A 56581-nucleotide genomic window follows, 5' to 3' on the forward strand; every position below is an offset into this window, starting at 1 on the left:
GTGCAAGATCGACGCAGGCTCGACCACCGGCGCGGCCGCGAGCGGCGCCAACGCGAGCGGCGCGGCCGGGCCACGACCTGACGAAGCACCACCAGCCGGTCAGAGCTACTCGCCGGTCAGAGCTACCCGCCGGTCAGAGCTACTCGCCGGTCAGAGCGCAGGCGCCAGCGCGTCGGCCACCGCGGCGCGGGGCTTGTCGGGGTTGCCCCACGTCCAGTTGGGGTGGGCCCGGTTCGTCAGGAGCACCAGGGTCACCCGGCGCGCGGGGTCGACCAGCAGGGACGTGCCGGTGAAGCCGGTGTGGCCGAAGGTCAGCGGGCGGGCGAGCTTGCCCATGAACCATGTCTGGTCCAGCTCCACGCCCAGTCCGTGGGTGGCGGTCCGGCCGGGGCGGTCGGCGTCGATCGCCTGCTTGCCGGCGTTGACGTTCGTCAACATTGACCGCACGGTGTCCTCCTTGAGGATCCGCACGCCGTTGTACTCGCCGCCGTTGATCAGCATCTGACCGAGCACCGCCAGGTCGGCCGCCGTGCCGAACAGACCGGCGTGCGGGGCCACCCCGCCCATGGCGTCGGCGACCTGGTCGTGCACCACGCCCCGCAGCAGACCGCGGTTGGACCGGGCGTCGGTGGCCACCAGCCGCGTCTCGCGGTCGGCGGCCGACAGCCACTCCAGCGGCTTGAACCCCGTCTCGCGCAGACCCAGGGGGCCCGTGAGCTCGTCGGCCACCAGCGACGCCAGCGGACGCCCCGCCACCTTCTCCACCAGCTGGCCGAGGACCATCAGTCCCAGGCTCGAGTACCGCATGATGCCGCCGGGAACCGCACCCGGCAGCAGCGGCGTGCCGAGCACCGCCGCGCGGTCGCGGGCCTTGGCCAGCTCGAGCCCGACCGGCAGGCCGCTGGTGTGCGCCAGCAGCATCGACACGGTCACCTCGCCCTTGCGGCCGCCGGTGAACTGCGGCAGGTACCGCGCCACCGGCGCGTCGACCGCGACGGCACCGGCGTCGACCTGGCGCAGCACGAGCAGCGCCGTGAACACCTTCGTGATCGAGGCCAGGTCGAACACCGAGTCGGGACGCATCGGGACCCGCCGGGCCACGGGCAGCTCGACGGGACCGTGTCCGTACCGGACCGCGTCGCCGGTGGCCCCGTGCACGGTGATCTCCCCGTCGACCGCCACCAGCACGACCGCACCGGGATGGGTGCCGTGCGCCCGGTTGTCGGGGGTCGGGCTCTGGTAGCGGCGGGCCACCGCCAGCAGCTGCTCCCCGTAGGACGCGGGTGCGGCGGCCGGCCGCACCGTGCGTCCCGGCGTGAAAATCAACTCGTCGGGTGAGGTCGCGTCCGGGTTGACCGCATTGACCGAGGGCGGCGCCGACGAGGCGGCGACAGGTGTGCCCGGCGCCGCCGGAGCGGTTCCGCCGGGCTCCGAACAGCCGGCGACCGCGGAGGCGGCGGCCCCCGCGAGCACCGACCGGCGCGTCAGCCTCATGCCGCCGGCGGGACGAGCCGGTAGACCGCGCCGGCCGCGTCGTCGGTGACCAGGAGCGAGCCGTCCCTGTCGACGGCGATGTCGACCGGGCGGCCCCAGGCCCGGCCGTCCGCCTCCAGGAAGCCGGTGACGAGGTCGCGCTGCTCACCCGGTCCCTGCGGCGTCCACGGGAAGTAGATGACCTTGTACCCCTTCGGCCTGCTGCTGTTCCACGACCCGTGCTGCGCGATCACCGCGCCGAACTTCGTGAACGTGAGGCCGAGCGGCGCCGAGTGCGCGTCGAGACCGACGTCGATCGGCGTGGCCTTGCCGCAGTCGGCGGCGGTGCCGTCGCGGTTGAGCTCGTAGTCGCGGTGGAAGGGCATCTTCCGGACCCCGTTGTCGCTGTTCGGGTTGCAGAACGGCCAGCCGTAGAAGCCGCCCTCGACCACCCGGGTGAACGGCTCGACCGGGTAGTCGTCGACGAACGCGGTGACCCGCTTGCCCCGGTCGCCCCGGCCGTCGCCGTCGGCGTCCCGGTCGTCGGGCACCAGGGTGTTGTCGCGGTTGTTGACCACGACCCACAGCTCATCGGTCCCCGGCACGAAGGCGAGACCCTCGGCGTTGCGCAACCCGCGCGCGAAGAGCTTGCGCCCGGCGTTGCTGCCCGCCGCGTCGTAGGTGTAGATCGTGGCGCGCTGCGGGTCGCTGCGGGTGTCGGAGACGCAGGCGTTGCATGTTGACGCTATTGACACGTACAGGGTGTTCCCGTACACGGCGATGTTCTTCAAGTAGTGGCCGTAGTTGCCGCGCAGCTCCGGGGTGGAGTTGTCGGGCAGCCCGTCGACGGCGACCTGGCCCGGCTGGGCCGTGGTGTCGCCGTCGTTCCACGCGTGGCGCATGACGCGGTGCGACTCGGCGATGAACAGCTGCTGTCTGCCGCCGACCGACGCGAACACGATGTCGTGCGGCTGGCGCAGCCCGGTGACGAAGTCGGACACCTGGCCGTTCTTCAGCAGCAGCACCTTCCCGGTGCTCGGCTGCGAGACCAGCATGTTCCCGTCGGGCGTCGGCGCGATGAACCGGGCCCGGCTGATCCGGGCGTAGACCGACGCGGTCCAGCCGCCGGGCAGCTCCAGGGTGCGTGGCCGGTCGAACGGCGCCGCGGTCATCCCGGCTGGGACGGTCACCGGCACCTGCGCCCGCGGGCCGGCGGCCTCGGGCAGCGTCGACGCGCTCGGCACCGCCGACCCGGGGGTGGCGGCGGCGGGCTCGGCGCGGTCGGCGTCGTCACCGCACGCCGCGAGGCCGATGGTGGCGGCGAGCAGGGGGACGGCCAGCAGGGGCGGGAACCGCATTCGGCCCACGATAGCGGGCGGGGGTCCGCCGGGGCCGGCAAAGCCGGCGAGTTCGACGCGCGTCCCCACCGCGCGACGTACGCCGCACGACGGACACCGTGCGACGTACGCCGCACGACGGACACCGTGCGACGTACGCCGCACGACGGGCACCGTGCGACGTACGCCGCACGACGGGCACCGCGCGACGGGCGGCTTAGGATCGGCCGCGTGAAGGATGCCATACACGCCGGAACCGTCACGATCACGACCCGTTCCGGCACCGAGATCGAGGCCTACCTCGCCGAGCCCCTCGACACCCCCACCCAAGGTGGGATCGTGCTCATCCACCACGCTCCCGGGTTCGACCAGGGCACCAAGGAGATCGCCCGCCGGTTCGCCACCTGGGGCTACCGGACCCTGATGCCGAACCTCAACCACCGGCTCGCCCCCGGCGCCGAGCCCGACGACGCCGCCGCGGCCGCCCGCGCGAAGGGCGGCAAGGCCGACGACGAGCTGCTCGACGACGTCGCCGGCGCCGTCGCCCACCTCAAGCCCGGCAACGTCGGCGTCATCGGGCACTGCTCCGGCGGCCGCCAGTCGGTGCTCGTCGCGACCGAGCTCGACGTGCAGGCCGCCGTCGACTGCTACGGGGCGTTCGTGCTGGGCGACGCGCCCGCCGAGTTTCCGCTGCGGATGACCTCGCTCCGCGAGCGCCTGCCCGACCTGCGCGCGCCGCTGCTCGGTCTCTTCGGCAACGACGACAAGTACCCGGCGCCGGCCGAGGTCGACGAGCTCGACAAGCTGCTCACCGAGCTGGGCAAGGACCACGAGTTCCACCGCTACGACGGCGCCGGCCACGCGTTCTTCGCCGCCGACCGGCCGTCGTACCGGGTCGAGGCCGCCGTCGACGGCTACCAGCGGATCAAGGCCTTCTTCGCGCGACACCTGGGGGCGTGATGTGCACCTACACCACCGAAAAAGCGGAAATATCAGGTAGCGGCAAGGGCCGCGACGGCTGGTTCCGGCTGACCACCGCCACCGTCTACTACGACCACCCCGTCCACGCACCTCACGACCACACGCTCAACATTGATTTCGCCGATCCGTCGGCCGGCCCGGCGGCGCGGGTCGCCGTCGAGCTGACCGCCGAGTCGGCGCTGGCGCTGGTCGACGCGATCCGGGCGGCCCTGGGCGCGGTTCCGGCCGATCTCACGGGGTTGACTCCCGAGACGGTCGCCGAGTTGCGTCGCGGTCAGGTTTCTGCCTGAAGACTCCCATTGGGAGCAGTTTCGTTGGACTGTAGGTCCAACGAAACGACGGAGGCAGGCTGTGTCGGTCAGAGCGAACGATCTCACCCGGCTGCTCGACGTGGTGGCCGCGATGAACGAGGCCCCCGACGGCGGCTTCGAACGGGCGATGCTCACCTCCGCGGCCGAACTCGTCGCGTGCGACACGGTGTCGTACAACGAGCACCGGCTCGACACCGCGGAGGAGCTGCGTTGCCTGGCGGAGCCAAGCTACGTCGAGCGCAGCCCGGCCCGCAGGGATTATCTGCGCCACCTCGGCGGGCATCCGCCCGTCGAGGCGTGCGCACGCGGTCACCTCTCCACCGGCGACACGGCCGCGGTCTCCGACTGGCTCAGCCAGCGTGACTACCGCAAGTTGCCGATCTATGTTGACTATTTCCGTCAACGTGGAGTGGAGGACCAGCTCGTCGCCGTCGTCAAGGCGCGCGACCTGCGCACCGTGCTGGTGGTGTTCAGCCGGTCCCGCCGCGGCTTCGGCGACCGCGACCGCGCCGTACTCAAGCTGCTCCTCCCGCACCTGCAGCACGCCGTGCGCCACCGCCGGCGGCTGGCGGCGCTCACGTCGTCGGTCGCCAGCCGGTCGACCCCGCTGGGCCCCGACCTCTGGGACCGACTCACCGAGCGCGAGCGCGACATCGTCACGTGCCTGGCCTCCGGCGGCACCGACCAGAAGATCGCCCGCACCCTCGCGATCAGCCCCCGCACCGTCGGCAAGCACCTCGAGAACGTCTACCGCAAGGTCAACGTGTCGGGCCGCGTCGCGCTCGTCGCGCAACTCGCGGCCGCGTGAAGATCTTCATGAGACGCACGTGGTGGCGGGCCGGCTACGGAAAACTGCGTATGGCAACGCCACTCGTCAACATGGACGATCCCCGTCCATGATGTGGCTGCGCTACGACCTGGACACCGACCTGGACGCCACTCCGGTGCACCCCGACCTGTACGCCTCGTTGGGCGGCACCGCAGCGATGCTCCTGCACGGGCGCGCGGCCACCGACGTGTTCTTCGTACATACGCCGCGGGGCCTGCGCCTGCGGTGCCTGGCCGCCCAGCCGAACACGGCCGACGTGGCCTGGCGGGCCACCCTGGCCGAGGCAGACGCGCGCGGCCGGGTCTCGGCGTGGCGGCCCGCCCCGTTCGAGCCCGAGTCGCTGGGCCTGGGCGGCCCGGCGGCGATGGCCGCCGCGCACCGCGTCTTCACCGCCGACAGCCAGGCCTGGCTGGAGTTCCACGCGAGGGCACCCAGACCGGTACCGACGATCTCCCGCTGGGCGACGTCCCTGTTGATGGTCCGGGCGCTGGCCGACGCGCTGGCCCTGGACCCGCGTGAGTCCGACGACCTGTGGGACCGGGTCTCCCGGTCCACCCGCCGCCTGGCGGCGTTCGACCCGGCCGAGCCCGCGGTCCGCAAGCTCGCCGACGCCCTCCGCGGAGGCTGGGACCACCCCACCTCCCTCCGCGAACGGCTGTCCCCACACCAGCACGACCTCCTGGCAACCTACGAATCCACCATCGCGCCGGCCGCCAGGGAGTGGCGCACCACCGCGCAGCCCTCCTTGCGCCACGGCGCCACCCTGGCCGTGCTCTTCCACTGGAACCGGTCGGCGATGCCCGTGAGCCACCAGCGGTTGTTGGCCACCGCGCTGAGTCGCCTGGTCCCCCGCCCCACCCCGCTGGCCGCCTGACCTCGGTACACACCCGGTTCGCGTGCTGGACGTATCCGTTGGGAACGTCGCAGTCCGCTGGCCCGGCAACCCCGTTCTGTCCGTGGGCGTGGCGCACCGGGCCAGGCCGCGCCGCTCGCGGTCGCGCCGTTGTCGAGACCTGCGCCGATCTTGCACTTGTGGCCGCCTCTATTTGCGGAAATGTCGCGTTTTGATAGAGGCCACAACTGCAAGATCGGTGGAAAGGGACGTCGTTGGTGCCGTGGACGGCGCCGACGCGTGTCGCTGAATGCGTTGCGCCACACGGCATCTCGGGAACCTGACGAAGCACTACCGGTGTCCTGAGTCGTTGATTCGTGAGCACTCGTGGTTGATCGTTGTCTGAGGAGCGGAACTGCAGTGAAACTTCGCGTTCGTTCCGCGGACGACGATCAAGGCGGCCGGCACAGACGTGGTGGGCAGACGTGCGATGACGAACAGTGGCGGCGGGGGTCCGTCCGAGCTGAATGTCGGCTTTGCCCGATCCGCGGCTGCGCGCGAACCTGCGACTCGGGACGCCAGGTCCGGGACACCCGCCCACACGTACGCATCCCGCGCCGCTGGGGCCGGAGCACCACGTACCCCGCCCCACACGCGCCCAGCGTCGAGCGCCGCCCACGCCCGTGCTCCTGTGACGCCCACGCGTTTCTGGGACAGCCGCACGAGGAACGGCCGCGTGGGTCAGAGAAGGGCGCGCAGGCGGGCCGTGACGTACCCGTCCAGCGGCGTACCCAGCCCCGGATCGGCATGGGTCGCGGCCTCCGCCAGCAGACGGGCGGTCGCCAGGGCGGCGGCCAGCACCGCGGCCCGGTCGGGGACGGCGTACGTCCCGGCGATTCCGGCGGGCAGGGTCGGTACCGGCTCGTCGAGGAGGCTGGTCAGGCCGTAGGCGGGGTACGGCACCCCCTCGCCGGCGGCCCACAGCTGGAAGACCCGCCCGCGGGCTCGCTCGACCTGGTCCAGCGCCTCCAGCAGGGAACCGCGGCTCACGTACTTCGCCACGTTGGCCAGCGCCTCCCACCCGTCGAGGAGCCAGTTGCGGGGGTCGTCCGGCGCGACACGCAGCACCGACGGCTCGTACGGCACAGCCAGCCGGCCGGCGCGGTCCAGCAGGGCGACCGAACCCGGGGGCAGGCCGCGGCGGTCGGCGGCCGGCACGGCGACCAGGTCGATCTGGCCGCCGTCGGCGTACTGCACCCACCAGCGGGGCATACCGGCGTAGGGCTGGGCCGACACGTCGACGACGGCGCCGAGGGCGCGCAGCAGTCCGTCCACAGTGGACACCACCGCCCCGTCGGTGTAGCCGAGGCCCAGGTCGAGGTCGCTCAGCTCGTCGCCCCGGCCGGCGGCCACGGAGCAGCCCAGCTCGAGCCACTCCCAGCGGTCGTCGGCCGAGACCGCCGCCACGAGGCCGGAGAGCAGCCGCTTCTGCACGGCCAACGACGACGGCAGGGAGGCGATGAAGTCAGACATCGGGCAGCCCGGCCATGACCTCGGCGAAGTGCCGGAACCCCGAGTCGGCCGGCGCCGTGCCGCACCAGCGGCGGTACAGGTCGCGGCACTCGGTGCGGCGCACGCCACCGGCGATGGAGGGCAGTCGATACCACTCCATGCCGGGCCCGGGTCGCCATCCGGCGAGCACCGCGTGCGCGCCGTCGCCGGGGGCCTCCAGGCCGTAGGTCAGCTCGTCGACGCGCAGCGCCATCGCGGCGCCGAGGCACATGACGCACGGCTCCAGCGTGGTGGCCAGCCGCAGCGGGGCGGGGCGCCGGTCCCACCCGAGCAGGCTGTCGGCGTCGGCCATGGCCAGCATCTCGGCGTGGGCCAGCCGCCGCCGGGAGCCGACGTCGCTGGTGTGCGCCCGGGCGATGATCTCGTCGCCGACCGCCAGCACCGCGCCGATCGGCAGCTCACCGGCCGCGAGCGCCGCCTCGGCCACCGCCAGCGCCTCCCCCATGAGGTCGATGGTCACCGGCGCACGATACCGCCGCCGATGCGGGCGAGCGTGCCGGCGGTGAGCGTGCCGTCGCCGAGGCCGAGTTCGACCATCGTGTCGAACACGCGCTGGCTGTCGCGGGCCGCGCGCACCGCCGCGTCGACCATGAACCGCCGCCGCCCGAGCGCCGCGGCCACCCCGCTGTGGCGCAGGTGCCGGCCCAGTCGCCGGTCGAGGTCCGCGGCATACCGCCGCGCCGCGTCGGCGTCGGCCTTCGACTGGACCGCGTGAGCGGCGGCCGCGCCCGCCAGCGCCCCCGAGCGGACCGCGTAGAAGATGCCTTCGCCGGTGAACGGGTTGATCAGCGACAATGCGTCGCCGGCGAGGAGCACCCGGCCCCGGCCGGGTGGCGGCCGGTGCGTCGACAGCGGCAGCAGGTGCGCCTTCAGGTCGGTGACGCCGGCCGGGTCGACGTCGGGCAGCAGCGCGGCCAGCCGTTCGACCAGGTGCTCCCGGGTCAGCGCCGGCCCGCGCAGCACCTCGCCGTAGCCGACGTTGGCCCGCCCGTCGCCGATCGGGAACGCCCACGCGTACGCCGGCCACCGCCGCGCGGCCGTGACGATGCGCTGCTCCGCCGGGCCGGTCGGCGCCGGCGCGTAGCCGCGGATGGCCAGCGCCAGGTGCCCGTCGGGGTTGCGTGGGAAGCCCAGGTACCGGCGCACCGTCGAGCCGGCGCCGTCGGCACCGACGAGGGTCCGGGTGGCGAACGCGCCATCCACGATCAAGCGGTGGCCGTCAACATTGATTGAGCGCACGGTACGACGGCGCCACACCGCGCCGGCGGACAGTGCGGCCGCGACCAGGCCGGCGTCGAAGACAGCACGCGGGACGGTGTAGGCCGCGCGCGCGAGGCGGCGCCCGACCACGACGCCGCCGGGCGACCGCAGGCTGAGTGCCGGCACGGGCGCGAACCCCGCGACCGCGTCGGTGACGCCGAGGTCGCGCAGTACGTCGAGCGCGTGCGGGGCGATGCCGTCGCCGCAGGCCTTGTCGCGCGGGAAGTCGGACCGGTCGACGAGCACCACCGAGGCGCCCGCCCGGCGGGCCGCGAGCGCCGCCGCCGAGCCGGCGGGGCCGGCACCGACGACCGCCACGTCGTACTCCTCCACGTGGTGAAGCCTGCCACGCGCCACCCGCGCCGTGAATTGACAGGATTTCCTTTCTATTGGAGAGTGGCGGCGTGATGACGCTGGTGGAACCGGATCCGCTCGACGCGGATCCGCTCGGTGGGGCGCTGGCCCCGCTGCGACGGCGGCTGCTGCTCCGGCTGGCCGTGCCCGCCTCGGCCAGCGAGCTGGCGCCGGAGTTCGGGGTCAGCCGGCAGAAGCTGAACTACCACCTGCGGCGGCTCGAGGAGGCGGGGCTGGTCGAGCTCGTCGCCGAACGGCAGCGGCGCGGGTTCACCGAGCGGGTGCTGCGGTCGGTCGCGGGGTTCGCCGTGGAGGCGGAGGTGCGCCTGGCCGCGCCGGCCGAGGTGCACGCGTTCAGCGAGGCGCTGGCCGGGGCGATGGCCGAGGTGGTGGCCCGGTTCGACCGTCCCGGTGGGCGGGCGTACCGGGTGGTCGGCGCCGGTCAGGCCGCGGAGGCCCTCGATGCGGCCTGACCCCGCGGTACTCGAGGTCACCGTCGCCGCGTCGGCGGGCACGGTGTGGGTCGCGCTGCGCGAGCCCGAGCTGATCCGCCGCTGGCACGGCTGGAACGTCGACGGGCTGGCCGAAGAGGTCCGCACGATCTACCTCAACGGTGTGGTCGAGGATCCCGACACGCGCACGCTCGAGATCACCGGCGGCGACCGGTTCACGCTGCACGAGGCGCCGGGCGGCACGACCGTCCGCATCGAGCGGGCACCCGAGGGCAGCGACCCCGACTGGGACGACGACTACGACGACATAACCCGGGGCTGGTGGACGTTCCTGCAGCAGCTGCGCTTCGCCGTCGAACGGCACGCGCTCGCCGAACGGCGCACGATCGTGCTCCAGGGCGCGGCGCCGGCCGACCTGTCGGTGTCCGGGGAGGTCGGCGCGGCCTACCGTCTCGCCGTGCCGGAGCTGTCCGGGACCGTCTGGGCCCGCCGGCCGGGGCAGCTCGCGCTGACCGTCGACGGTTGGGGCGACGGGCTGCTCGTCGTCACCCGCCAGCCCGACGGCGGCACCCAGCTGGTTCTCACCACGTACGGCCTCGACGACGACGCCTTCGACGCGCTGGAGACCCGGTGGGCCGCGTGGTGGGAGAAGCACGACCCGTTACCGTAGGTCGATGGCTTCCAGGTGCCCCCGCTGCGGCCGGCCGGTCGCGTCGTCGGCCCGCCGGTGCCCCTCGTGCGACAAGGTGCTCCGGTCTCCGGTCGACCTCGCGACGCCGCGGCCCACCGAGCTGCCGGCGGTCACCCGGCCGAAGCCGCCCCGGTCGACCGCGGAGATCCGCACCGAGGCGGCCGTCGAGAGGACGCGGGCCGGCGTGCGCACGGGGATGCGCTTCTGGCGGTGGCTGCCGCGGCGGGCGAAGTTCGTGCTCGCCGGGGTCGTCGCGGTGCTGGTGATCGGCGTGCCGGCGGCGATCTGGGTCGTGGGAAAGGTCGCGTACGCGCCCGAGGAGCCGGTCGAGGACCTCGTGGCGGCGTTCGAGGACCGTGACTACGCCCGCGTGGCGGAGCTCGCGGGCTGTACGGCGCGGCTGTGCCGGTCGGGCGTCCTGGGCGAGGGGTACACGCCGCCGTCGGACCTGGAGATCGCCGAGGTGGCGATGGGCGGCAGCACCAGCCCCGACACCGCCGACGTGGTGCTGCGGTACCAGCTGGCCGGCGAGCGGCGCGAGAGCATCATCCGGGTGCGGCGCGAGTCGGGGGTGCTGCCGAAGAGCTGGTCGATCCGGTCGGGGGTCGTCGGCAGCCTGGAGATCGTGGCGCCGACGGTGAAGTCGGCCCGCGTCGCGGGTCTGCAGGTCGACCCGTCCGCGGGTGGACGCGAGTCGGCGTTGATCGGCACGTACACCGTGCGGGTCGGCGACGACCCGCTGTACGAGAGCGCACCGATCGACGCCACCGTGGCGGGCGACCTGCGCACGTCGAGGTCGACGAGCGTCGACGTCCGCACGACCGTGAAGCAGTCGGCCCGCGACGAGGTCGCGACGCAGGTCAGGGCGTTCCTCGAGGGGTGCGCCGGCCAGGACGCCGTGAAGCCGAAGGTGAACGACCGGCCGTGCCCGTTCTCGGCCCGCCAGCCACAGGCGTTCTCGACCGACTTCGCGTGGAAGCTCGACCCCGCGCCGGAGTTCGAGGTGGTGGTTCCGGACAGGCCCCGCGAGGGCGTGGTGCTGGAGGTCCGCACCACGAAGCCGGGTTCGGCGGTATTCAGCTACACGGCCCAGAACCAGCCGTTCCAGTACGACCCGGTGCCGGTCAGCGTGAAGGGCGACGTCTACCTCACCGACGGAAAGATCCAGTTCTTCGCGACCTAGGCCTACGACAGGCGGGCCAGGTGGCGGCCGCGGCCCACCGCGGCCAGACCGGCCGCCGCCAGCGCCGCGAGCACCAGCACCCCCGCCGTCAGGCCGGCGACCGACGTCACCGCCGCCGCGGCGACGACCATCGGCACGGCCTTCACCGCCAGCGCGCTGCCCAGCGCCCGGGCCGCCGCGCTCCACGCCAGCGCCGTCGTCACCGTGCCGGGCTCGGCGCGTCCGGCCACGCGGGCGTCCATCACGCCCTCGAACGCGGTGAGGCTGAGGCCCGACAGGAACTGGGCCACCAGCAGGCCGGCCACGTGCGCCGGCGCCAGCACCCAACCGACCACCATGCCCGCCGCCCACAGGGGCCACGCGACCGCGGGCGGCAGGCGCAGCCGCGTCACCAGGTCGACCGCGACCGGCGACGCCAGCGCGCCCACGCTGAACGCCAGCGCGGCGCCCGCCACCGCGGTACGGCCGTGCAGCTCGGTCGCCAGGGCCACCGACAGCAGCGTCGGACCGGACCCGAGAACCATCACCAGGCCGCCGAAGCCCAGCAGCCGCCACGGCAGCCGGCCGAGCCGGGGCGCGTCCGCGACGGTGCGGGCGCTGGGCACCCGGGCGCGGGTGGCACTGACGAACGTGGGCAGCAGGCACGCCGCGTACGCGACCACCACCGCGGTCAGCAGCGGGCCCGAGGGCAGGCCCGACGGTCCGAACGGCAGGAGCGCCGCGACGCCCGCGCCGCCGGCCTCGACGGCCGCGATCGACAACGCGTACCCGGTCATCGCCCGGTCGCGGCCGTCGACGGCGGCGACCTCGGCCCGCATGCCGGCGTAGCCGACCCAGGCCACCAGGTACATCACCAGCACGCCGAGTGCGATCAGCGGGGCCGCCCAGCCGAGGAGCAGGCCCACCATCGTCCCGACGCGCAGCAGCGCCTCCAGCACGGCCGCGCCGCGCACCAGCAGGCGGCCCGGCCAGCGGTTCGCCACCCAGGTGGTCAGCGGGGCCGAGAGCACCAGGCCGATCAACATTGCCGCGTTGTACAGCGCGGCGTCGGCGAGGCCGCCGAAGTGGACCGCGAGCAGCGTGAACAGCGTCCAGCCCAGCGACAGGCCGAACGAGTCGACGAGGCCGGCCACCAGGAGCTCGCGCAGCCGGCCGGCGCGGTGCCGCCCGCCGGGGGCCGACGCCGCGTGCCGGCCCGCGCGCCGGCCCGCGGGCCCGTCGGTGCGGCCGGCGTGCCTAGGAAGGACCGGCATCGACGATGCGCTCGCCTTCGCCCGTGCGGGCCCCGGAGCCGACGAACACCGGCGTCGGCGGCGGGAAGCCGTTGAACCCGGACGCGTAGCTCAACGTGTACGCGCCGGCCGAGCCGATGTACACGCGGTCGCCGGGCGCGATCGTCGCCGGCAGCGCGGCGCCGTAGAACATGGTGTCGGAGCTGTCGCACGACGGACCGGTGACCGTGAACTTCCCGCTCGCCGCGTGCGCGTGGTCGGCCCGCGACGTCCACAGCGGGTACTCCCAGCGGTTGCCGGTCTGCAGCGTCTCCATCAGGCCGTTGAACGCGCCGACGTCGAGGTAGAGCCAGTTCTCGCCGCCGCGGGTCTCGCGCCCGAGCACGGTCGCGACGAGCACGCCGCTCTCGGCCACCAGGTGCCGGCCGGGCTCGGCGGCGAGCAGCGCGGGCCGGTACGGGAGGAGTTCGTCGAGAGCCAGCGCCGCGCCGATCTCCCCGATGGCCGGCACGTGGTCGACGTAGCGGGCCGGGAATCCGCCGCCAATGTTGAGCATTGTCAACGTGATGCCGTCGCCCGCCGCCTCGGCCATGACGCGGCCGGCCGCCGCGACCGCGCGCCGCCACGCCGGCGGGCTCGAGCTCTGCGAGCCCACGTGGAACGTCACGCCGTACGGACGCAGGCCGAGCTTGCGCGCCAGCCGCAGCAGGTCGGCCGCCTCCGCCTCGTCGGCGCCGAACTTGCGCGAGAGCGGGAAGACCGCGTCGGTGTCGTCGACCCGCAGCCGCAGGTAGACCGCGCTCCCCGGCGCGTGCTCGGCCAGCTTGTTCAGCTCGCCGGGCGAGTCGAAGCTGAACCGCCACAGGCCGGCGGCGTGCGCCGCGGCGACGTGCGCCGGCGGCTTGATCGGGTTGCTGTAGAGCACGTCGGCCGGGTCGACGCCGAGGTACTGGAGCATCTTCAGCTCCCCCAGCGACGCCACCTCGAAGCCCGCGCCGAGGTCGGCCAGCGTCCGCAGGATCTCCGGCGACGAGTTGCACTTCATCGCGTAGTACGGGCGCACGCCGGGCAGCGCCGCACCGAACCGGTGGTACCGGTCGGCGACCGTGGAGAGGTCGCTGATCAGGTACGGCGTCGGCGTCGACACGGTCGCGAGCGCCTCGGGGGCGAGTGCGGCCGGCCAGTGCGCGGGAATGCCGGAGTGCGTGACGGCGGCGGTCATGGCGGGGGGATCTCCAGGGGGGTCGAAATCCGGGGGGACGGGCGTGAGCGCGACCGGTCAGGCGGCGCGGGGGCGCTTTCGGTCACGCGGCGGCGACCGGCGCGGGGGCGCTTTCGGTCAGGCGGCGGCGACCGGCGCGGGGGCGAGCATCGACGCGGGTTTGTTGCCGGCCATGAGCGCGGCCCGGCCGCCGGTGAGCACGGCACCGGCCTGGATGGCCGGCAGCGGCCGGGAGAAGTAGTAGCCCTGCGCCCGTTCGCAGCCCATGCGCCGCAGCGCCAGGAACTGCTCCGAGTGCTCGATGCCCTCGGCCACCGTCGACATGCCGAGGCTCTGCCCGAGCTGGACGATCGTGCGCGCCAGCGTCGCGTCGTCGGACTGCTGCCCGAGCCGCTCGACGAACGAGCGGTCGATCTTCAGCGTGTCCACCGGGAACCGGCGCAGGTACGACAGCGACGAGTACCCGGTGCCGAAGTCGTCGATCGCCAGCTTGACGCCGATCGCCTTGAGCCGCGTCAACAGCGCCAGGTTCTCCTCGGTGTCGTTCATGACGACGCTCTCGGTCATCTCCAGGCACAGCCGTTCCGGCGCCAGGCCGCTCTCGGCGAGCACCCGCTCGACGATGTCGGCGAAGTCGTCCTGGCCGAACTGGCGGCCGGAGACGTTGACGGCCATGGTCATCGGCCGGTCGGGGCTGGCCCCGATCCACTCGGCGGCCTGCCGGCAGGCCTCGGTGAGCACCCACTGCCCGATCGGCAGGATCATCCCGGTCGCCTCGGCCAGCGAGACGAACTCGGCCGGCGGCACGAGGCCGCGGGTGGGGTGGCGCCAGCGCAGCAGCGCCTCGAACCCGACGACGGCGCCGTTGTCGAGCCGGATCGTCGGCTGGTAGTGCAGCTCGAACTCGTCGTTCTCCAGGGCCCGCCGCAGGTCGGCCTCCAGTTGCAGGCGGGCGATCAGGCCCGAGTGCATCTGCGGGTCGTAGCTGGCGTAGCCGCCGGCGCCGGCCGCCTTCGCGTGGTACATGGCGAGGTCGGCGTTGCGCATGATCTGGTCGGTGTCCGACGCGTCGGCGCCGGCGACGGCGATGCCGATGCTGCCCCGGATGTGGATCTCCCGGTTCTCGATCGTCACCGGGTCCTCCATGCCGTCGATGACCCGCTGGGCGAACTCCTCGGCGGCCGCCTGGTCGGGCACCGACTCGATGAGCACCGCGAACTCGTCGCCGCCGAAGCGGGCCACGGTGTCCTCGGGCCGCACGGCGGCGCTGAGCCGCTCGGCGACCTTGATGAGCAGGTCGTCGCCGGCCGCGTGGCCGAGGCTGTCGTTGACCTCCTTGAAGCCGTCGAGGTCGAGGAACAGCACGGCGACCGTCGAGCCCTTCGGCCGGCGGACGAGCGCCTGCGTGACCCGGTCCTTGAACAGGGCGCGGTTGGCGAGCTTGGTGAGGGCGTCGTGGAACGCCTCGTGGATGAGCTGGTCCTCCAGCTCCTTGCGCTCGCTGACGTCGCGGGTGTTGAGTACCAGGCCGTGCACGCTGGGGTCGTCGAGCAGGTTGGTCACGGTCATCTCGGCCTGGCGGATCCGCCCGTCGGCGTGCGGCAGCGGCACCTCGATCATCGTGTTCGCGTACGGGCGGCCGGTGAGCTTCTCCGCGGCGAGCCGCAGGCGCTGGGTCGCGTCGTCGTCGAGCAGCATGGTGAGCGGCTGACCGGTCAACGTCGACGCCTGGTGGCCGAAGACGCGGGTCACCGACTCGCTCTGGTACAGCACGGTCAGCTCGGCGTCGACCACGGTGACCACGTCGGAGCTGTGCTGCACCAGCGCGTGGAAGCGCCGCTCGCTCGCCCGCAGCTGCGCGGTGCGGGCGGTCACCCGGGCCTCCAGGCCGCGGGTGAGCGCGCGGTTGTCGAGGAGACTGAGCACCTGCCGTCCCACGATCATCACGATCATGAGGGACCGGGTGACCGACGCGAACGCGTCGACGTGCCCGGTGCGCAGCACCTCGACGGTGGTGGCGAACACCGAGAAGATCACGACGACGTACGGCATCATCTGCGCGATCGGGCGCCCGTCGGTGGGCTTGCGGTGGGCACTGATGCGGCTCTCCACCGGGCACAGTGCCGCGAGCACGATCAGCGTGAAGCCGGCGAACCAGCCGAGGTCGGTGATCGCGCCCGACTGGTACTGACCGGTCATGGTCAGGTAGGCGTAGCCGCTGTCGGCGACGGCGAACGTCACGACGCCGGCGCCGATGAGCGTCAGCGGCATCGGGACGGCACCGGCCTGGCGCATCCGGGCGACCATGTAGAACACGATCGTCACGATCACCAGGTCGCCGAGCGGGTAGGCGAGGCTGATCGCGAGCGTTCCCTCGGTCTCGGGACCGGCGGACAGCATCGGCTGCACCAGCAGCGCCCAGCTCACCAGCAGCAGCGCGGCGGCGACCACGAGCCCGTCGAGCACCGTGCGCACCTTGTTCGCCATGTTCTGCGCGCCGGTCGGCACCATGAGCAGCCCGGCGCCGAGCAGCGGGATCATGCCGAGATAGCCGAGGTCGGCCAGCGACGGCAGCGGCACATCCTCGCCCAGCACCGACTCGTAGTAGACGTAGGCGCCCTGGCCGAGGGCCCAGGAGAGCGGACCGGCGCCGATCAGCACGAGCGCGAGCCGGTCGCGGCCGGTCCGCTTGTTCAGGCCGACGGTCAGGCACGCGGTGGCCGCGGTGACGGCGGCGAGGATCAGGGCGACGTTCGACACGGTCTGGGTGACCAGCGGGCCGCCCAGACCGAACGTGAACCAGACCGCCAGCACGAAGGTGGCGACGATGGCCGCCAGCCAGAGCCGGCGGTACCCGGGCGTCGGGGCGACGTCGTGCACGAGTCCGCGTACCGCGACGTACCAGTGCGGCGCGCGGCCGGCGGTGGTTCCAGTGCTCGCCATCGACGGTCTCCGGTCCGGGGGAGGCCCGGCCCGGACGGTGGGGTCCGGGCTCGGGTGCGCTGCTGCGCACCACGGAGATCGGACCGCGGCGGTTCTACGTGAGGGGTTCTCTCAGACGTCGATGAGTACCTTGCCCACGGCGCCGGCCTCCACGGCATCGTGCGCCGCGGCCGTCTCGTCGAGTGTGTACCGGTGAACGGGCAACGGTGTCAGCCGACCGGCTCTGAGCGCCGCCGTGACGTCGGAGGCCGCGCGCCGCAGCGCCTCCTCCGGCACCGTGTACAACATCATGAACCGCAGCACCAGGTTCCGGAACATGAGCTCGCGGACGGTCAGCTCCGGCTTCCGGGCGTCGGCGGCGTACGTGACGATCGTCGCGTTCGGCGCCGCGACGGCCAGGTCGAGAGCCAGGTTCGCGGCGAGGTTCACCTCGATGATCCGGCCGACGCCGTCGGGCGCGAGCTCCCGGATCCGCCCGGCCGGGTCGTCACCCCGGTAGTTGACGACGTGGTGCGCGCCGGCCGCCGTCGCCAGCTCGCCCTTCTCCGGGCCGCTCACGGTGCTGATCACCGTCGCGCCGGCGGCCCGCGCCAGCTCGATCGCGTAGTGCCCCACGGCACCGGCCCCGCCGTGCACCAGCACCGTGGATGGCAGGTCCCCATCTGCGCTCGAGCCGGCTGTTTCGCCTCCGGCGAAGAGACACCGGTGGGCGGTCATCGCCGGGACACCGAGGCTCGCGCCCAGGTCGAAGGAGACCCCGTCGGGCAGCGGCACCGCCCGCTCGGCCGGCACCACGCTGTACTCGGCCGCGGTGCCGTACGGGTTGCGCCACGCCGCCAGGTACAGCCACACCCGCTCGCCGACGCGCGACCCGTCGACGCCCGCGCCGACCCGGTCGACGACGCCCGCCCCGTCCTGGTTGGGCACCTGGAAGTCACCCCGCGGCAACGGGGTCGCTCCCGACCTGCTCTTCCAGTCGGTGGGGTTCACGCCCGACACCGCCATCCGCACCCGGACCTGGCCCGGACCCGGCTCCGGCGTGGGAACGTCCTCGATCCGCAGCACCTCGGCCGAGGGCCCGGTGGAACGGAAGACCGCTGCGCGCATCGATCGCCTCCTGGATCACGGGGTGAACTCACCCTAACGGGGTCTGTTCAGGCCGGCCGCACGGCGTGTCGCGACCGGACGTGAAACCTGAGGCGACCACCATTGTCCCCGGTGGACCCCGCTTGAGGAGGCGCGATGATCCGTCGTTCCCGACTGTTCGGCTCGAAGACCAGGGTGACGTTCAGCCTGCCCGCCGACGACGGCCCCGGTGTCGTCAGCGTCGTCGGCACGTTCAACGACTGGACGCCCGGCCGGCACCAACTGCAGCCGCGGCGTGACGGCACCCGGAGCGTGTCGGTGACCCTGCCGCCCGGCGAGCACCGGTTCCGGTACCTGGGCTCCGGTGGCCGCTGGTTCGACGACCACGGTGCCGACCTGGTCGACCCGGCGGGCTGCACGCTGCGCGTGTAGCACAGATGTTCGAGTAGGCTGGCGGGCATGACCCCTGCCCGTCAGCCCTCGATGTTCGACCTGGTCGAGTCGGCGACCCTCGGGCCGCTGGCGCCGGAGCGGCACCGGCTGACCCGCGGCGCCTGGGTCGACCACCTGCCGGGGTGGGTGCGGGGATCCGAGGCGGTGCTCGACGTGCTGCTGGGCATCGACTGGCGGGCCGAGCGCCGGGTCATGTACGACGACGAGGTGGCCGTCCCCCGGCTGCTGCGCTGGTACGGCGGCGACGAGCGGCTGCCGCACGACGTCCTCACCGAGGCCCGCGAGCGCCTCACCGCCCACTACGCCGCCGAGTTGGGCGAGCCGTTCGTCACCGCGGGCATGTGCCTGTACCGCGACGGGCGCGACAGCGTCGCCTGGCACGGTGACACCAAGGGCCGCTCCTCCCACTCCGACACCATGGTCGCGATCGTGTCGTTCGGTGCGCCCCGCCCGCTGCTGCTGCGGCCCCGCGGCGGCGGGAACAGCATCCGGTTCCCGCTGGGTCACGGCGACCTCGTCGTGATGGGCGGGTCGTGCCAGCGCACCTGGGAGCACGCGGTTCCGAAGACCGCCCGGCCGGTCGGTCCGCGGGTCAGCGTGCAGTTCCGGCCCGCCGGGGTGGCGTGAGCGGGCCGTGAGTCCCGTGTGAACGATCACGCTGCGCGGTCGGCGCCTGTGGCGCCCGTTGCTAGTGTGGGCTTCTTCTGGGATTTTGCGGCTGCCTGGCGAGCTTGGGGTTTGTTTGTCCGCAATGGAGTTCAGGGTTCTCGGTCCGGTGGAGGTGTGGGCCGGCACGAGGCGGATCGACGCGGGTCCGCCGCGCCAGCGCGGGATCCTGGCGGCGCTGGCGGTCGACGCCGGGCGCCCGGTCGCGATGGAGACCGTCGTCGACCGGGTGTGGGGACCGGCGGCCTCGGCGCGGACGCGGCACACCCTGCACGTGTACGTCGGTCGCATCCGTCGCATGCTCGACGAGGCGTCCGGCACCCGGCTGCTGCTCCGGTCGGGTGGCTACGTCCTCGACACCGACCCCGACACCGTCGACGCGGCACGGTTCCGGCGGTTGCTGCTCGCCGCCCGCGACGCGGGGCTCACCGACGAGGCCCGGGCGGCCACGCTGCGCGAGGCGCTCGACCTGTGGCGCGGCTCGCCGCTGGCCGACGTGCCCGGCGAGTGGGCCGACCGGGTCCGGGAGGGCTGGGAGCGGCGGCGGGTCGACGCCGTCGTGGCGTGGGCGCAGGTGGAGCTGCGGCTCGGCCGCGCCGACCACGTGCTGGCGACGGTCGGGGAGCTGGTCACCGAGCATCCGCTGGTCGAGCCGCTGGTGGCGGTGAGGATGCGGGCGCTGGTCGCGGCCGGGCGGGGCGCCGAGGCGCTCGACGCGTACGAGCGGGCCCGGCGGCAGCTCGTCGAGCAGCTCGGCGCCGACCCGGGCCCCGAGCTGCGGGACCTGCACCAGGGCCTGCTCCGCGGCGACCTCGAGCCGGCGGAGTCCGCGCCGGTGGCACCGGCGGTGCCGTCGGCCCGACCGGGCACGGCGCCGCCCGCGGCGGTCGACTCCGCCGTACCGGCGCAGCTGCCCCTGGACGTGTTCGGCTTCACCGGCCGCGCCGACGAGCTCGCCCACCTCGACGCGATCCTGGCCACCGCAGAGGAGCAGCGCACGGCAATGGTCATCGCGGTGCTCGCCGGGTCGGCCGGGGCGGGCAAGACCTCGCTCGCGGTCCACTGGGCGCACCGGATGCGCGACCGGTTCCCCGACGGTCAGCTGTACGTCAACCTGCGCGGGTTCGACCCGACCGGCGCCGCGGTGACGCCGGCCGAGGCGATGCGCGGGTTCCTCGACGCGCTCGACGCGCCGCCCGACCGCATCCCGGCGGGGCTCACCGGCCAGACCGGCCTCTACCGCAGCATGCTCACCGGCCGCCGGGTGCTGGTGGTGCTCGACAACGCCCGCGACGCCGGCCAGGTGCGCCCGCTGCTGCCCGGCACGCCCGGCTGCTTCGTGCTGATCACCAGCCGCGACCAGCTGCGCGGGCTGGTCGCGGCCGAGGGTGCGCACCCGGTCGCCGTGGGGCAGCTGGCCGACGACGAGGCGCGCCAGCTGCTCACGCGGCGGATCGGCCCGGCCCGGGTGTCGGCCGACCCGGCGGCCGTCGACGCGATCATCCGCGGGTGCGCGCGGCTGCCGCTGGCGCTCGCCGTCGTCGCGGCGCGCGCGGTGACCAACCCGGGGTTCCCGCTCTCGGCGGTCGCCGGTGAGCTGCGTGACGCCCGTACCGACCTCGACGCGTTCGCCGACGGCGACCTGGCCACCGACGTCCGCACGGTGTTCTCGTGGTCGTACCGGACCCTCCGCCCGGCCGCGATGCGGCTGTTCCGGCTGCTCGGGCTGCACTCGGGCCCCGACGTCACCGCCGGTGCCGCCGCCTCGCTCGCCGGGCTCGGCCTGCGCGAGACCGAGGACCTGCTCACCGAGCTGTGCCGGGCGCAGATGGTCAGCGAGCACCTGCCCGGCCGGTTCACGTTCCACGACCTGCTGCGCGCGTACGCCTCGGAGCTGTCCCGGTCACACGACTCCGCGCCGGACCGTTCGGCGGCCGTCCGCCGGCTGCTGGACCATTACCTGCACTCGGCCGTCGACGCCAACCGCCGGCTGGACCCCAACCGCGAACCGATCCCGCTCGTCCCGATGAGCGAGGGTGCCCGCCACGACACCGTCGAGACTGCCGACGAGGCGATGGCCTGGTTCGCGCTGGAGCACCCGTCGCTGCTCGCCGCCGTGCGGCAGGCCGACGAGGCCGGCCTCGACGCGCACGCCTGGCAGCTGCCGTGGGCGCTGTCGACGTTCAACGACCGGCAGGGGCACTGGGTCGACCAGATCACGATCATGCGGATCGCGCTCGACGCCACGCGGCGCGCCGGCGACCCGCGCGCCCGGGCGGTGGTCCACCGCGGGCTGGCGCTGATCTTCAGCCGGCTGGCCCGCTACGACGAGGCCGACGTGCACTGCCGGCACGCGCTGGAGATCTACCGCACGCTCGACGACCCGGTGGGCCAGGCGCTGTCGTACCAGAACCTGTCCTGGGTCGCCGGCCGGCAGCTGCGCAACGACGAGGGGCTGGCCTACGCGCAGAAGGCGCTGCCCCTGTTCCGGTCGACGGGCAACACGTCGGGCCAGGCGAGCACGCTCAACGACATCGGCTGGTTCCACTGCATGCTCGGCGCCTACGAGGAGGCGCTGCCCGCGTGCCGCGAGGCGCTGTCGCTGTTCGAGAAGGTGGACAACAGCGCCGCGCAGGCCAACACGTGGGACAGCATCGGTTACGCCCACCACTGCCGGGGCGACCACGCCGAGGCCGTCGCCTCGTACGAGTACGCCTACGAGCTGTTCCTCGAGCTCGGCGACCTGTACGGCCAGGCGGAGACCCTCGACCACCTCGGCGACACCTACCTGGCGACCGGCGAGGTCGACCGGGCCCGGGAGGTGTGGGAGCGGGCCCTGTCGACGATGGAGGAGCTCCACCACGCCGACGCGGCCCAGATCCGGGCGAAGCTGCGCAGGTTGTAGCGTGCGGCCATGACAGACACGGTCGCGGTCGTCGGTACCGGGAACATGGGCGCGGCGATGGTCGCGCGGTTGCGCGCTCACGGGCGTCCCGTCGTGGTCTTCAACCGCTCCCCCGACCGTGCCGCCGCCGTCGCGGCCCGCACCGGCGCGGAGGTCGCGACCTCCGCGCGGGAGGCCGCGGCGTCCGCCGGGGTCGTGCTGGTCTCGTTGGCGGACGACGCCGCGGTGGTCGCCGTGTACGGGGACCTCGTGAGCGGGCTGCGCCCCGGCACCGTCGTCGTGGAGACGAGCACGGTGAGCCCGCAGACCGTGCGTGCCCTCGCCGCACCCGTGCGCGACGCCGGTGCCGCGCTGCTCGACGGACCGGTGTCGGGAAGCGTGCCGGTGGTCGAGCGCGGCGAGCTGACGGTGCTCGTCGGCGGCGACGCGGCGGCGCTCGACACGGCGCGGCCGGCGCTCGACACGTTCGCGTCGACGGTGCTGCACCTCGGGCCGCTCGGTGCCGGCGCCACGATGAAGCTCGTCGTCAACGGTGTCGTCCATGCGCTCAACCAGGCCGTGTCGGAAGCGCTGGTGCTGGCCGAGAAGGCGGGCGTCGACCGGCACGCCGCGTACGGGGTGTTCACGTCCAGCGCCGTCGCGGCACCGTTCGTGCGGTACAAGCAGGCGGCGTTCGAGGACCCCGACGGCACGCCCGTGGCGTTCCGGCTCGACCTGGTGGCGAAGGACCTCGCGCTGCTGGCCGAGCTGGCCGCGGCGCACGGCGCCCGCATGGACCAGGCCGACACGAACCGCCGGCTGGTCGGGGAGGCGCTGGCGGCGGGCTTCGCCGACCGCGACATCAGCGCCATGGCCGCGTTCCTCCGCCGTTCCTACGACAGCGCGTGAGTCGCGAGGATCCAGGCCGGGCCCGTCACCACGAACGCGAGCGTCGACGCGACGATCGCGGCCGTGGTCTCGGCTTCCAGGGCCTTGTACCGCTGGGCGAACAGCAGCGCGTTCGAGCCGATCGGCAGCGCCGCGAACAGCACCGTGACCTCGAGCGCGATGCCACGCACGCCGGCCGCGTACGCCACGCCCAGCACCAGCGCGGGCATCAGAACCAGCTTCGCCGCGCCGAGCCACAGCGCCGGCCACCCGACGCCCGTGACGCCGTAGTGCGCCAGCGACAACCCGATCAGCACCAGGCAGACCGGCACGACGCCCTGGCCGAGCGTCTGCAGCACGTCGTCGACGGGGTCCGGTATCCGTAGGTTCGTGACGTTCCACACCAGCCCGACGATCACCGGCAGCACCACGGGGTGCAGCACGGTGCGCTTCGCGGTCGTGAACGCCGTCGACAGCACCGAGCCGCCGCGGGTGGTGTCGGCCCGGGCCAGGTCGAGCTCGACGAGAACGGTCAGGATCGTCAACAGCGTCAACGCGTGCACGCTGACGATCGCCACGTGTACGGCGAGGCCCTCGTCGCCGAAGATGCCGACGACGACCGGGATCCCGAGCTGGACGCTGTTGCTGAACGTCACCGAGATCGCGCGGATGCCGGGACCGGCGACGGGATCCTCCGGCGTGCGCCGGTACCGCTGCCACAGGTACACCACGAACAGCAGGCCGACCGTCGGCCCGAAGTAGACGAGGATGACCACCCACGGCAGGTCGCCGAGGTCGATGGTGGCGGTCAGCCGGAACAGCAGCGCCGGTGTCAGGATGTAGAACGCGACAGCGGTGAGCGCCTCCAGCGGCTGCTCGCCCCGGAGCAGCCGCGTGCGGCCGAACCCGTAGCCGATCGCGATGACGGCGAAGATCGCGGCGAGCCGCGCGATGATCACCGTCGTCACCGGGCCAGCCTACGAGGGGCCGGCGCGATCTTCAGTGATGCGGATCCTAGGTCCGGCGGTCCCCGGTCTGCGACGATCCCCGGTGATGCGGCCCAGCGACAACCACGTGCACTCCGAGTTCTCGTACGACACCGGTTACGGCACGTCGATGGAGGACTGCTGCCGGTGGGCCGTCGACGCGGGCGTTCCCGCGGTGGCGTTCACCGAGCACGTCGACTTCACGGTGTGGTCGGCCGACGATCCCGAGCAGGACCTGGCGCTGCCGCGGCGCGGTCACATCGACCCCCTCGACGTCGAGGGCTACCTCGCCGAGATCGACCGCTGCCGGTCGAAGTACCCCGACCTGCGCATCCTCACCGGCATCGAGGCCGGCGAGGCGCACCTGTTCGCCGGCAGCCTCGCCGACGTGCTCGGCCAGGGGCCGTTCGAGCGGGTGCTCGGCTCGCTGCACGCGGTGCCCGACGGTGGGGAGCTGTCGTGGCTGCACACCCTGTACATGCGGTACGAGCCCGACGAGGTCGTCAACATGTACTTCGAGGAGCTATTGCGGCTCGTCGAGGGCAGTGCCGCGTTCGAGGTGCTGGCGCACGCCGACCTTCCGCGCCGGTCGTGGTCGTCGTACACGTCGCGGCCGTACCGGGAGAAGGACTTCGAGGACGCCTACCGCACGGTGTTCCGGGCGCTGGCGTCCTCAGGCCGGGTGCTCGAGGTCAACACGCGCAGCCCGCTGGTGTCGTCGGACCTGCTGCGCTGGTGGCACGAGGAGGGCGGCGGCGCCGTCTCCTTCGGCAGCGACGCCCACCAGGCCTACCGGGTGGGCGCCCGCTTCGACGTGGCGGTCGACCTGGCCGAGGCGGCCGGCTTCCGTCCCGGCCGCGACCGCTACGACTTCTGGCGCCGCTAGAGGCTGGGCGGCCGGCGGAACCCCGATCCCGAAAGCTCCTCAGACCCCTCCGGGTCGGGCCTGTGCCCGCCGCCGGACCCGCGCGGCGCCCGGATCGCTACGGCGCGTCGATCGGGGTGCCCGTGCGTTCCGCGCGGGAGACGCCCCAGTCGTACAGGGCCTGCAGGACGGGTGCCAGGCTCCGACCCTCGTCGGTCAGGTGGTACTCGACGTGTGCGGGTTTCGCCGACCGCTCCACCCGTTCGACCAGCCCGGCCGAGGTCAGCTCCCGCAGGCGCTGCGCCAGCATCTTCTCCGTGATCCCCGGCATGCGACGGCGCAGCTCACCGTACCGGTGCACCCCCTCCTTCAGGTGGCTGAGGATCACCGGACGCCAGGTGCCGCCCACGACGTCGACGGCGAGCTCGACCGGGCAGTGGTAACGCTTGGTCACCCGCCCCACGGTACCTACCGGATGGTCAGTACTTGATCTTGTGGGCCGGGAGTGCTGCGCTGGACCCGTGACGACACCGACGTTGTACGAGTGGGCGGGCGGCACCGACGCCTTCGACGCGCTGTGCACCGCCTTCTACGAGCGGGCGGTCAAGGACGACCTGCTCGCCGACCTGTTCCGCCACATGGACCCCCAGCACGCCCACTACGTGGCCCTCTGGCTCGCCGAGGTGTTCGGCGGCCCGCCGGAGTACACCGAGGTCCGCGGCGGCTACCCGACGATGATGCGCCACCACCTCGGGCTCGCGATCACCGAGGAGCAGCGTCGCCGCTGGGTCAACCTGATGATGGACGCCGCCGACGCCGTCAACCTGCCCGACGACCCCGAGTTCCGGGCCGCGTTCGTCGGCTACGTCGAGTGGGGCACGCGGATCGCGTTGTCGAACTCGCAGGCGGAGGCCACACCCGTGCAGGAGGCGCCCGTCCCGCGCTGGGGCTGGGGGGTCGCCCCGCCGTACCAGCCGGGCTGAGCGGCGCCGTACCGGCCCGGGCTGAGCGGCGCCGTACCGGCCCGGGCTGAGAGCGCGGTGGCAGCCCGGGCTGAGGTCCGCCCCACCCGGCCGGGCAGGGACCCGCGGTACCACCGGGCCGAATGCACGCGCCCGTGCCAGAGTGGGCGGATGTGCTGCCAGGACGACGACGTACTGGACCTCCCCGCCGAAGCCGTCGAGGCGCTCGCGGGATACCGCCGCCGCCTCGCCGACCACGGGCCCGACTGGGGCGACGACCGCGTCCCGTTCTCGCGCTGGGCCGGCTTCCCCCTCATCGGCGCCGCCATCGCCGCCTGGTCCGGCGACTGGGCCGAGGCCGTCCGCGGCACGCTCGTCGCGCCACTTCCGCCCGGCGTCGTGGTCATCAATGTTGACGCACGTGAGGGCGTGACGGTCTCGTGCGGCGGGCCGGTCCCCGTGCTGGAGGGTGACACCGCCACCCTGCACGTCGTCGTGGATGCACAGGTTGATGCGGTAGTCGACATTGACGGCAGGCCGACCGCGGTCCACAGCGGAATGTTCGACCGCCTCCCGGTGGCCACCGCCGGCCCCACGCTGACCGTCGACGGGCGGACGTTCACGGTCACCGAGCCGCGGCCCAGGGCCGAGGTGCGGCTCACCACCGAGCGGTGTGCCCGCTGGTCGGTCGTCGACGCCGGGGGCACCGGGTGGTTCCCGCCAGGGGTCCCGCACAAGTGGGACTACCACGGCCGCCCCTTCTTCCACGGCCACGACGTCACCGTGCCGGTGCCGGCCGGCGTCCTCACGGTCACCTGCGGGCGCGGTCTCGAGTTCGGGACGGTGACGCACGCGGTCACCGCGACCACCGACGCGACCGCGACCGTCGTCGCGGACCCGCCGCGCCGCTTCGACCCGGCCGCCGACGGCTGGTACGGCGGCGACCTGCACGTGCACCTGAACTACAGCGGCGACCGGGTGACCGACCCCGCCGACGCGGCCCGCATGCAGCACGGCGAGGGCCTGCACCTGATGAACCTCGTGGCGGGCAACTGGACGACGTCGCTGATCTACGACCGCGACCTCTTCGAGCGCACCGCCGGCACCGACCTGCCCTGGTCGGACCACCACCACCGGGCGAGGATGGGGGTCGAGTACCGCAACGACCTGCTCGGCCACGTGCACGGCCTCGGCCCGCGACGCCCACCCCGGCGGTACCAGGCCGGCCACGAACGCTCCGACCACCCCGACGACTGGCCCCCGAACTCGGTCGCCTGCGGCGACCTCCGCGACGCGGGCGCCACCGTCGGCTACGCCCACCCGGCGGGGACGGACTTCCCCGACGACTGGAGCACCGACCGGTTCTTCGCCAACCCCCGCTCGGTGGAGGCCCGGGAGCTGGTCGCCGACGCGGCGCTGGGCCTGGTGGACTCCGTCGACGTCATCTCCCCGTTCGACCACGAGGGGGCCGCGTTCCTGTACCACCGGCTGCTCTCGTGCGGGCTGCGCCTGGCGGCCACCGCCGGCACCGACGTGTTCCTGTCGTTCTCCCGCACCCCGCTGGCGTCGAACCCGCCGGGCTGGGGGCGCGTCTACGCCCGGCTCGCCGGCGACCTGTCCGTACCCACGTTCCAGGACGCGATCCGGGCCGGCCGCACCATGGTGACCAACGGCCCCTGGCTGACCCTGGACGTGAACGGCCACGGCCCCGGAGCCGTGCTCGACCTGCCCGACCGGCAGAGCCGCCTCACGGTCACCGCCACCGTCACCGGTCCCGGAGTCGAGCGCCTGGCGATCGTCGGCGCTGACGGGGTCCACCTCGAACGGAGCGGTGAGAGCGAGGTCCGCGCGGACCTGACGCTCGACGGCCCGACCTGGATCGCCGCGATCGCGCGCGGCGGCGAACACCCCGACACGCTGGACGCCGGGGTGTACGCGCACACGTCACCCGTCTACGTTGACGTGACGGGCGAGCGGGTCGCCCGCCGGGCCGACGCCACCTGGTGCCTGGCGCTGCTCGACCGGCTCCAGGCCTTCGCCGCCGAGCACGGCCATTTCCACCCGGACACCCGCGACGAGCGCTACGCCGACCTGGTGACCGTGCTCGACGACGCCCGCGCCTACTACCGCGAGGTGCTGGCGCGGGCGGCCCGTTAGAGCGTCATCGCCAGACGGCCGAGGTGGTTGCGGGCATCCTCGACATGCTCGGCGTCGACGGCGACCGCGTACTGGCCGGCCGCGAGGTAGCTGCGCGAGGAGAAGTCACGCCGTCCGCCGGTCATCGCGTGCGCGATGGCGCCGAACGCCGCACCCCACAACGCGCCCACGACGACGGCCGTCAGCACCACGGCGATCCACGCCGAGTTGCTGAACAGGCCGAACAGCACACCGATGAACAGACCGAACCAGGCACCGCTGCCGGCGCCGGCGAGTGCCGCCCGCCCGGTGGTCAGCCGCCCGGTGACCTGCTCCACCAGCCGCAGCTCGGTGCCGACGATGGCGGTGTGCTCGACGGGGAAGCCGTTGTCGCTGAGGTAGTCGACGGCCCGCTGCGCCTGGGCGTAGTCGGGATAGGCCGCGACGGTGACGGTCGGCCGGGCGGCGCTCTGCACGGGAGGGGTGTTCTGCAGGGGTAGAGACATCGGAACCTCCAATTCCAGTTCCATCACTTCCCCGCCCACCTGGGAGCCAACCCCGGGGACCCTGTGAACCCGCTGCGAACGAGAGCCCGCCCCACGCGCGCGCGCCGAGTCAGCGCAGGGTGAAGTCGGCGTAGTCGAAGCCGGGCGCTACCACGCAGCTCACCAGCACCGGCTCGCCGCCCACCGGTTCCGCGCTCTGCCACACCCCGCCCGGCACCAGGACCTGCGGGCGCTGGCCGGCCACCACGTCCCCGCCCAGCAGGGTGGGCTCCGGGGTCCCCGGATCCGGCCCCGCCCCGCCCAGTACCAGTTCGAGCGGACCACCCGAGTGCCACAGCCACAGCTCGTCGGAGCGCACCACGTGCCAGCGCGACCGCTCCCCCGGGTGCAGCAGGAAGTAGATGCCGGTGGCCGCGCTGCGCGCGTCCGGGTAGCCGCCCGGTGTGAACGAGTGCGGCGACCGGTAGGTCTCCCGGAACCACCCACCCTCCGGATGCGGCTGGAGACCGAGCGCGGCGACGATCGGGCTGAGGGTCACGGGCGCCCCGGTTCGGCCAGGTCGCGCACGGCGTACCGGTGGTGCGCCCACTCCTCGCCGAACAGCACCCGCAGGCACTCCAGCGGGGTGCGCGCCGCGGGTGGCGGGAAGCCGGGGGCCGGATTCGGCTCGCCGGGGCGGGTCAGGTCGGCGGTGGTCGCGGTCGCCAGGTGGTCGCGCACCCGGCCCAGGCGTTCGGCGTGCAGGCGCGCGGCCTCGTCGAAGGTCAGGGGGACCGGCGGAGCCCAGCCGGTCACGAACGACGGCGGCAGGCCGGCCGGATGGAACGGGTCCGGCTCGCCGAGGACGGCGTGGCCGAACCAGGCGTCGACGACGAAGACGAGGTGGCACAGGGTCTCGGTGAGCGTCCACCCGCCGTCGACGGAGCGGTCGGCGAGCGGCGCGGCGCCTGTGAGCGTCCCCGCCCACAGTGACAGCACCACGGCGAGCGCGTCACGGGCACCGTCGGCGGTGGTGGGACGCAGCGCGAGACGCTCGGGGTGCCGCCGGTCGAGCTCGGCCTCGACGAGCGGCGCCACCTCGACCCCGTTGAGCGTGAGGCCGCTGATGACGCCGTCGACGTCGGCGTCGACGAGCAGCACGCCCCGCATGCGGACACCGCTGAAGTCGGCGTCCCTCAGCACCTCACCCATCGACGGGCTCGGTGTAGACGACGTCGTTCGTTCCGGCGCGGAAGTTGTCGAGCCAGCGCTGGACGCTCTCGGCGGTGACCCGCGCGAGCGTCTCGACGTGCCCGGTCTCGATGTCGTAGAGCTTGATGGCGACCATGTCCGCTCACTCCCTCGGTCTGCGGTGGTTCGAAACGCCTTCACCCACACGTCGAACCACCAGGCCCGAATACGACAGCGTGCACCAGAGATCTTCCCAGCCGGCACACCACGAGAAACATCGGCAACATCAGAGCAATTTGAGGTAATTGCCCGGAGCCAACCTTCAGACAGCGAAGAATGTCCACCAGGGGGACCAGCCGAGGAGGTGGTGATGGCGACCGTCCTGGTGGTCGACGACGTAGCCAGCAACCGGGAGATCGTCGGGACGCTGCTCGGCTACCGCGGCCACCGGGTACTGGAGGCGGGCGCCGCGGCCGAGGCCCTCACCGTGGCCCGGTGCGAGCGTCCCGACGTCATCGTCACCGACGTCCTGATGCCCGGGATGGACGGCTACGAGCTCGCCGCCGAGCTGCGCCGCGACCCCCTCACCGCCGCCACCGCGCTGATCTTCTACAGCGGCAACTACAGCGCCGACGAGCTGCACTCGATCATGCTGGAGAGCGGCGCCAGCCGGGTCGTGTCGAAGGCCGACGGGCCGCAGCACCTGCTGGAGGCCGTCGAGGAGGTGCTGGGCGCCGAGCGCAGCGAGGGCCGGGAGACGGCCGGCGACCTGGCCCACATCCGCCTCGTCAACACCAAGCTGGTGGAGAAGATCCACGAGCTCAACGTCAGCCAGCGCCACTTCCGGCTGATGGCCGAGGCCTCGCCGGTCGGCGTCCTGCTGGTCGACACCGACGCGAACCTGTCCTACTCGAACGAGCGGCTGCGCGCGATCGCGTTCGCCACGCCGGAACAGCTGGCCGGTCGCGGCTGGCTGCGCTGCTACCACCCCGACCAGCGCACCGAACTGCTCGCCGCGATCCTCGACGGCCGGCCCCTGCACCGCGAGGCGGCCGAACGGGTCCGGCTGATCGGGCCGGGGGACCGGGTCCGCTGGCTGAACACCCGCCTGCGGCTGGTCCGCGACGACCACGGCGCGCCGGCCGGCGCGGTCGGCATCGTCGACGACGTCACCGCGACGCTCGAGGCCGAGCAGCGGGCGATCGCCGAGCGCCAGCGCAAGGACGCCGACGCGCGCGCCCGGGTGAGCCAGCGGCTGGAGAGCCTGCGCCGCCTCGCCGGCGGCGTCGCCCACGACTTCAACAACCTCCTGGCCGCGATGCTGTCGTTCGGACAGTTCGTCGAGGAGGCGCTCACCGGTCAGCTCGAGGCCGGCACGTACGACGAGGAGGCGCTGCGCGCGGCGCTCGCCGACATCGGCCAGGTGCTGTCGGCGGCCGACCGCGCCCGCGGCCTGTCCCGCAAGCTCCAGCTGTTCGGCAGCCGCACGGCCCTGCAGCCCAGCGCCGTCGATCTCAACGCCGTCGTGGGCCCGGCCGCGGCGGCGCTCAGCGCACAGGTCGGTGCCGGGGTGACCGTCGACGTGCGGCTCGCGTCCGACGCGCGCGCGGCGCTGGTGGACGCCGACCAGGTGCTCCAGGTGTTCGGCGAGCTCACCGCGAACGCCCGCGACGCCATGCCCGAGGGCGGCCGGCTGACCATCGAGACCGCGAACGTGCCGACCGACCCCACCACGGCCGACGCCCGGGTGCGGCTGACCGTGCGCGACACCGGCGTCGGCATGCCCGAGGACGTGCGGGTGCACGCCGTGGAGCCGTTCTTCACCACCAAGCCCCGGGGCAAGGGCCAGGGGCTCGGTCTCGCCGCCGCGTACGGGGTCGCCGTCCAGGTCGGCGGAGACCTGGTGATCGAGTCGGAACCGGGCGCCGGCACGGCCGTCCACCTGATCCTGCGTGCGGCGCTGCCGTCGCCGACGCCGCCACCCGCACCGGCGCGGGCCGACAACGGACGGCCCGGCTGCGTCCTCGTGGTCGACGACGAGGAGCAGGTGCGCGAGGTCGTCGCGCGGATCCTGCGCCGCGCCGGCTACCGCGTGCTGGTGGCACCCGACGGACCGGCCGCGCTCGACCTCGCCGACCGGCACCACGACGAGATCGACTGCCTGCTCACCGACGTCGTGATGCCCCGCATGCTGGGCAGCGAGGTGGCCGACCGGATCACGGCCCGCTACCCGGCGATCCGCGTGCTGTTCATGTCGGGCTACGCCGACCCGATGCTCGACGGGCCGGGCCGGCTCGGTCCCGACGTGCACATCCTCGCCAAGCCGTTCCGGGACACCGAGCTGCTCGCGGCCATCGGGACGGTCGCCGCCCCCGCCGGGTCCCCGTGACGGACAGCCGGACCTGGCTCGCCGCGATCGTCGACAGCATCACCGACGCGGTCACCAGTACACGGCTCGACGGCACGATCGTCACCTGGAACCGGGCGGCCGAGGACCTGTACGGCTTCCCCGCGTCGGAGGCGATCGGCGCGGCGGCGGCCGACCTGCTGCCCGAGTGGGCGGACGACATCGGTGCCATGCTCGGCGCGGTCGCCGCCGGTCAGACGATCCGCTTCGGCGACGGCGAGCTGACCCGGCGCGACGGCACGACGATCTCGATCACGTTCATGGCGTCGCCGATCCGCGACGCCGACGGCACGGTGGTGGGGCAGGTGTCGGTCGCGGCCGACATCTCCGCCCACCGCCGCGCCGAGGAGCGGTTCCGGCAGCTGGTGAAGGGCGCGCCCGACGGGATGGTCATCGTCGACGCCGACGGCGTGATCGTGGAGGTCAACGCGCAGACCGAGCGGCTGTTCGGCTACCCCGCCGAGGACCTGGTGGGCCGGCCGGTCGAGCTGCTGGTGCCCGACCGGTTCCGGTCGACGCACGTCGGCCAGCGCAAGGCGTTCCTCGGCCGGCCGACCGTGCACGGCATGGGCGTCGGGCTGGCGATCTCCGGCCGGCGCCGCGACGGGTCGGAGTTCCCCATCGAGGTCAGCCTGGCGCCGCTGGACCTCGGTCCCGACAAGCTGGTCTCCGCGTCGGTGCGCGACGTGACCGACCGGCAGCGCGCCGAACTCGACCTCGCCCGCGCCCGCGACGAGGCGGTGGCGGCGGCCCAGCTGAAGTCGCAGTTCGTGGCGATGGTCAGCCACGAGATCCGGACCCCGATGAACGGCGTGCTCGGGCTGACCGACCTGCTGCTGGACACGCCGCTGGACCTGACCCAGCGGCGCTACGTGGAGACGATCGGCTCGTCGGGCCGTGCACTGTTGACGATCATCAACGACATCCTCGACTTCTCGAAGATGGAGTCGGGGAAGGTGGAGCTGGTCGACGCCGACCTCGACCTGCGCCGGCTCGTGGAGGAGGTCACCGGCGTCGCCGCGGAGCTGGCGCGGGACAAGGACCTGACGGTGAGCGGCTACTACCCGCCGACGCTGCCGCAGCTCGTGCGCGGCGACGCGGGACGGCTGCGGCAGGCGCTGCTGAACCTGGTGGGCAACGCGGTGAAGTTCACCCGCCGCGGGACGGTACTGGTCACGGCCGAGCCCGCCGCGGACGGCGCCGTGACGTTCGCGGTCACCGACACCGGGATCGGCATCGCGCCCGCCGACCTCGACCGGCTCCTCGAACCGTTCGCGCAGGGAGACGACCAGGCCGACCGGCGGTTCGGCGGCACCGGCCTGGGCCTGACGATCTGCCGCAGCCTCGTGGAGCTGATGGGCGGCCGGCTGGAGATCGACAGCGCGCCCGGCGAGGGCAGCCGGTTCTCCTTCACCGTGCCGTTCCCGCCCGCCTCCACCGACGGTGTCCCGATCGGGGGCGGCCTGGCCGGCCGGCGGATGCTCGTCGCCGACGGCAGCCCCGCGACGCTGCGCCTCATCGACGAGCACGCCCGCGCGTGGGGCATGACCTCGACGGCGTGCGCCGACAGCGCGTCCGCGCTGGCCGCGCTGCGCGCGGCGGCCGCGGCCGGCGAGCCGTACGACGTCGCGGTGCTCGACCAGTCGATGTTCGGCGCCGACGGCATGTCCGTCGTCGACGCGGTGATCGCCGAGCGGGGCCCCGGCCCGCCGCGCGTGATCGTGCTGACCTCCGGCGCGTACCTGTCCGACCTGGTGGCCAAGCGCACCGGCTCGGTCGACGTGCTGGCCCGCCCGGTGCGCCTGTCGGACCTGTACGACAGCCTCGTCCAGGACGGCCGTCGCCGCGCCGGGGCGACCCGGGGCACCGCGCCCCTGGCGCCGGCCGCCGCGACCGTGCTGGTGGCCGAGGACAACGAGGTCAACCAGCTGGTGGCCATCGGCACGCTGGCCGCCCTGGGCTACCGCTGCGACGTCGCCCGCAACGGCCTCGACGCGGTGCGGCTGGCCGGTTCCGGCACCTACGCGGCGGTGCTCATGGACTGCCAGATGCCCGAGATGGACGGCTACGCCGCCACGCGGGAGATCCGGCGCACCGGCCACCGGGTCCCGATCATCGCGATGACCGCGGGCGCCCTCAGCGAGGACCGCGACCGCTGCCTGGCCGCCGGCATGGACGACTTCGTCACCAAGCCCATCGACCGCGAGACGATGCGGACGGTGCTCGAGCGCTGGGTCCGGGCCCGACCCGTCGACCACCCGCGCCGGGATGTCCGCGACACCGTGGCCGGCCGGCTCGCCCTGCTGCGCAACCACCAGCCGCCCGCCGCCACCGACCTGGCCGGCCGTGTTCTCGCGGCGTTCCGCGAAGGTGTCCCCGAGCGCCTCGACGCGATGGCCGCCGCCCTACGGACGGGCGACGCCGAACCCCTGTGCCGCCACGCCCACGACCTCGTCGGGATGGCCGGACACCTCGGCACCGAGGATCTCGCCGCGCTGGCCCAGGACCTGCAGAAGGCCGCCCGCGACGGCGACCTCGCCACCGCCGGCGAGGTCGTCCACCACCTACGCGCCGAGTACGCCCGCGTAGCGGAGGCCCTGTCGGACCTCGCCTGACGCCCATCGCACCACGGGGCGTACCAGCAGGCCCGCCGCCAGGAACAGCCCGCCCAGCGCCAGCCAGCCGGCGAACCCCCAGCCGACCAGCACCGTCGTGACGACGACCGGTCCGAGCATGCGGGCGAGCTGCGGCGCCATCCCGTAGAAGCCCTGGTACTCCCCCTGCCGGTCGGCCGGCGCGAGCGCGAACCCGACCTCCCACGACGCCGCGCCGTGCATCATCTCGCCGAACACCTGCACGGCCGCCGCCGCCAGGAGCACACCCGCCGCGGCCCAGGGACCGAGCGCGCCGCCGCTGACCCCGTACACCACGCACGCGGCCAGCAGGACCCATCCGGCCAGCCCCGCGACCCGCGCCGCCGACCGGAGATCGTGGACCATCCGGGCCACCCGCACCTGGAACAGCACGACGGTCACCATGTTCAGCACCAGCACGAGCGCGGCGAGCACCGGCGGTGCCGACGTGCGCGAGACGATCCACAGCGGCAGGCCGAGGCTCAGCACCGGCATGTTGAGGTACATGACCGCATTGAGCAGAGTCAACACCGCGTACGGCCGGTCCCTCAACACCGTCAATCGCGGCCCCCGCACCGTCGCCACCCGTACCGACGGCAGCCGCCAGAGCACCAGCGCGGCCACGACGAAGCTCAGCGCGTCCAGGGCCAGGACCGTCAGGTACGCCGGCGCCGTGTCGACGGTGAGGGCCAGCCCGCCCGCGCCCGCGCCGACGGCGAGCCCGAGGTTGACGGTCGACTGCATGTACGCCCGCACCGCCACCCGCTCCGACGCCGGCACGAGCCCCGCCAGCAGCGCCTGCCGGGCCGCGCCCAGCCCGCCCTGCCCGGCCGCGTACAGGCAGGCGACCAGCACGAACAGCCAGTACGACCGCACCGCCAGGAACGCGGACAGCGCGCCGGCGGTCCACAGGGCCAGCACCACGGCGGTGCGCCGGGCGCCCCACCGGTCGGCCGCCACGCCGAGCGGCACCCCGGCGAGCATGCCGAGCGCCCAGGCCACCGTGAGCGCGATGCCCACCTGCGCCGCCGACAGCCCGACGACGCGGGTGAAGTACAGCGCCGACGTCGCGTAGAACGCTCCGTCCCCGATCGAGTTCGCGAGCTGGGCGAGGGCGAGCACGCGGGGCGGTCCGGGTGGCGGAAGGAGTCGCATGTACCCATCCCACCCGCCTACATTGGCTCATGGAAGTACCAATGGGCGGCACAACGATTGGGCCAATGGGTGGACGTCCACATCAACATTGACGGCCTCGGCGACCGTGCAACGCGCATCTACCGGCAGCTGCGCGCCGCGGTCCTCGACGGGCGCCTGCGCCCCGGCGACCGGCTGCCGCCCACCCGCGAGCTCGCCGCGAGCCTCGGCGTCGCGCGCAACACCGTCGCCGTCGCCTACGAACGCCTCACCGCCGAGGGCTTCCTCACCGCCCGCGTCGGCGCCGGCACGTACGTCGGCGCGGCGCCCGTCGCGAGCGCCGTCCGCCGGCCGGTTCCGGGCGTGCGTCCACAACCGGTATGGGACGCGCTACGGCGCGAAGAAAAACCGGAACGGAGACCGTACGGCTTCCCCGTCGGTACGCCGGACTCCACGCTCTTCCCCCTGGCCACCTGGCGCCGCCTGGTCTCGGCCGAGCTGCGCTCGGCCACCCTCGGCCGCGACGCCTACGCCGACGCCGCCGGCGAACCCGGGCTGCGCGCCGCGATCGCCCGGTACGTCGGTGTGTCCCGGTCGGTGCGCGCGGCGGCCGACGACGTGGTGGTCACTCAGGGGGCGCAGCAGGCCCTGGACCTGATCGGGCGGGTGCTCGTCGCACCCGGCGACACCGTGGCCGTGGAGGAGCCCGGCTACCCGCCGGCCCGCGACCTGTTCCGGGCGCTGGGTGCGCGGGTGGTGGGCGTGCCGGTCGACGGCGAGGGGCTGGTCGTCGACCGGCTGCCGTCGGCGGCCCGGCTGGTCTACGTGACGCCGTCGCACCAGTTCCCGCTCGGCACGCCGATGTCGCTGGCGCGGCGGGCCGCGCTGCTCGACTGGGTCGCGAGCCGCGACGCGGCCGTCATCGAGGACGACTACGACAGCGAGTTCCGGTTCTCCGACCGTCCGCTCGACCCGTTGCAGAGCCTCGACCGGTCCGGCCGCGTGATCTACGTGGGCACGTTCTCGAAGACGCTCCTGCCCGTTCTGCGGCTCGGGTACGCCGTCGCACCGCCGTCGCTCCTGCCCGCCCTGCGCACCGCCCGCCGCCTCACCGACTGGCACGGCGACGTCGTGGCCCAGGCGGCGCTGGCGAGGTTCATCGACTCGGGCGAGCTGTCCCGCCACGTCCGCCGGGCCAGCCGCGTCTACGCCGAACGCCACCGCCTGGTCACCGCGGCCCTCGCCGGGGACCTGTCGCGCTGGCTGACCCCGGTGCCGTCCGCCGCGGGTCTCCACGTGTGCGCCCTGTCCACCGTTCCCCTCGACGACGTGGTCGACCGGGCGGCCGCCGCGGGCGTCGCCGTGGAGCGCCTGGCGGCCTACCGGTCCGCTCCAGACGGCGGCCCCGCCGCGGACGGCCGCGCCTCATCCGACGGCCGCGACCCGGACGGCGCCGACCCGGCCGGCGCCGACCCGGACGGCCCTGCCGCGGACGGCCCGGCCGTCGACGGGCTCGTGCTCGGCTACGGAGCGACCCCCACCGACCTGATCGAACCGGGCCTGCGCGTGCTCGCCGGATGCTTCGCGGCGGCCACAGAGATTCCACACAGGACGGTGCCACGATCCCCGGCATGAGACCCCGTACCCGCCGGCTCGCCGTCCTCGGTATCGCCGCCGCCTTCGCCGTCACCCTCGCCACACCGGCGCTCGCCGACCCGAGCACCGATCCGAGCAGCGCTCCGGGTGGCGGTGAGCGGGCCGCGAAGGTCTGTGCCCGGCTCCCCCAGATCGAGGCCCGCGCCGACAAGGTCCTCGCCCGCCTGCAGGCCGGCGAGGACACGCCCGGATCGGTCGCCTTCACGAAGAAGCGGGCCGAGCGCGCCCGCGCCAACGGCAACACCGACCTCGCCACCGCGCTCGACAGCCGGGCCAAGGCCCGTCAGGACATGATCCCGGTGCTGCAGAAGAAGAAGGCCGGTCTGCCGAAGGCCAAGGAGTGGTGCGCCGCGCACGGGAACGGCAAGTGAGGGCGGCCGTCGTGGCGGTGCTGCTCGCGCTCGCCCTGACCGGCTGCGGCGACCCGGCACCGGAACCCGCCGCCCCGACCACCGGGGTGCAGGACGTCGAGGACGTGGAGAACATCGTGAACGACCTGGAGAGCGTCGTAGGCTCAGCTGAATCCGAGGTCGAGGCGAGCTAGAGGTCCCCACCCCATGTCCGGAACGGTGCTGATCGTCGACGACGACGCCGTGCTGCGTCGGTCGTTGGCGCGCGCCCTGCGGCTGTCCGGGTTCCGCACCGACGTCGCCGAGGGCGGGCTCGACGCGTTGGCCCGCATCGCCGCGGGCCGGCCCGACGTCGTCGTCCTCGACGTGTCGATGCCCGACCTCAGCGGCACCGAGGTCTGCCGGCGACTGCGCCGCGAGGGCAACGAGGTGCCGATCGTGATGCTGTCGGCGCTCGACGAGGCCGACGACCGCATCTCCGGTCTGCAGGCCGGCGCCGACGACTATCTGGTCAAGCCGTTCGTCACCGCCGAGCTCGAGCTGCGCCTGAGGGCGTTGCTGCGCCGGCGGCCACCGGCCACCGGCGTCCTCCGGGTGGGAGACCTGGTCGTCGACGCCGACGCGCGCACCGCCCGCCGCGGCGGCACCGACCTCGACCTCACCCGGCGCGAGTTCGACCTGCTGGAGGTGCTGGCCCGCAACCAGGGCGTGGTGCTCAGCCGCGACCGGCTGCTGGAGCTGGTGTGGGGCTACGACTTCGACGTGGGTACGAACGCGGTCGACACGTTCGTCAGCTACCTGCGCCGCAAGACCGAGGCGGGCGGCGCGGCGCGGCTGATCCACACGGTGCGGGGCATCGGGTTCCTGATGAGAGCCCGATGAGGCTCGCGACCCGGTTCGCGCTCGCCTGCGCGGGCACGGTGACACTGCTCGTCTTCCTGGCCGGCCTGGGTTTCCTGCGGCTGTCGCGCGACGACGTGATGGGCGAGCTCGACGCGCAGCTGCGCGCGCAGGCGACCCGGGTGCGGCCGCAGGCGGTGCGCGTGCTCAACCGGCCCGGTCCCCCGCAGCGTCCCGAGAACGGCTTCAACGTGCCGGGCGGGATCGCGGTGTACGGCAACGGCGGCTGGATGACCATCGGCGAGCACCCGCCGGTCGACCGGCTGCCGGCGAAGAAGACCGGGCCGCAGAACGTCGTCGGCGGCGGCCACCGGTGGCGGGCGGTCGCGGTCAACGTGCCGTCGGCCGACGGTCGGGGCGGGCGGCTGTGGGTGTTCGCGCCGGCCGGCGAGCCGCAGCGGCAGCTCGACCGGCTGCGGGTGCGGGTCGCGCTCGTCACCGGTCTCGCCATGGCCGTGTCGTCGCTGGTCGGCTGGCTGGTCGGCCGGGCCGCCACGCGTCCCCTGCGACGGTTGCAGGGGCGGCTCGCGGCGCTGTCGGGACGGCCGGCGATGCGCGTCGGCGGCGGGTCGGGCCTGCCCGAGATCGACGAGGTGGCCGCGGTCGTCGACAGCACCCTCGACCGCTACGACGGCCAGGTCGCGTTGACCAACCAGGCACTGCAGGCGGCGCGGTCGTTCGCCGCCACCGCCGCGCACGAGCTGCGGACCCCGCTCGCCGGCATCGGCACCAACCTCGAGGTGCTGCAGCGGCACACCGACATCGACCCGGCCGAGCGCGTCGAGGTCCTCACCGACCTGCTCGCCGAGCACCGGCGCGCGGTGGGCCTCCTGGCGATGCTGCGGATCCTCGCGCAGGGCGAACTGGTGACCCCGGAGCAGTTCGAGCGGATCGACCTGGCCGAGCTGCTCGACGGCGCGGTCGACGCCGCCCGCCGCAGGCACGCCGGGGCCACGATCACGTTGTCGGGTCCGGCCACGCTGCCGGTCACCGGCTGGCCCGACGGCCTGCGCTGCGTGGTCGACAACCTTCTCGACAACGCCGCGGTCCACGGTGCCGGTCCGGACGGAACCGCCACGGTGGCGGTGACCCTGACCCGGGACGCGACCCTCACCGTCGCCGACGGTGGCCCGGGCGTCCCCGCCGACCTGGGCCGGGCGGTGTTCCAACGGTTCACGAAGGCGCCCGGGAGCCCGGGCTCCGGGCTGGGGCTGACCCTGGTCGCCCAGCAGGTGTCGCTGCACGGTGGAACGATCGAGATCGGACCGCCGCCCGGCGGCCGGTTCACGGTGCGCCTGCACCCCCACAGCCTTCACAGTCCTATGTAGACCGCCTGCGCCCGCATCTGGTGTTCGAAGAACGCCTCCTTGTCACCGACGGCGTTCTCGAGCTGGCCGAACAGCTCGAAGCTCACGGTGCCGAACAGCTGGACCCACGCGCCCATGCCCCGGCTCACCGCGGCCGGCGGCGCGTCGGGGCACAGCCAGGTCGCGAGCTGCGCGAAGTTCTCCGCCGCCGGACCGGTGAGCGGTTCCTCGGCGGGGAAGCGCCCCTGTGACGCGGCGTCCTGGAGGATCCCGCCGAGCACCCGCGCCGCCCGTGTTGCCGCCGGGACGGTGTCGCTCGGTGCCCGGTAGCCCGGAACGGGGCTGCCGTAGATGAGCGCGTACTCGTGCGGCGCGGCCAGCGCCCAGTCGCGCACCGCGTGGCAGACGGCCATCCAGCGGGCGCTCAGCGCGTCCCACTCGAAGGCGCCCGCGGCCGCGGCCTTCCCGGCGGCCTCGACCACGCCCAGGTCGGCGGCCTCGACCGCGGCGCCGAGGCTGTTGTAGGCATCGAGGATCAGCGCGGTCAGCAGCTCGTCGCGGCTGGCGAAGTAGCGGTAGATCGCCGACGACACCACCCCGACATCGCGCGCCACCGCCCGGAGCGACAGGTTCGCGCCGTCGCTGGCGAGGTGACGCCGCGCGACCGTCTTGATCTCGTCGGTCATCTGCGCGCGGACGCGGGCCCGGATTCCGCTACTCATGCCGGCCATGGTCGCACAGGTCAGCGCCAAACAGAGAGCACTGCTCTTGACAACGCGGACGCAATGAGAGAGCATTGTTCTCAACAGAGAGCACTGCTCACAAACGGAGGTCGTCATGCACGTCGTCGTCGGAGCCGGAGCCATCGGTTCGTCCACCGCCGTCCAGCTCGCCGAGGCGGGCGAGCACGTCCGCGTCGTCACGCGCAGCGGGTCCGGCCCGGTCCACCCGGGCATCGAGCGGGTGGCGGCCGACGCCAGCGACCCGGCCGCGCTCACCCGCCTCAGCGCCGGCGCCACGGCGATCTACAACTGCGCCAACCCGCCGTACCACTCGTGGCCCACCGACTGGCCCCCGCTGGCCGGGTCGCTGCTGGCGGCGGCCGGGTCGAGCGGCGCACCGCTGGTGATCACCGGCAACCTGTACGTCTACGGCCCGGTCGACCGTCCGATGACGCCCGACATGCCGCTGGCCGCCCCCACGGTGAAGGGCCGGGTGCGGGTGAAGCTGTGGGAGGACGCGCTCGCCGCCCACCGGTCCGGCCGGATCTCCGGCGTCACCGAGGTGCGGGCGTCGGACTTCATCAGCCCGCGGCACTCGACGCTGGAGTTCGCGCTGGCCGCGCTGCGGGCCAACCGCACGGTGTGGCTGCCGGGCGAGATCGACCAGCCGCACACGTTCACCTACACCGGTGACGTCGCGAGAGCACTGATCGCGCTGGGCCGCGACGAGCGCGCCTGGGGTCGGGCGTGGCACGTCCCGTCCCCCGAGCCCATGACCCTGCGGGAGCTGGTCCGCCACACGGCGCGGGTGGGTGGCTTCGCCGAGCCCACCGTGCGCAGCCTTCCGGGCCCGGTCATGTACGCGAGCGGCTGGTTCAATCCGTTCATGAAGGAGATGCGGGAGATGTCCTACCAGTTCGACCGGCCGTTCATCCTCGACGCGTCCGAGACCGAGCGCGTGTTCGGCCTGAAGCCCACCGCCCTCGACGAGGCCCTGGCCGCCACGATCCGCGAACCCGTCACCACGTGACCCGCACCGGTCGCGGCCAGAGCCAGCGGCCAGCGCCCCGCCCGGGGCCACCGCCCGGACCGGCGGCGCTCACCCGGCGGCGCTCACCCCGCCGGCCCGGCGCGGCTCACCCGGCCGACTCGGCGCGGCTCAACCAGTCTTCGGCCTGTGCCACCCGCTGGGGGCGCAGGCCGGCGGCGCGTGTCTGGTCGAGTGCCACCCGCAGCACGCCGGCCGCCTCGGCCCGACGGCCGGCCATGAGCAGCGCCTGCCCCACCGCGAGCGTGCCGCTGGGAACCCACCGGGCGTCGCCGTGCTTCTCCCGCAGGTCCAGCGAGATGCGCAGGTGCCGCAGGGCCTCGTCGTACATCTTGCGGTCGACGAGGTGGTAGAAGCCGATGTGCCGGTGCAGCTCCGAACACGTGAGGAGGTCGCCGTGCTCCTCGGCCAGCGGCAGCGCCTCCCGGAACAGCCCGATCGCACCGGCGGAGTCGTGGCGCAGCACCTGCCGCACCAGCCCGACCCCGAACAGCGACGCGGCGACGCCCGCCCGGTCGTCCAGGGCGCGCCGCAGGTCCAGGGCCCGCTGGAACAACGCCTCCTCGGCATCCGGGTCCGACTCCCGCACCTGACCGTCCACAATGGACTCCAAGGCCCGCCAGTGCATCAGCCAGCCCTGCTGGTGCAGCACGGCGGCCTCCGCGGCCGGATCGGTGGCCGCGGCCTGCGCGTCGGCCAGCAGCCGCTGCGCCACGGAGAAGTCACCGGTACGGAACGCCGCCTCCGTCATCGCCTCGACGGCGTCATCCAGTGTCATGGATCAGAAGCGTAACCCGTCCCTCACCGGAGTTGCGGCGGCGGCCGGAACGGCCGCACCGTGCCCTCCGGGGTGACGGTCGGGAAGTTCGCCCACCGGGTGGGGTCGGGCCACCGGCCCTTGCTGAAGAAGGTGTCCTCCTGCCACGCCTCGGCGAACGCCTCGCTCGTGTAGTCGAGCCCGACGCCGGTGGCGAGCCGGTTGTTGCCGTAGTAGACGGTCAGCGCCAGGATCTGCCGCTTGACGGACGCCCACGCCGACCTCATCTTCCCGGCGTCGGTCCAGTCGGTGAACGCCTGGTCGAGGAGGTCGTAGATCCTCATGATGACCGCGTAGGTCTCGCTCGCGAAGCTCGCGTTGAGCCGCGCGACGCTGTTCGCGTACTCGATCATCGCGGTGCTGACGCGCAACGCCGTGAAGGCGAACGAGCCGGCGACGTTGAACTGCCGGGTGACCGCCTCCGCGTACGTCGCCGCCGCCGAGCCCGACCAGCCCGAGTTCCCGGACTCGCGCAGGTGGTCCTTCAGCGTGTCCGGCTCGATCGCGGTGCGGTACTTCACCAGCCGGGTGCGGACGCGCAGCCAGCGCTTGGCGTCCTCGAGCGCCTTGCGCGGCACGTCCAGAACGACGAGGAACCGCTTGGCCATCCGCTCGAAGTGCTCGTAGACCCACTTCATCCCGGCCCACACCCACTCGGCCGCCTGGAAGAACGCGTCCTTCGCCGTCTGCACCGCCCAGTCGCGCATCCGCTGGAAGTAGGTCCGCGTGGGTTCGCTGGTCTCCAGCAGCCACTTCCGGTGGTGCTCGACCTCGTCCCTGGCCCAGTCGGCGTCGGCCTGACCGGCACCGATCCGGCCCCAGATGCCGGTCTCCTCCGGGTCCTCCTTCGGGTTCGCGCTCACCGCGCACCGCCACGATTTCCGGCGCTCGCCGCGCACCGCCCCGGTTCTCCGGCGCTCACCGCGCACCGCCCCGCCGCTCGACGCCGTCGAGCAGCGCCTTCCCGCTGGCGTACTCGGCGTCCAGGGCCGTCCGGAAGCCCTTGTCGATCGCGACGAGCGTGTCGCGGATGGCGCCGGCGACCCGGTACCCCTCGCTCAGGTGGTCCCACATGAGGTCGATCGACTCCTCGTGCAGCTTCCAGATGCGCGGGCCCACCGCCAGGTACGGCGGCTCGCCGACGGTCTCCATGTACGCGAGCGCGCCCCGCGCCATCATCAGCTCCTCGTGCGCGGTCCGCCACGCCTCGAGGTGCACCGCGATGTCCTCCGACGCGTACCGGAGCTGACCGGGCCGCATTCCCAGGTACTCGTCGTAGTGGGGCCCCGATTCGACGGGACGCGGACCCGCCGGCTTCCGCTCGGGCAGCGGAGGCTGCATCCGTCCGGGCAGTTCGTCGAGATCGGCCATGTGCGCTCCCGTTCAGCTCGTCGCCTTCACCCGGTCAACGCACATCGAGCCGCATCAGTTCAACGCGGGCGTGCCCGAGTGCGGCCCGGATCGCGTCGGTCACCTCGACGTCGTCGCGCCGCGACAGCCACTCCGGGTCGGCGGTGCACGTCAGGGCGCCGTTGCCGGCGAGGGAGACCGTCACCTTCCCGAACGCCGACACGCCGGTCGCGGCGGGGCGCACGCGTCCCTGTACCCGGGTGTCGTCGAGGGACGCCAGGATCTCCCCGGTGGTACCGGTCGGCGGGGACGGCTCGGGCAGCGGCGTCGGTTTCGTCGGGACGCCCGGAGGCGGCTCGCCGGTCTCGCCCGTGACCCAGGCGTCCAGCGCCTTCAGGCGCTCCGGCAACCCGGCGTCGACCAGTCGCCGGTCGGCGACGGCGGCCCGGTCGGCGAGCGCCGCGGCGGCGGCTTCCGCCACGGCGCCCGCGAGCCTCCCGGTGCCGACCGACCGGCGCCAGCCGTCGCCGAGCGAAACGGACTCCGCCAGCCCGGCCGGGTCGAGGGTGACACGCACCGTTCCGGTGCCGTCCGCGCCCTCAACCCGGCCGGGCCCGTCGGTGGACATGTTGTCCAGCGCGTCGAGCGACCGGAGCAGCCGGTCGACCCGCGCGGCGTCAGCGTCGTCGGTCATTCCACTCCTCATGTCGAGTGGAATCGATTAGAGCGCGGACACCGGACGAACGACAGGTCTGCGGAGTCCGGTAAATCTCACGGCGCCCAGGGTGAACCGATGACCCACGTGCTGTCGTTGACCCAGGGATCGGGGTTGCTGTACGCCGGCCCACCCGCGCCGTCGGTCATCCACACCTCGGCGTTGTAGTGGCGCAGGAACGAGCCGCGGAAGTTCCACGACTCCAGCGACACCCCGGTGCCCGACAGACCGGTGCGGGCGCACCAGGTCGCGTCGGCGCGGAACAGGGCCGACCCGTCGTTCACCGAGTTCTGTGCCCGGGAGTTGGCGTGCCGCAGGAACTGCCCCGGGAAGTTCACCGACTCGAACGAATAGCACGACCCGTCGGCGAGCCCGGCGCGCACGGTGTACGTCGCGTCGGCCTTCGTCGTCGCGTCACTGGACGCGTTGACCACCGCCGTGTACGCGAGGCTGTTCTGGTGCCGCAGGTACCGGTCGGTGTATCCGGGCGTGGTCACCTGGAACGAGACCCGGCTGTTCACCGGGAGCCCGACCGGCGACAGCGCCGGCGTGTTCCGCGACGCGGCGATGAGTGCCTGGTTCGCCGCCCGGACCCGGTTCTGGTCGAACTTCACCACCTGACGGTCATAGGTGAGGAACCCGTTCAGCTCGCCTTCCAGGTCGGTGATCTCGGTGTAGACCGACGCGCTCAACCCCTTGCCCATCATGAGGTTCTGCACGCCGCGCACCAGGCCGACGTACCGGTCGGTCATCGCCGTCGGGTTCGCCTGCCACTCGTAGGCGAACCACTGGCCGTTCGGGCTGTACTGGTGACCGGGTGTCTGCAGCCCGAGCCCGCCGAACTCGCCGAGCACCGCGATCCTGCTGCCCGACGGCACCGGTGAGGCCGGCCCGAGGTACATGTGCCAGTCGTCGATGTCGCCGTTGCCCGGGTTGCCCAGCGACTGGCAGCAGTTGTATCCACTGTGGACGTTCACCAGCCGGGTCGGATCGTAGTTCTTCACCATCTGGCCGACGCGCTGGGTGTCGGCGAGCGCCCGCTCGCCCCAGCCCTCGTTGTAGGTCGTGTACGCGACCACCGACGGCGAACTGCGGTGCTCGTCGACGATCTCGCGCGCCTCCGCCTCGAACTGGGCCTGCTGCGCGTTGGTGGCGTTGATGTCCTGCGCGGTGAACGACGGGATGTCCTGCCACACCAGGAGTCCGAGCCGGTCGGCGTGGTAGAACCAGCGCTGCGGCTCGACCTTGATGTGCTTGCGCACCATGTTGAAGCCCAGGTCCTTGTGCTTCTGCAGGTCGAAGGCCAGGGCCGCGTCGGTGGGCGCGGTGTAGAGGCCGTCGGGCCAGTAGCCCTGGTCGAGCGTTCCGGTCTGGAACACGAACTGACCGTTGAGCAGCGGCCGCAGCTTGCCGTTCACCATTCCGGTGGTGATCGTGCGCATCCCGAAGTAGTGCGTGGTGCGGTCGACCTGTGCCCCCGACGCGTTCCGCAGCGTGACGCGGAGGTTGTACAGGAACGGGTCGTCCGGCGTCCAGCGGCGGGCATCGGGCACCGGCACGGAGAACTCGGTGAACCCGCCGGTGGCCGTGCCGACCACGGTGGACCCGTTGAGCGCCTCGGCGAGCACGGTGTGCCCGGAGACGTCTCCCCGCGTGAACACCCGCACCCGCAAGGTGTTGTTGGACAGGTTCGGGTACATGTCGACGCTGCTGATCGACGAGGCGGGCGTCGGCTCCAGCCACACGGTCTGCCAGATTCCGGAGACCGCCGTGTAGAAGATGCCGCTGGGCGTCTTGGTCTGCTTGCCGATGAGCGGCAGCGTGTTGTTCTGGCGGCTGTCGGTCGGGTCGTAGACCTTCACGACGATCTCGTTCGCGCCTCCGATGAGCCGGGGCGTGATGTCGAAGCCGAACCCGTCGTAGCCACCGGTGTGCGAGCCGACGCTCACCCCGTTGACGTACACGGTGGTCTGCCAGTCGACGGCGCCGAAGTGCAGTTGCACGCGGCGTCCGGCCCAGGTCGGCGGCACGGTGAACGTGCGGCGGTAGAACAGGTAGTGCCGGTTGTCGTTGGGCGGACGCATGATGCCCGACAGCGCCGACTCGACCGGGAACGGCACGTTGACGCGCTCCGGCAGCGTCACGCCGAACTGCGGCGCGTCGTCGGTGACCGACTGGCGCAGTTGCCACTCGCCGTTGAGGTTCTGCCACTCGGGCCGGGTCATCTGGGGTCGGGGGTACTCGGGCAGCGGCGTGCCGTTGAGGGCCTGCGCGGTCCAGGGTGTGGTCAGCGGCGGGGTCTTGGCCGGGGCGGCCTGCGCGGGCGTGTGCACGAGCAGGCTGGCTGCCGCTGTGGCGAGGAGCGCCGCGACGGCCAGGATCGGCCTTCGCGACGCGGACATCGGGGACATGTCGCCTCCGTGGGGGTGGGCGGTGGGCGGTTGCGGCGCCGCCGGGGCGGATGGAGCGGTTTTCATAACGGCGCCGTCACGGCTCTTGACCGTCTCCCAAGCCGTGTGTTTAACGTTATAGAACCCACTGGACGGCCGCGTCAATAACCGACCGTCGATGTCTGAGAGCGCTCTCGCACCCATCGTGAGCGCTCCCTTCCCTCACCCCCGCCCTGAGGAGTCCCTTCATGTCCCTCCGCACGCCCTTACGCGGGTCGTCCCGGCGCGCCGTGGGCGCCACCGCCGCGCTGCTCGCCGCTACCACCCTGTTCGCCGGCTGCACCAAGAGCGAGGACGGCGGCACCCCGTCGACGTCCGGCACCGAGGGCGCCCAGGTCGTCGCGAGCAACTCCGCGCCGGCCGGACCGTCCTGCACGCTGCAGCAGTACGGCGCCGCCAAGCTCGATCTCAAGAACGCCGTCGTCGGCTTCTCCCAGTCGGAGAAGGAGGCCAACCCGTTCCGCATCGCCGAGACCCAGTCGATCAGAGACGAGGCGGCCAGGCAGGGCGTCAAGCAACTCCTGGTCACCAACGCGCAGTCACAGCTCAGCAAGCAGATCGCCGACATCCAGGACATGCTCAATCAGGGCGCCCAGTTCCTGATCGTCGCGCCGCTGAACTCCGACGGCCTGGAGCCGGCCCTGCAGGCGGCCGCCGCCAAGAAGGTCCCGGTGCTCACGATCGACCGGAAGATCAACTCCAAGAGCTGCAAGGACTACCTGGCGTTCCTCGGCTCGAACTTCGTCGAGCAGGGCAAGCGGGCCGCCGACGCGATGATCAAGGTGACCGGCGGCACCGGCAAGGTGGCTATTCTGCTTGGTTCGTCCGGAAATAACGTAACTACGGACCGCACCAACGGCTTCGTCGACCAGGCCAAGGCCAAGGCGCCGGGGCTGCAGATCGTCGCCCAGCAGACCGGCGAGTTCGCCCGCGACAAGGGCCAGCAGGTCATGGAGCAGCTGCTCTCCAGCAACCCGGAGATCACGGCGGTCTACGCCGAGAACGACGAGATGGCGCTCGGCGCGGTCACCGCGATCAAGGCCGCGAACAGGAAGCCGGGCCAGGACATCAAGATCGTGTCAATTGATGGCACCCGCAACGCCGTACAGGCCATCGTCGACGGCACGATCAATGCGGTCATCGAGTCGAACCCACGGTTCGGCCCGCTGGCGTTCAAGACGGCGCTGGACTTCTACAACGGTACGGCGATCCCCGAGAACGTCATCATCGAAGACCGCGAGTACGACTCGGCCAACGCGCAGTCGTCGCTCGGCAGCGCCTACTAACCATGGCGGCTACGACTCCAAAGGGAGTGGTCCTGGAGACCCACGAAGTCTCCAAGCGGTTCCCCGGCGTGCTGGCCCTCGACCGGGTCAGCATGTCGGTGGGCCCCGGCGAGGTGCACGCCCTCGTCGGCGAGAACGGCGCCGGCAAGTCGACGCTCATCAAGGTGCTCACCGGCGTCTACCGGGCCGACGGTGGCGAGGTGCGGTACCGGGGCGCGCCGGTGAGCTTCGGGCGGCCCCTCGACGCCCAGCACGCGGGGATCTCCACGATCTACCAGGAGGTCAACCTCGTCCCGCTGATGAGCGTCGCGCGGAACCTCTTCCTGGGACGCGAACCGCGGCGGGTCGGGCTGATCGACGTGGCGCGCATGAACCGCGAGGCGTCGGAGACCCTGGAGCGGTACGGGATCAATGTTGACGTCACCCGCCCGCTGCGCTCAATAAGCCTGGGTGCGCAGCAGATGGTCGCCCTGGCGCGCGCTGTCGCGGTCGGCGCTCATGGCGACACGGCACGGGTTCTCGTCATGGACGAGCCGACCTCCTCGCTGGAGCCGCGCGAGGTCGAGACGCTCTTCCGCGTGGTGCGCGACCTCAGCGCGCAGGGCATCGCCGTCGTCTACGTGAGCCACCGCCTCGACGAGCTGTACGAGCTCTGCCAGCGGGTCACCGTGCTGCGCGACGGCCGAGTCGTGCACACGGGCCCGATCAAGGGTCTCGACCGGCTCACGCTGGTCTCGCACATGCTGGGCCGCGACCTGGTCCAGGTGGAACGCGACGGGGTGACCGGGTTCGGCGACCACGGCGAGGCCACGTCCGCGGAGCCACTGCTGCACGTCGACGGTCTGCGCAAGCGTCACGTCCTCGACGGTGTGTCGTTCACCGTGCGCCCCGGCGAGGTCACCGGCCTGGGTGGGCTGCTCGGGTCGGGGCGCTCGGAGACCGCGAAGGCCATCGTCGGTGCCCTGCCGCTCGACGACGGCTCGGTGACCGTCGGCGGCCGGACGCTGCGGAGACTCTCCCCCGCCGCCTCGCTGCGCGAGGGCATCGCGCTGCTGCCCGAGGACCGCAAGGCCGAGGGCATCATCCCCGACCTGTCGGTGCGGGAGAACATCGTGCTCGCCGCGATGCCCCGCCTGGCGAGAGCCGGGATCGTGACCCGCCGCCGGCAGGACCGCATCGTGCGGACCTTCATGGAACGCCTGCGCATCAAGGCGTCCAGCCCCGAGCAGCGGGTCGCGGAGCTGTCCGGCGGCAACCAGCAGAAGGTGCTGCTGGCCCGCTGGCTGTGCCTGGAACCGCGGCTGCTGCTGCTCGACGAGCCCACCCGCGGCATCGACGTAGGTGCCAAGGCCGAGGTGCAGAAGCTCATCGACGAGCTGGCCCGCGACGGGCTGGCCGTCGTACTCATCTCCTCCGACCTGGAGGAGCTCGTCGAGGGCGCCGACCGGGTCGTGGTGCTGCGCGCCGGCGCCGTCGTCGGCGAGCTCGCCGGCGACGACGTGAGCGAGCACGCCATCATGGCCGCGATCGCGCAGGAGGCCGCGGATGACTGAGCTCGCCGTCGCCGCGAAGAGACCGGTCGCGCGGTACGTGCAGGACTACGGCGTCTACGGCGCGGTGGCGGTCCTGTTGCTGTTCAACGCGTTCTTCACCGACAACTTCCTCCAGGTGTCCAACCTGCGCACGCAGCTCGTCCAGGTCGCGCCGGTCGTCATCGTCGCGCTCGGCATGGCGCTGGTGATCGGCGGCGAGGGCGTCGACCTGTCGGTCGGGTCGGTGATGGCGCTGGCCGCCGCGGTGATCCCGCTGTACCTCGGGTTCGGCGTGTGGCCGGCGGTGCTGATGGCGCTCGTGGCGGGCGCGGTCGCCGGGCTGGTGAACGGCTCGCTGGTCGCGGTCGTCGGGTTGCAGCCGATCGTGGCGACGCTGGCGCTGCTGGTCGCCGGGCGCGGGCTCGCGCTGGTGATCGCCGACGGCCAGCTCAAGCAGATCCGCAACGCCGACCTGCTGGCGCTGGGTGAGGGCGGCGTCCTGGGCCTGCCGCTCATCGCGGCGGTGCTCGCGGTGGTCGTCGGGTTCGTGGTGCACCGCACCACGTACGGGCGCCAGCTCGTCGCGATCGGCGGCAACCGGCCGGCGGCCCAGCTGGCCGGGTTGCCGGTGAAGCGGGTGCTGATCGTCACGTATGTCCTCTGTGGAGTGTTCGCGGCGCTCGCGGGTGTGCTCGCCACGGCGCGGCTCACCGCGAGCGACCCGTCGGCGGTCGGCAACCTCATGGAGCTGTCGGCGATCACCGCGGTGGTGGTCGGCGGCACGCCGCTGACCGGCGGCCGGATCCGGGTGCTGGGCACGGTCGCGGGCGCGCTGCTCATGCAGCTGCTGCGGGCCACGCTCATCCAGCACGGGCTGCCCGACTCGACCGCCCAGATGGTGCAGGCGGCCGTGATCCTGGTGGCGGTGTACGTGGCGAGGCAACGGAGGACGCGGTGACCGCCGTACTGACCACCGGGGGCAGGCAGCTTCCCGTGTCCCGCGTGGCGCGCAGCGAGCGCATCGCCGCGCTCGCGCAACGGCACGGCGCTCTCGCGGTCCTCCTGCTGTCGACCCTTGTGGCATCGCTCGTGTTCGACTCGTTCGCCACGTTCGACAACCTCACCGGGATCAGCATCCAGTCGTCGTTCCTCGTCGTGGTGGCGGTGGGGATGACGTTCGTCATCATCACCGGTGGCATCGACCTGTCGGTCGGCTCGGTGTTCGCGCTCGGCGGCGTGGTCGCCGCGTGGGCCAGCCAGTACGGGCTGGCGCCGGCGCTGCTCGCGCCGCTGCTGGTGTGCGGGGCGGTGGGGCTGCTCAACGGCCTGGTCGTCGCGTACACCGGGCTGGCGCCGTTCATCGTCACACTCGCCACGCTGCTGGGCGCGCGCGGTCTCCTCCTCGCGATCACCGACGAGGGTGCGAGGACCTTCCTCGTGCCGCGCGACGCCGCGTTCCTCGACCTCGGCCGGGGCACGTTGCTCGGGTTCGGGTACCCGGTGTGGATCGCGGTGCTGCTGTGTGTTCTCGGCGGCGTGCTGCTGCAGCGGACCCGGTACGGTCAGGGCGTGTACGCGATCGGGGGCAGCGAGGACGCGGCCGCGCTCATGGGCCTGCCGGTGGCCCGCATCAAGGTGCTCACCTATCTGTTGAGCGGACTGCTCGCCGGCTTCGCCGGAGCGCTCAACGCGGCCCGGCTCGGCTCCGGGGTGACGATCCTCGGTGTCGGCATGGAGCTCGACGCGATCGCGGCCGTGGTCATCGGTGGCACACTGCTCATCGGTGGTGCGGGTACGGTCAGCGGAACCCTGTGCGGGGTCCTGCTGTTGGGCGTCATCCAGAATGTGATCAACCAGATCGGAAACCTCACCTCCTCGGTGCAGTCGGTGGTGAGTGGTGCGTTCCTGGTGGTCGTCGTGGTCACCCAGAGCTACCTCAGCCGGGTCCGGCGGCTGCGATGAGAGGGGCTCGTACGTGGTGGTCAGCCTGAAGGACATCGCCGAGCGGGCCGGCGTCTCGCTCGCGACGGTGTCCAACGTGGTCAACGGCTACCGGCCGGTCGGCGAGGCGACGCGGCTGAAGGTGCAGGAGGCCATCGACGAGCTCGGCTACTCCCCCAATCTCAGCGCCAGACACCTGCGCAGCGGACGCACCGGCATCGTGGTGCTGGCGATCCCGGAGCTGAACAACCCGTACTTCGCCGAGCTGGCCGGCGCCGCCATCCGGGAGGCGGCCGGCCTCGGCTACACGCTCGTCATGGAGGACACGGCCGGCGACCGCGACAAGGAGCTCATGCTCGCCATGGGCTCCCGTCGCCAGGTCATGGACGGGCTCATCTTCTCCCCGGTCAGCATCACCCGCGAGGAGGTGCTGGCCCGGTCCGTCTCGACGCCCCTGGTGCTGATCGGCGAGGGCGTCTACGACGTCCCCCACGACCACATCGCGATCGACAACATCGCGGCGTCGCACGCGGCGGTGCAGCACCTCGTGTCGCTCGACCGGCACCGCATCGCGTTCATCGGCTCGCAGCCCGGCGACCTGCGCCAATCGGCCCACCTGCGCTTCCTCGGCTACCGCCGGGCGCTGGGCGCCGCCGGTCTCCCGTTCGAGGACGCCCTCGTGGTGAGCACGGCGCTGTTCGGACGCATGGACGGCCTGCGCGCCATGCGGCACCTGCTCGACCTGCCCGAGCCGCCCGACGCGGTCTTCGCCTACAACGACCTGATCGCGATCGGCGCGATGCGCGCCATCGGCGAGGCCGGCCGCCGCATCCCCGACGACATCGCGGTGATCGGCATCGACGACATCGAGGAGGGCCGGTTCAGCACCCCGACCCTCACGACGGTGGCCCCCGACAAGGAGTACATCGGCCGGCTGGCGGTGCAGGCGCTGGTCGCGCGGATCGAGGGCAAACCGGTGAGCCCGCCGTACGACGTCCAGCCGCCGTTCCGGCTGATCACCCGGGAGAGCACGCTCGGCGGTCCGCGACCGGTGCGTTAGCGTTCACTACTCACCAGTCGGGAATGACGGTCGCGCCCGGAAAGTCCCGTTCCGCAGGTGGCGGTACCGGGGGCACCTCTCCCCGTCCACGCCCGGGTGAAGTCCCTCGCCCGCCCCCACCGCGACGTCGAGCCCGGCGTCGAGCCTGCGCACCCAGGTGAGGAAGCCCAGCGCCACGACGAACCGGGACCGATCCTCCCCCTCCGCCCAGCGCCCGCGCGTCGCCGGTCATCCGGCCGAGCCTCTCCCACCGACTCCCGGACCAGGCGCCGATCTTGCAGTTGGGGCCCCCATCAAACCGGCATATACACCTACAGAAGGGCGGCCACAAATGCAAGATCGACGCGCCGGCGGGGGCGCCGCCGCCACGGGCGCACGCGCACGCCGGCCGGCGCGCCCCGGCCGGCGCCCGCGCCGCGCCGGCCCGCTCGGCACTCAGCCGGCCAGGTGGCCCCACGTGGACTGGAGCTCGCTCCACGTGCCGTGTGCCGCCACCGACCCGCCGATCAGCACGACGACCTGGTCGGCCTGTACCAGGGCGGCCCGCTTCGACGTCGAGCCGACCACGGTGACGCCGCGTTCGCGCAGGGCGCGCCACAGGTCCAGCTCCGTCGTCACGTCGAGTGCCGACGACACGTCGTCTGCGATGAGCAGTTCCGTGCTCGGCGCCAGCGCCCGGGCCAGTGCCAGCCGCTGGAGCTGGCCGCCGCTCAGGCGGGTCCCCTTGTGGCCTATCAGCAGACCGAGGCCGCCGCCGGTGCCGGACAGGTCGTGGTCGAGCTGTGCGGTGGAGACCGCGCCGTGCGGGTCGACCTCGTGCCCGAGCCGGATGTTGTCGGCGACCGTGCCCGACAGCACCCGCGGCAGCTGCGCGACGTAACCGACCTGGTTGGGACGCAGGAACACCTCCGGCTCGGTGACCGCCTCGCCGTTCCAGCGCAGCGCGCCGGTGTGGTGCACGATGCCGGCCATCGCGCGCAGCAGCGACGACTTGCCGGCGCCCACGGGGCCGACGACCAGCACCAGGTGCCCGCGCTCGACGCTGAGGTCGATGTCGCGGACACCGACCGTGCCGTCTTCATGCACGGCCGTGAACCCGTCGAGGTCCAGGCGCCGCAACGGGTTGCGCGGTGCGGTCGGCGGTGCCGGCGCGGTGCCCTCGGAGATGTCCACCCCGGGCACCTCGGCCGAGTACGCGGCCACGCCGCTCATCGCGACGGTGCGTGCGGTCCACACGCGGGCCGACGGCAGGTGCGCGACCAGCGACGCCGTCGTCCACGCGAACCACCGCGCGGCGCCGAGCGTCGACACGGCGACCAGCGCCGCGCCGGCGGTGAGCGAGCCGCCGAGGTACATCGCCCAGACGCCGACCGGCAGCAGGCCGGCGAGCAGCGCCGGCGTCGACCGGGCGAGCACCTGCAGCCGGATCTCGTGCCGCACCCGCTCGCTGCGGACGGTGTCGAGCCCGGCCAGGTGCACCAGCACCGGGTCGGTGGCACCGGCGAGCTTCACGGTGCGCGCCGCCGACAGCGACGACACCAGCGCGGTCGCGAATGCCGCCCGTGCCGCCACGGTGCCCCGCGCCGACTTCTCCAGCAGCGGCGCGAACGTGGTCGACGCCAGCCCCGACACCACCATCGTCCCGAGGAAGAACAGGCCCGGCACGATCGAGCCGGACACCAGGGTCATCGCCGCGAGCACGAACATCGCGATGAACTGGTCGACGAGGTTGTCGGCCAGTTCCACGACCCGTTCGGTGTCGCCGCCCTGCGCCACGACCTCGGCCGGCGTGTGCGAGCTGACCCGCCGCGCGCCGGTCTGCCCGTGCACGAGCCGCAGGCTGATCCGCAGCATCTGCCGCACCCACCACTCCGGGAACCACCGGTTGGTGAACCACGGGATCGGCGTCGCCAGCAGCAGCGCCGCCACGATGCCGACCGCCGGCCCGAACGGGTCGCCCGCGCCGTCGACGAGATCGGCCCACAGCAGCGGCAGCACCACGCCGTCGAGCCCGAGGAACGTCAGCACCAGGAACAGCGCCACCGACAGCAGCCCGTACCGCGGGTCGTTCGTCATCAGGCGGTAGAGCTCGCGCAACGCGCTCGCTTTCGGTGGTTGCGGTAGTACCGGCGGTGCGGCCTTGTCGGTTCCATTGGAGGAGACGGGCACAGCCCCGTCGCCGTTGGCCGGTGCACTGGGTACGTGGCTGGTGGCGAGCAGCCGGGCGAAGCGGTCGGACTCGTGCAGCGGCCCGGCCTCGACCACCTCACCGTCGGCGAGCATGACGACCTCGTCGCAGCTGCGCACCGACGACAGCCGGTGCGCCACGACGATGCCGATGCGCCCGTCGAGCAGCCGCGCCGTGGCCCGCTGGACGCGCGCCTCGGTGACGGGGTCCATCCGGGCGGTCGCCTCGTCGAGGATCACGACGTGCGGGTCACGCACGAGGATCCGGGCGAACGCGACGAGCTGCTCCTGACCGGCCGACAGCACGTGGCCGCCGTCGCCGAGCTTCGTGTTCAGCCCGTCGGGCAGGTCGCGGACCCACTCGCCGAGCCCCAGCTCCTCCAGCGCGTCGCCGGCCGGCCCGAGGAGGTCGGTGTCGAACAGGGCGATGTTCTCGGCCAGCGTGCCGGCGAGGATCTCGGTGCGCTGCGGCACGATCGCGATCCAGCGGCGCAGCCCGTCGAGGTCGAGGTCGACCATGTCGGTGTCGCCGAGGAACACGGTGCCGCGCGGCACGTCGACGGCGCGGGTGAGCACCTTGGCGAGCGTCGACTTGCCCGAGCCGGTGCGCCCGATGAGCGCATAGGAACGGCCCCGGGCGAACGTGAGGGTCACGTCGCGCAGGGCCGGGCGCCGCTCGGGCGAGCTCGCGTACCGGAACGTGAGACCTCGTACGGTGAGGTCGGCGTCGGCCGGTGCGCGCCCGCCGACGGGTTCCTGTTTCGCTTCCCGCAGGAGCTGGACCCGGTTCCACGCACCGAGCGCGTACTGCAGCTCGGGCACCATGCGGCTCACGTGCTCGACCATCGCCCCGAACGCCAGCACCAGCAGCCACACCGCGGTGAGCCGCGCGGCGTCGATGCGTCCCGCGGTGAGCGCGGCCACGCCGCCGACCACCACGGCCGCGATGCCGGCCCGCATGACCGCGGCCGCCGACGCGGTGACCCGCGCCGACAGCGACCACACCCGGCGGCCGCGGGTGAGCACCTCGCTGGAGCGGCGGGCGAACAGCCGCAGCACGTAGGGACGGGCGAGACTGGTACGCACGTCGTCCTGTCCGTGGATGGACTCCTCCATCACGGCGGCGAGGTCGGACCACGCCTCCTCCTCGCCCATCCGGGCGGGGGTGATGCGTGCCGTGGGCCTGCGCAGCGCCACCCCGAGCACCGTGGCGACGACGAGCATGCCGAGCCCGGCCGGCCACCACACCACGAACGCCGTGATGATCGACGCGACCCCGGTGGCACCGGCCTGCGCGATCCGCACGCCGGCGCCGCGCAGCTCGGAGGCGACCTGGTTCACGTCGCCGTCCATCCGGTCGAGCAGCTCGCCGACCGGGGTGCCCTCCAACGTCGGCAGGTCCTGGCCGAACGCGACGCGGCACAGCCGGCGCCGCACGTCGGCCGCCCAGTCGGCGGTGAGGCCGGCGGTGATGAGGCCCATCACGAGGTCGGTGCCCACGGCCACCACGAGCGCGACCGCGAGCAGCACGAAGATCACCGACGACCGCTCGATGAGCACGGTGCCGGCGAACGCCGCGGCGAGCGACTGGCCGACGGCGCCCAGCACGATGAGGACGCCCACCAGCGCCGTACGGCGCGGTGAGGTGACCCACAGGTCGCGGAGCAGACGCATGGCGTGAACATCCCTGGAAGTCGGCGGAGCTTCCAGGTTGGCCGGATCGGCCGGGCCGTTCAAACGAATTACGGCCGGCCGTCACCCCGTCGGGCGGGGTGGCCGGCGGGCGGGGTGGTCGGCGCAGCCGCGTCTCGT

General features: G+C 73.1%; 51 protein-coding genes (1 of these 51 cut by a window edge). 27 read left to right on the plus strand and 24 right to left on the minus strand.

Annotation, left to right across the window (positions count from 1 at the left end):
• Positions 1 to 150: 150 nt before the first annotated feature.
• Both Voc01_RS12125 and Voc01_RS12130 read right to left on the minus strand, forming a co-directional pair.
• Complete coding sequence (locus Voc01_RS12125; protein ID WP_203927463.1) at positions 151 to 1494, minus strand: serine hydrolase domain-containing protein; 1344 nt, start codon at positions 1492 to 1494, stop codon at positions 151 to 153.
• On the minus strand, positions 1491 to 2831 hold the full coding sequence (locus Voc01_RS12130) for a PQQ-dependent sugar dehydrogenase (RefSeq protein ID WP_203927464.1): 1341 nt from the start codon (positions 2829 to 2831) through the stop codon (positions 1491 to 1493). Before Voc01_RS12130 ends, Voc01_RS12125 begins: the two co-directional genes overlap by 4 nt.
• A 210-nt stretch (positions 2832 to 3041) precedes the next feature.
• Here Voc01_RS12130 and Voc01_RS12135 point away from each other — a divergent pair, with 210 nt between their 5' ends.
• The 4 genes from Voc01_RS12135 (at position 3042) to Voc01_RS12150 (ending at position 5805) form a co-directional block, all read left to right on the plus strand.
• Entirely contained in the window at positions 3042 to 3770 is a 729-nt protein-coding gene (locus tag Voc01_RS12135; RefSeq protein WP_203927465.1) for a dienelactone hydrolase family protein, read from the plus strand.
• Positions 3770 to 4081 (plus strand): DUF6295 family protein, encoded by a 312-nt coding sequence (locus tag Voc01_RS12140; protein WP_203927466.1) that lies wholly within the window; start codon positions 3770 to 3772, stop codon positions 4079 to 4081. The genes Voc01_RS12135 and Voc01_RS12140 overlap by 1 nt, the downstream gene beginning before the upstream one ends.
• Before the next feature lie 61 nt (positions 4082 to 4142).
• Positions 4143 to 4910, plus strand: a complete 768-nt coding sequence (locus Voc01_RS12145; protein ID WP_203927467.1) for a helix-turn-helix transcriptional regulator — start codon at positions 4143 to 4145, stop codon at positions 4908 to 4910.
• Between the two features lie 88 nt (positions 4911 to 4998).
• The gene (locus Voc01_RS12150; protein ID WP_203927468.1) at positions 4999 to 5805 is read left to right on the plus strand and encodes a thiopeptide-type bacteriocin biosynthesis protein; all 807 of its coding nucleotides are present in this window, start codon (positions 4999 to 5001) and stop codon (positions 5803 to 5805) included.
• A gap of 699 nt (positions 5806 to 6504) precedes the next feature.
• Here the strand turns inward: Voc01_RS12150 and Voc01_RS12155 are convergent.
• The 3 genes from Voc01_RS12155 to Voc01_RS12165 are packed head-to-tail and all read right to left on the minus strand — an operon-like array spanning position 6505 to position 8952.
• The gene (locus Voc01_RS12155) at positions 6505 to 7296 is read right to left on the minus strand and encodes a hypothetical protein (protein WP_203927469.1); all 792 of its coding nucleotides are present in this window, start codon (positions 7294 to 7296) and stop codon (positions 6505 to 6507) included.
• A complete protein-coding gene (locus tag Voc01_RS12160; RefSeq protein ID WP_203927470.1) occupies positions 7289 to 7795 on the minus strand; it encodes a deaminase in 507 nt (168 codons plus the stop codon). The genes Voc01_RS12155 and Voc01_RS12160 overlap by 8 nt, the downstream gene beginning before the upstream one ends.
• On the minus strand, positions 7792 to 8952 hold the full coding sequence (locus Voc01_RS12165) for a geranylgeranyl reductase family protein (RefSeq protein ID WP_203927471.1): 1161 nt from the start codon (positions 8950 to 8952) through the stop codon (positions 7792 to 7794). The genes Voc01_RS12160 and Voc01_RS12165 overlap by 4 nt, the downstream gene beginning before the upstream one ends.
• 50 nt (positions 8953 to 9002) lie before the next feature.
• On the opposite strand from Voc01_RS12165, the gene Voc01_RS12170 reads away from it, so the two are divergent.
• From Voc01_RS12170 to Voc01_RS12180, 3 genes are read left to right on the plus strand one after another with little or no spacing between them, the layout of a single operon-like run.
• On the plus strand, positions 9003 to 9422 hold the full coding sequence (locus Voc01_RS12170; RefSeq protein WP_203927549.1) for an ArsR/SmtB family transcription factor: 420 nt from the start codon (positions 9003 to 9005) through the stop codon (positions 9420 to 9422).
• The gene (locus Voc01_RS12175; RefSeq protein WP_203927472.1) at positions 9412 to 10071 is read left to right on the plus strand and encodes an SRPBCC family protein; all 660 of its coding nucleotides are present in this window, start codon (positions 9412 to 9414) and stop codon (positions 10069 to 10071) included. The genes Voc01_RS12170 and Voc01_RS12175 overlap by 11 nt, the downstream gene beginning before the upstream one ends.
• A gap of 4 nt (positions 10072 to 10075) precedes the next feature.
• The gene (locus tag Voc01_RS12180) at positions 10076 to 11275 is read left to right on the plus strand and encodes a zinc ribbon domain-containing protein (RefSeq protein WP_203927473.1); all 1200 of its coding nucleotides are present in this window, start codon (positions 10076 to 10078) and stop codon (positions 11273 to 11275) included.
• A gap of 2 nt (positions 11276 to 11277) precedes the next feature.
• On the opposite strand, the gene Voc01_RS12185 is transcribed toward Voc01_RS12180, so the two are convergent.
• The 4 genes from Voc01_RS12185 to Voc01_RS12200 all read right to left on the minus strand — a co-directional run bounded on the left by Voc01_RS12185 (position 11278) and on the right by Voc01_RS12200 (position 17779).
• Positions 11278 to 12528, minus strand: a complete 1251-nt coding sequence (locus Voc01_RS12185; RefSeq protein WP_203927474.1) for an MFS transporter — start codon at positions 12526 to 12528, stop codon at positions 11278 to 11280.
• Positions 12512 to 13729: a type III PLP-dependent enzyme gene (locus Voc01_RS12190; RefSeq protein ID WP_203927475.1), complete on the minus strand. Its 1218-nt coding sequence runs from the start codon at positions 13727 to 13729 to the stop codon at positions 12512 to 12514. The genes Voc01_RS12185 and Voc01_RS12190 overlap by 17 nt, the downstream gene beginning before the upstream one ends.
• 117 nt (positions 13730 to 13846) lie before the next feature.
• Positions 13847 to 16672, minus strand: coding sequence for a putative bifunctional diguanylate cyclase/phosphodiesterase (locus Voc01_RS12195; RefSeq protein ID WP_203927476.1), 2826 nt, complete (start codon positions 16670 to 16672; stop codon positions 13847 to 13849).
• A 111-nt stretch (positions 16673 to 16783) separates the two neighbouring features.
• Positions 16784 to 17779, minus strand: coding sequence for an NADPH:quinone reductase (locus tag Voc01_RS12200; RefSeq protein WP_203927477.1), 996 nt, complete (start codon positions 17777 to 17779; stop codon positions 16784 to 16786).
• 135 nt (positions 17780 to 17914) lie between these two features.
• Here Voc01_RS12200 and Voc01_RS12205 point away from each other — a divergent pair, with 135 nt between their 5' ends.
• From Voc01_RS12205 to Voc01_RS12220, 4 genes are all read left to right on the plus strand, one after another.
• Positions 17915 to 18190 (plus strand): isoamylase early set domain-containing protein, encoded by a 276-nt coding sequence (locus Voc01_RS12205; RefSeq protein WP_203927478.1) that lies wholly within the window; start codon positions 17915 to 17917, stop codon positions 18188 to 18190.
• A gap of 27 nt (positions 18191 to 18217) precedes the next feature.
• The gene (locus tag Voc01_RS12210) at positions 18218 to 18838 is read left to right on the plus strand and encodes an alpha-ketoglutarate-dependent dioxygenase AlkB (protein ID WP_203927479.1); all 621 of its coding nucleotides are present in this window, start codon (positions 18218 to 18220) and stop codon (positions 18836 to 18838) included.
• A gap of 124 nt (positions 18839 to 18962) precedes the next feature.
• Positions 18963 to 21782, plus strand: a complete 2820-nt coding sequence (locus tag Voc01_RS12215; protein ID WP_203927480.1) for an AfsR/SARP family transcriptional regulator — start codon at positions 18963 to 18965, stop codon at positions 21780 to 21782.
• Positions 21783 to 21791: 9 nt separating this feature from the next.
• Complete coding sequence (locus tag Voc01_RS12220) at positions 21792 to 22670, plus strand: NAD(P)-dependent oxidoreductase (protein ID WP_203927481.1); 879 nt, start codon at positions 21792 to 21794, stop codon at positions 22668 to 22670.
• Here Voc01_RS12220 and Voc01_RS12225 read toward each other — a convergent pair.
• The gene (locus Voc01_RS12225) at positions 22655 to 23617 is read right to left on the minus strand and encodes an AEC family transporter (protein WP_203927482.1); all 963 of its coding nucleotides are present in this window, start codon (positions 23615 to 23617) and stop codon (positions 22655 to 22657) included. The genes Voc01_RS12220 and Voc01_RS12225 overlap by 16 nt on opposite strands.
• Positions 23618 to 23702: 85 nt before the next feature.
• On the opposite strand from Voc01_RS12225, the gene Voc01_RS12230 reads away from it, so the two are divergent.
• On the plus strand, positions 23703 to 24521 hold the full coding sequence (locus Voc01_RS12230) for a PHP domain-containing protein (RefSeq protein WP_239160130.1): 819 nt from the start codon (positions 23703 to 23705) through the stop codon (positions 24519 to 24521).
• A gap of 97 nt (positions 24522 to 24618) precedes the next feature.
• Here the strand turns inward: Voc01_RS12230 and Voc01_RS12235 are convergent, their stop codons facing one another.
• Positions 24619 to 24954, minus strand: coding sequence for a winged helix-turn-helix transcriptional regulator (locus Voc01_RS12235; protein ID WP_203927484.1), 336 nt, complete (start codon positions 24952 to 24954; stop codon positions 24619 to 24621).
• 67 nt (positions 24955 to 25021) lie between these two features.
• On the opposite strand from Voc01_RS12235, the gene Voc01_RS12240 reads away from it, so the two are divergent.
• On the plus strand, positions 25022 to 25483 hold the full coding sequence (locus tag Voc01_RS12240; protein ID WP_203927485.1) for a group II truncated hemoglobin: 462 nt from the start codon (positions 25022 to 25024) through the stop codon (positions 25481 to 25483).
• Between the two features lie 150 nt (positions 25484 to 25633).
• A complete protein-coding gene (locus tag Voc01_RS12245) occupies positions 25634 to 27619 on the plus strand; it encodes a CehA/McbA family metallohydrolase (RefSeq protein WP_203927486.1) in 1986 nt (661 codons plus the stop codon).
• Here Voc01_RS12245 and Voc01_RS12250 read toward each other — a convergent pair.
• The 4 genes from Voc01_RS12250 to Voc01_RS12265 all read right to left on the minus strand — a co-directional run bounded on the left by Voc01_RS12250 (position 27616) and on the right by Voc01_RS12265 (position 29431).
• Entirely contained in the window at positions 27616 to 28104 is a 489-nt protein-coding gene (locus Voc01_RS12250) for a YflT domain-containing protein (protein WP_203927487.1), read from the minus strand. The two genes, Voc01_RS12245 and Voc01_RS12250, sit on opposite strands and share 4 nt — an antisense overlap.
• Positions 28105 to 28213: 109 nt before the next feature.
• A complete protein-coding gene (locus Voc01_RS12255; RefSeq protein ID WP_203927488.1) occupies positions 28214 to 28642 on the minus strand; it encodes a cupin domain-containing protein in 429 nt (142 codons plus the stop codon).
• Positions 28639 to 29295 (minus strand): DinB family protein, encoded by a 657-nt coding sequence (locus Voc01_RS12260; protein ID WP_203927489.1) that lies wholly within the window; start codon positions 29293 to 29295, stop codon positions 28639 to 28641. Before Voc01_RS12260 ends, Voc01_RS12255 begins: the two co-directional genes overlap by 4 nt.
• On the minus strand, positions 29288 to 29431 hold the full coding sequence (locus Voc01_RS12265; protein ID WP_203927490.1) for a hypothetical protein: 144 nt from the start codon (positions 29429 to 29431) through the stop codon (positions 29288 to 29290). Before Voc01_RS12265 ends, Voc01_RS12260 begins: the two co-directional genes overlap by 8 nt.
• A 213-nt stretch (positions 29432 to 29644) precedes the next feature.
• Between Voc01_RS12265 and Voc01_RS12270 the strand changes: the two genes are divergently transcribed.
• On the plus strand, positions 29645 to 31663 hold the full coding sequence (locus Voc01_RS12270) for a hybrid sensor histidine kinase/response regulator (RefSeq protein ID WP_203927491.1): 2019 nt from the start codon (positions 29645 to 29647) through the stop codon (positions 31661 to 31663).
• A complete protein-coding gene (locus tag Voc01_RS12275; RefSeq protein WP_203927492.1) occupies positions 31660 to 34296 on the plus strand; it encodes a PAS domain-containing hybrid sensor histidine kinase/response regulator in 2637 nt (878 codons plus the stop codon). Before Voc01_RS12270 ends, Voc01_RS12275 begins: the two co-directional genes overlap by 4 nt.
• Here Voc01_RS12275 and Voc01_RS12280 read toward each other — a convergent pair.
• On the minus strand, positions 34246 to 35469 hold the full coding sequence (locus tag Voc01_RS12280; protein WP_203927493.1) for an MFS transporter: 1224 nt from the start codon (positions 35467 to 35469) through the stop codon (positions 34246 to 34248). The two genes, Voc01_RS12275 and Voc01_RS12280, sit on opposite strands and share 51 nt — an antisense overlap.
• Before the next feature lie 69 nt (positions 35470 to 35538).
• Between Voc01_RS12280 and pdxR the strand changes: the two genes are divergently transcribed.
• The 5 genes from pdxR to Voc01_RS12305 are packed head-to-tail and all read left to right on the plus strand — an operon-like array spanning position 35539 to position 39682.
• Positions 35539 to 37083 carry a MocR-like pyridoxine biosynthesis transcription factor PdxR gene (pdxR, locus tag Voc01_RS12285; RefSeq protein WP_203927494.1) on the plus strand — a complete coding sequence of 515 codons (1545 nt, stop codon included), beginning with the start codon at positions 35539 to 35541 and terminating at the stop codon, positions 37081 to 37083.
• The gene (locus Voc01_RS12290) at positions 37080 to 37475 is read left to right on the plus strand and encodes a hypothetical protein (protein WP_203927495.1); all 396 of its coding nucleotides are present in this window, start codon (positions 37080 to 37082) and stop codon (positions 37473 to 37475) included. Before pdxR ends, Voc01_RS12290 begins: the two co-directional genes overlap by 4 nt.
• Entirely contained in the window at positions 37472 to 37648 is a 177-nt protein-coding gene (locus Voc01_RS12295; protein ID WP_203927496.1) for a hypothetical protein, read from the plus strand. The genes Voc01_RS12290 and Voc01_RS12295 overlap by 4 nt, the downstream gene beginning before the upstream one ends.
• A 13-nt stretch (positions 37649 to 37661) precedes the next feature.
• Positions 37662 to 38336 carry a response regulator transcription factor gene (locus Voc01_RS12300; RefSeq protein ID WP_203927497.1) on the plus strand — a complete coding sequence of 225 codons (675 nt, stop codon included), beginning with the start codon at positions 37662 to 37664 and terminating at the stop codon, positions 38334 to 38336.
• Complete coding sequence (locus Voc01_RS12305; RefSeq protein ID WP_203927498.1) at positions 38333 to 39682, plus strand: sensor histidine kinase; 1350 nt, start codon at positions 38333 to 38335, stop codon at positions 39680 to 39682. The genes Voc01_RS12300 and Voc01_RS12305 overlap by 4 nt, the downstream gene beginning before the upstream one ends.
• Here Voc01_RS12305 and Voc01_RS12310 read toward each other — a convergent pair.
• Positions 39667 to 40383 carry a TetR/AcrR family transcriptional regulator gene (locus tag Voc01_RS12310; protein ID WP_203927499.1) on the minus strand — a complete coding sequence of 239 codons (717 nt, stop codon included), beginning with the start codon at positions 40381 to 40383 and terminating at the stop codon, positions 39667 to 39669. The two genes, Voc01_RS12305 and Voc01_RS12310, sit on opposite strands and share 16 nt — an antisense overlap.
• Positions 40384 to 40498: 115 nt before the next feature.
• On the opposite strand from Voc01_RS12310, the gene Voc01_RS12315 reads away from it, so the two are divergent.
• The gene (locus Voc01_RS12315; protein ID WP_203927500.1) at positions 40499 to 41413 is read left to right on the plus strand and encodes an NAD-dependent epimerase/dehydratase family protein; all 915 of its coding nucleotides are present in this window, start codon (positions 40499 to 40501) and stop codon (positions 41411 to 41413) included.
• A 106-nt stretch (positions 41414 to 41519) separates the two neighbouring features.
• On the opposite strand, the gene Voc01_RS12320 is transcribed toward Voc01_RS12315, so the two are convergent.
• The 5 genes from Voc01_RS12320 to Voc01_RS12340 all read right to left on the minus strand — a co-directional run bounded on the left by Voc01_RS12320 (position 41520) and on the right by Voc01_RS12340 (position 46724).
• Positions 41520 to 42209 (minus strand): tetratricopeptide repeat protein, encoded by a 690-nt coding sequence (locus Voc01_RS12320; RefSeq protein WP_203927501.1) that lies wholly within the window; start codon positions 42207 to 42209, stop codon positions 41520 to 41522.
• Between the two features lie 23 nt (positions 42210 to 42232).
• Complete coding sequence (locus tag Voc01_RS12325; RefSeq protein ID WP_203927502.1) at positions 42233 to 43111, minus strand: hypothetical protein; 879 nt, start codon at positions 43109 to 43111, stop codon at positions 42233 to 42235.
• A 55-nt stretch (positions 43112 to 43166) separates the two neighbouring features.
• Positions 43167 to 43619, minus strand: a complete 453-nt coding sequence (locus tag Voc01_RS12330) for a hypothetical protein (RefSeq protein WP_203927503.1) — start codon at positions 43617 to 43619, stop codon at positions 43167 to 43169.
• A gap of 34 nt (positions 43620 to 43653) precedes the next feature.
• The gene (locus Voc01_RS12335; protein ID WP_203927504.1) at positions 43654 to 44292 is read right to left on the minus strand and encodes a hypothetical protein; all 639 of its coding nucleotides are present in this window, start codon (positions 44290 to 44292) and stop codon (positions 43654 to 43656) included.
• A gap of 77 nt (positions 44293 to 44369) precedes the next feature.
• The gene (locus Voc01_RS12340) at positions 44370 to 46724 is read right to left on the minus strand and encodes an AbfB domain-containing protein (protein ID WP_203927505.1); all 2355 of its coding nucleotides are present in this window, start codon (positions 46722 to 46724) and stop codon (positions 44370 to 44372) included.
• A 227-nt stretch (positions 46725 to 46951) separates the two neighbouring features.
• Here Voc01_RS12340 and Voc01_RS12345 point away from each other — a divergent pair, with 227 nt between their 5' ends.
• From Voc01_RS12345 to Voc01_RS12365, 5 genes are read left to right on the plus strand one after another with little or no spacing between them, the layout of a single operon-like run.
• Positions 46952 to 48049, plus strand: a complete 1098-nt coding sequence (locus Voc01_RS12345) for an ABC transporter substrate-binding protein (RefSeq protein WP_203927506.1) — start codon at positions 46952 to 46954, stop codon at positions 48047 to 48049.
• A 26-nt stretch (positions 48050 to 48075) separates the two neighbouring features.
• Positions 48076 to 49602, plus strand: a complete 1527-nt coding sequence (locus tag Voc01_RS12350; RefSeq protein WP_239160131.1) for a sugar ABC transporter ATP-binding protein — start codon at positions 48076 to 48078, stop codon at positions 49600 to 49602.
• A complete protein-coding gene (locus Voc01_RS12355) occupies positions 49595 to 50539 on the plus strand; it encodes an ABC transporter permease (RefSeq protein ID WP_203927508.1) in 945 nt (314 codons plus the stop codon). The genes Voc01_RS12350 and Voc01_RS12355 overlap by 8 nt, the downstream gene beginning before the upstream one ends.
• Positions 50536 to 51543 (plus strand): ABC transporter permease, encoded by a 1008-nt coding sequence (locus tag Voc01_RS12360; protein WP_239160132.1) that lies wholly within the window; start codon positions 50536 to 50538, stop codon positions 51541 to 51543. The genes Voc01_RS12355 and Voc01_RS12360 overlap by 4 nt, the downstream gene beginning before the upstream one ends.
• A 13-nt stretch (positions 51544 to 51556) precedes the next feature.
• The gene (locus Voc01_RS12365) at positions 51557 to 52582 is read left to right on the plus strand and encodes a LacI family DNA-binding transcriptional regulator (RefSeq protein WP_203927509.1); all 1026 of its coding nucleotides are present in this window, start codon (positions 51557 to 51559) and stop codon (positions 52580 to 52582) included.
• Between the two features lie 435 nt (positions 52583 to 53017).
• On the opposite strand, the gene Voc01_RS12370 is transcribed toward Voc01_RS12365, so the two are convergent.
• Positions 53018 to 56443, minus strand: coding sequence for an ABC transporter ATP-binding protein (locus Voc01_RS12370; RefSeq protein ID WP_203927510.1), 3426 nt, complete (start codon positions 56441 to 56443; stop codon positions 53018 to 53020).
• 81 nt (positions 56444 to 56524) lie between these two features.
• Positions 56525 to 56581, minus strand: partial view of a hypothetical protein gene (locus tag Voc01_RS12375; RefSeq protein ID WP_203927511.1) — the 3' portion only. Its footprint extends 330 nt past the window's final position; the window shows 57 of its 387 coding nt (coding positions 331-387); its start codon lies beyond the right edge, outside the window — the gene reads right to left on this strand; its stop codon occupies positions 56525 to 56527.

The sequence above is a fragment of the Virgisporangium ochraceum genome, from assembly GCF_016863655.1.
Taxonomy (GTDB): domain Bacteria; phylum Actinomycetota; class Actinomycetes; order Mycobacteriales; family Micromonosporaceae; genus Virgisporangium; species Virgisporangium ochraceum.

Excerpts from the sequence above, each read along its gene's own strand:
- Voc01_RS12125 (WP_203927463.1), bottom strand. The coding sequence starts at position 1,494 with ATGAGGCTGACGCGCCGGTCGGTGCTCGCGGGGGCCGCCGCCTCCGCG.
- Voc01_RS12130 (WP_203927464.1), bottom strand. The coding sequence starts at position 2,831 with ATGCGGTTCCCGCCCCTGCTGGCCGTCCCCCTGCTCGCCGCCACCATC.
- Voc01_RS12140 (WP_203927466.1), top strand. The coding sequence starts at position 3,770 with ATGTGCACCTACACCACCGAAAAAGCGGAAATATCAGGTAGCGGCAAG.
- Voc01_RS12150 (WP_203927468.1), top strand. The coding sequence starts at position 4,999 with ATGATGTGGCTGCGCTACGACCTGGACACCGACCTGGACGCCACTCCG.
- Voc01_RS12155 (WP_203927469.1), bottom strand. The coding sequence starts at position 7,296 with ATGTCTGACTTCATCGCCTCCCTGCCGTCGTCGTTGGCCGTGCAGAAG.
- Voc01_RS12170 (WP_203927549.1), top strand. The coding sequence starts at position 9,003 with ATGACGCTGGTGGAACCGGATCCGCTCGACGCGGATCCGCTCGGTGGG.
- Voc01_RS12175 (WP_203927472.1), top strand. The coding sequence starts at position 9,412 with ATGCGGCCTGACCCCGCGGTACTCGAGGTCACCGTCGCCGCGTCGGCG.
- Voc01_RS12180 (WP_203927473.1), top strand. The coding sequence starts at position 10,076 with ATGGCTTCCAGGTGCCCCCGCTGCGGCCGGCCGGTCGCGTCGTCGGCC.
- Voc01_RS12185 (WP_203927474.1), bottom strand. The coding sequence starts at position 12,528 with ATGCCGGTCCTTCCTAGGCACGCCGGCCGCACCGACGGGCCCGCGGGC.
- Voc01_RS12190 (WP_203927475.1), bottom strand. The coding sequence starts at position 13,729 with ATGACCGCCGCCGTCACGCACTCCGGCATTCCCGCGCACTGGCCGGCC.
- Voc01_RS12195 (WP_203927476.1), bottom strand. The coding sequence starts at position 16,672 with ATGGCGAGCACTGGAACCACCGCCGGCCGCGCGCCGCACTGGTACGTC.
- Voc01_RS12200 (WP_203927477.1), bottom strand. The coding sequence starts at position 17,779 with ATGCGCGCAGCGGTCTTCCGTTCCACCGGGCCCTCGGCCGAGGTGCTG.
- Voc01_RS12205 (WP_203927478.1), top strand. The coding sequence starts at position 17,915 with ATGATCCGTCGTTCCCGACTGTTCGGCTCGAAGACCAGGGTGACGTTC.
- Voc01_RS12210 (WP_203927479.1), top strand. The coding sequence starts at position 18,218 with ATGACCCCTGCCCGTCAGCCCTCGATGTTCGACCTGGTCGAGTCGGCG.
- Voc01_RS12215 (WP_203927480.1), top strand. The coding sequence starts at position 18,963 with ATGGAGTTCAGGGTTCTCGGTCCGGTGGAGGTGTGGGCCGGCACGAGG.
- Voc01_RS12220 (WP_203927481.1), top strand. The coding sequence starts at position 21,792 with ATGACAGACACGGTCGCGGTCGTCGGTACCGGGAACATGGGCGCGGCG.
- Voc01_RS12230 (WP_239160130.1), top strand. The coding sequence starts at position 23,703 with ATGCGGCCCAGCGACAACCACGTGCACTCCGAGTTCTCGTACGACACC.
- Voc01_RS12245 (WP_203927486.1), top strand. The coding sequence starts at position 25,634 with ATGTGCTGCCAGGACGACGACGTACTGGACCTCCCCGCCGAAGCCGTC.
- Voc01_RS12250 (WP_203927487.1), bottom strand. The coding sequence starts at position 28,104 with ATGTCTCTACCCCTGCAGAACACCCCTCCCGTGCAGAGCGCCGCCCGG.
- Voc01_RS12260 (WP_203927489.1), bottom strand. The coding sequence starts at position 29,295 with ATGGGTGAGGTGCTGAGGGACGCCGACTTCAGCGGTGTCCGCATGCGG.
- Voc01_RS12265 (WP_203927490.1), bottom strand. The coding sequence starts at position 29,431 with ATGGTCGCCATCAAGCTCTACGACATCGAGACCGGGCACGTCGAGACG.
- Voc01_RS12270 (WP_203927491.1), top strand. The coding sequence starts at position 29,645 with ATGGCGACCGTCCTGGTGGTCGACGACGTAGCCAGCAACCGGGAGATC.
- Voc01_RS12280 (WP_203927493.1), bottom strand. The coding sequence starts at position 35,469 with ATGCGACTCCTTCCGCCACCCGGACCGCCCCGCGTGCTCGCCCTCGCC.
- Voc01_RS12290 (WP_203927495.1), top strand. The coding sequence starts at position 37,080 with ATGAGACCCCGTACCCGCCGGCTCGCCGTCCTCGGTATCGCCGCCGCC.
- Voc01_RS12300 (WP_203927497.1), top strand. The coding sequence starts at position 37,662 with ATGTCCGGAACGGTGCTGATCGTCGACGACGACGCCGTGCTGCGTCGG.
- Voc01_RS12305 (WP_203927498.1), top strand. The coding sequence starts at position 38,333 with ATGAGGCTCGCGACCCGGTTCGCGCTCGCCTGCGCGGGCACGGTGACA.
- Voc01_RS12310 (WP_203927499.1), bottom strand. The coding sequence starts at position 40,383 with ATGAGTAGCGGAATCCGGGCCCGCGTCCGCGCGCAGATGACCGACGAG.
- Voc01_RS12315 (WP_203927500.1), top strand. The coding sequence starts at position 40,499 with ATGCACGTCGTCGTCGGAGCCGGAGCCATCGGTTCGTCCACCGCCGTC.
- Voc01_RS12320 (WP_203927501.1), bottom strand. The coding sequence starts at position 42,209 with ATGACACTGGATGACGCCGTCGAGGCGATGACGGAGGCGGCGTTCCGT.
- Voc01_RS12330 (WP_203927503.1), bottom strand. The coding sequence starts at position 43,619 with ATGGCCGATCTCGACGAACTGCCCGGACGGATGCAGCCTCCGCTGCCC.
- Voc01_RS12335 (WP_203927504.1), bottom strand. The coding sequence starts at position 44,292 with ATGACCGACGACGCTGACGCCGCGCGGGTCGACCGGCTGCTCCGGTCG.
- Voc01_RS12340 (WP_203927505.1), bottom strand. The coding sequence starts at position 46,724 with ATGTCCCCGATGTCCGCGTCGCGAAGGCCGATCCTGGCCGTCGCGGCG.
- Voc01_RS12345 (WP_203927506.1), top strand. The coding sequence starts at position 46,952 with ATGTCCCTCCGCACGCCCTTACGCGGGTCGTCCCGGCGCGCCGTGGGC.
- Voc01_RS12355 (WP_203927508.1), top strand. The coding sequence starts at position 49,595 with ATGACTGAGCTCGCCGTCGCCGCGAAGAGACCGGTCGCGCGGTACGTG.
- Voc01_RS12370 (WP_203927510.1), bottom strand. The coding sequence starts at position 56,443 with ATGCGTCTGCTCCGCGACCTGTGGGTCACCTCACCGCGCCGTACGGCG.